The organism is Streptomyces sp. NC-S4 (assembly GCF_054353315.1).
The window spans coordinates 7,989,721-8,045,552 of sequence record NZ_CM135937.1; the positions used below are offsets into that span (position 1 = coordinate 7,989,721).

52 protein-coding genes, 1 pseudogene and 1 riboswitch (2 of these 54 only partly in view) are annotated in these 55,832 nt (G+C 73.0%); of the genes and pseudogenes, 28 read left to right on the forward strand and 25 right to left on the reverse strand.

Going from position 1 to position 55,832, the window contains the following annotated elements:
• Positions 1–897: pseudogene (locus ACXNSR_RS35730) on the forward strand (PP2C family protein-serine/threonine phosphatase) (it extends 297 nt beyond the left edge of the window).
• 112 nt (positions 898–1,009) lie between these two features.
• Positions 1,010–1,405, forward strand: a complete 396-nt coding sequence (locus ACXNSR_RS35735; RefSeq protein WP_458639474.1) for an ATP-binding protein — start codon at positions 1,010–1,012, stop codon at positions 1,403–1,405.
• 18 nt (positions 1,406–1,423) lie between these two features.
• On the opposite strand, the gene ACXNSR_RS35740 is transcribed toward ACXNSR_RS35735, so the two are convergent.
• Entirely contained in the window at positions 1,424–1,891 is a 468-nt protein-coding gene (locus ACXNSR_RS35740) for a hemerythrin domain-containing protein (RefSeq protein ID WP_458639475.1), read from the reverse strand.
• Positions 1,892–2,124: 233 nt separating this feature from the next.
• On the opposite strand from ACXNSR_RS35740, the gene ACXNSR_RS35745 reads away from it, so the two are divergent.
• Together ACXNSR_RS35745 and ACXNSR_RS35750 are read left to right on the forward strand one after the other, a co-directional pair.
• Positions 2,125–2,337 (forward strand): hypothetical protein, encoded by a 213-nt coding sequence (locus ACXNSR_RS35745; RefSeq protein WP_458639476.1) that lies wholly within the window; start codon positions 2,125–2,127, stop codon positions 2,335–2,337.
• On the forward strand, positions 2,334–2,600 hold the full coding sequence (locus tag ACXNSR_RS35750) for a DUF4235 domain-containing protein (protein ID WP_458639477.1): 267 nt from the start codon (positions 2,334–2,336) through the stop codon (positions 2,598–2,600). Before ACXNSR_RS35745 ends, ACXNSR_RS35750 begins: the two co-directional genes overlap by 4 nt.
• Positions 2,601–2,688: 88 nt before the next feature.
• Here ACXNSR_RS35750 and ACXNSR_RS35755 read toward each other — a convergent pair whose 3' ends face one another.
• Entirely contained in the window at positions 2,689–4,452 is a 1,764-nt protein-coding gene (locus tag ACXNSR_RS35755; RefSeq protein WP_458639478.1) for a SpoIIE family protein phosphatase, read from the reverse strand.
• Positions 4,453–4,743: 291 nt separating this feature from the next.
• On the opposite strand from ACXNSR_RS35755, the gene ACXNSR_RS35760 reads away from it, so the two are divergent.
• From ACXNSR_RS35760 to ACXNSR_RS35790, 7 genes are all read left to right on the forward strand, one after another.
• Positions 4,744–5,910 carry a carboxylate-amine ligase gene (locus ACXNSR_RS35760; protein WP_458639479.1) on the forward strand — a complete coding sequence of 389 codons (1,167 nt, stop codon included), beginning with the start codon at positions 4,744–4,746 and terminating at the stop codon, positions 5,908–5,910.
• A gap of 108 nt (positions 5,911–6,018) precedes the next feature.
• On the forward strand, positions 6,019–6,264 hold the full coding sequence (locus ACXNSR_RS35765) for a hypothetical protein (RefSeq protein ID WP_458639480.1): 246 nt from the start codon (positions 6,019–6,021) through the stop codon (positions 6,262–6,264).
• Between the two features lies 1 nt (position 6,265).
• Positions 6,266–7,687 carry a mycothione reductase gene (locus tag ACXNSR_RS35770; protein ID WP_458639481.1) on the forward strand — a complete coding sequence of 474 codons (1,422 nt, stop codon included), beginning with the start codon at positions 6,266–6,268 and terminating at the stop codon, positions 7,685–7,687.
• An 85-nt stretch (positions 7,688–7,772) separates the two neighbouring features.
• Positions 7,773–8,444: an HAD family hydrolase gene (locus ACXNSR_RS35775; RefSeq protein ID WP_458639482.1), complete on the forward strand. Its 672-nt coding sequence runs from the start codon at positions 7,773–7,775 to the stop codon at positions 8,442–8,444.
• A gap of 54 nt (positions 8,445–8,498) precedes the next feature.
• The gene (locus ACXNSR_RS35780; RefSeq protein ID WP_458639483.1) at positions 8,499–8,675 is read left to right on the forward strand and encodes a hypothetical protein; all 177 of its coding nucleotides are present in this window, start codon (positions 8,499–8,501) and stop codon (positions 8,673–8,675) included.
• Between the two features lie 10 nt (positions 8,676–8,685).
• Positions 8,686–9,228, forward strand: coding sequence for a hypothetical protein (locus ACXNSR_RS35785; protein WP_458639484.1), 543 nt, complete (start codon positions 8,686–8,688; stop codon positions 9,226–9,228).
• A 1-nt stretch (position 9,229) separates the two neighbouring features.
• The gene (locus ACXNSR_RS35790) at positions 9,230–9,745 is read left to right on the forward strand and encodes a hypothetical protein (protein WP_458639485.1); all 516 of its coding nucleotides are present in this window, start codon (positions 9,230–9,232) and stop codon (positions 9,743–9,745) included.
• A 3-nt stretch (positions 9,746–9,748) separates the two neighbouring features.
• Here the strand turns inward: ACXNSR_RS35790 and ACXNSR_RS35795 are convergent, their stop codons facing one another.
• From ACXNSR_RS35795 to ACXNSR_RS35835, 9 genes are all read right to left on the reverse strand, one after another.
• Positions 9,749–10,237, reverse strand: a complete 489-nt coding sequence (locus tag ACXNSR_RS35795) for a DUF4430 domain-containing protein (RefSeq protein WP_458639486.1) — start codon at positions 10,235–10,237, stop codon at positions 9,749–9,751.
• A 168-nt stretch (positions 10,238–10,405) separates the two neighbouring features.
• Positions 10,406–10,479: riboswitch (cobalamin riboswitch) on the reverse strand.
• Between the two features lie 119 nt (positions 10,480–10,598).
• Positions 10,599–11,027 carry an ImmA/IrrE family metallo-endopeptidase gene (locus ACXNSR_RS35800; RefSeq protein WP_458639487.1) on the reverse strand — a complete coding sequence of 143 codons (429 nt, stop codon included), beginning with the start codon at positions 11,025–11,027 and terminating at the stop codon, positions 10,599–10,601.
• Positions 11,028–11,103: 76 nt separating this feature from the next.
• Positions 11,104–13,533: a SpoIIE family protein phosphatase gene (locus ACXNSR_RS35805; protein ID WP_458639488.1), complete on the reverse strand. Its 2,430-nt coding sequence runs from the start codon at positions 13,531–13,533 to the stop codon at positions 11,104–11,106.
• An 89-nt stretch (positions 13,534–13,622) separates the two neighbouring features.
• Positions 13,623–14,780: a PP2C family protein-serine/threonine phosphatase gene (locus tag ACXNSR_RS35810; RefSeq protein ID WP_458639489.1), complete on the reverse strand. Its 1,158-nt coding sequence runs from the start codon at positions 14,778–14,780 to the stop codon at positions 13,623–13,625.
• Between the two features lie 118 nt (positions 14,781–14,898).
• On the reverse strand, positions 14,899–16,092 hold the full coding sequence (locus ACXNSR_RS35815) for a D-alanyl-D-alanine carboxypeptidase family protein (RefSeq protein ID WP_458639490.1): 1,194 nt from the start codon (positions 16,090–16,092) through the stop codon (positions 14,899–14,901).
• 84 nt (positions 16,093–16,176) lie between these two features.
• Entirely contained in the window at positions 16,177–17,013 is an 837-nt protein-coding gene (locus ACXNSR_RS35820; protein ID WP_458639491.1) for an alpha/beta fold hydrolase, read from the reverse strand.
• Positions 17,010–17,603: a TetR/AcrR family transcriptional regulator gene (locus ACXNSR_RS35825; protein ID WP_458639492.1), complete on the reverse strand. Its 594-nt coding sequence runs from the start codon at positions 17,601–17,603 to the stop codon at positions 17,010–17,012. The genes ACXNSR_RS35820 and ACXNSR_RS35825 overlap by 4 nt, the downstream gene beginning before the upstream one ends.
• 129 nt (positions 17,604–17,732) lie before the next feature.
• Positions 17,733–19,157, reverse strand: coding sequence for an amino acid permease (locus tag ACXNSR_RS35830; RefSeq protein ID WP_458643483.1), 1,425 nt, complete (start codon positions 19,155–19,157; stop codon positions 17,733–17,735).
• A gap of 260 nt (positions 19,158–19,417) precedes the next feature.
• A complete protein-coding gene (locus tag ACXNSR_RS35835; protein WP_458639493.1) occupies positions 19,418–20,398 on the reverse strand; it encodes a hypothetical protein in 981 nt (326 codons plus the stop codon).
• A 404-nt stretch (positions 20,399–20,802) separates the two neighbouring features.
• Here ACXNSR_RS35835 and ACXNSR_RS35840 point away from each other — a divergent pair, with 404 nt between their 5' ends.
• The 11 genes from ACXNSR_RS35840 (at position 20,803) to ACXNSR_RS35890 (ending at position 35,074) form a co-directional block, all read left to right on the forward strand.
• Complete coding sequence (locus tag ACXNSR_RS35840; RefSeq protein ID WP_458639494.1) at positions 20,803–22,242, forward strand: FGGY family carbohydrate kinase; 1,440 nt, start codon at positions 20,803–20,805, stop codon at positions 22,240–22,242.
• The gene (locus ACXNSR_RS35845) at positions 22,239–23,636 is read left to right on the forward strand and encodes an FAD-dependent oxidoreductase (protein ID WP_458639495.1); all 1,398 of its coding nucleotides are present in this window, start codon (positions 22,239–22,241) and stop codon (positions 23,634–23,636) included. Before ACXNSR_RS35840 ends, ACXNSR_RS35845 begins: the two co-directional genes overlap by 4 nt.
• Positions 23,633–24,835 (forward strand): NAD(P)/FAD-dependent oxidoreductase, encoded by a 1,203-nt coding sequence (locus ACXNSR_RS35850; protein WP_458639496.1) that lies wholly within the window; start codon positions 23,633–23,635, stop codon positions 24,833–24,835. The genes ACXNSR_RS35845 and ACXNSR_RS35850 overlap by 4 nt, the downstream gene beginning before the upstream one ends.
• Before the next feature lie 132 nt (positions 24,836–24,967).
• On the forward strand, positions 24,968–26,224 hold the full coding sequence (locus ACXNSR_RS35855) for a hypothetical protein (protein WP_458639497.1): 1,257 nt from the start codon (positions 24,968–24,970) through the stop codon (positions 26,222–26,224).
• Positions 26,221–27,450, forward strand: a complete 1,230-nt coding sequence (locus tag ACXNSR_RS35860) for a Dyp-type peroxidase (RefSeq protein WP_458639498.1) — start codon at positions 26,221–26,223, stop codon at positions 27,448–27,450. Before ACXNSR_RS35855 ends, ACXNSR_RS35860 begins: the two co-directional genes overlap by 4 nt.
• Positions 27,451–27,522: 72 nt before the next feature.
• Complete coding sequence (locus ACXNSR_RS35865) at positions 27,523–28,935, forward strand: hypothetical protein (protein ID WP_458639499.1); 1,413 nt, start codon at positions 27,523–27,525, stop codon at positions 28,933–28,935.
• A complete protein-coding gene (locus ACXNSR_RS35870) occupies positions 28,932–30,374 on the forward strand; it encodes a radical SAM protein (RefSeq protein ID WP_458639500.1) in 1,443 nt (480 codons plus the stop codon). The genes ACXNSR_RS35865 and ACXNSR_RS35870 overlap by 4 nt, the downstream gene beginning before the upstream one ends.
• 35 nt (positions 30,375–30,409) lie before the next feature.
• Positions 30,410–32,419, forward strand: a complete 2,010-nt coding sequence (locus ACXNSR_RS35875) for a ferritin-like domain-containing protein (RefSeq protein ID WP_458639501.1) — start codon at positions 30,410–30,412, stop codon at positions 32,417–32,419.
• On the forward strand, positions 32,416–33,399 hold the full coding sequence (locus tag ACXNSR_RS35880) for a hypothetical protein (RefSeq protein WP_458639502.1): 984 nt from the start codon (positions 32,416–32,418) through the stop codon (positions 33,397–33,399). Before ACXNSR_RS35875 ends, ACXNSR_RS35880 begins: the two co-directional genes overlap by 4 nt.
• Positions 33,400–33,719: 320 nt before the next feature.
• Positions 33,720–34,229, forward strand: coding sequence for a nucleoside deaminase (locus tag ACXNSR_RS35885; protein ID WP_458643484.1), 510 nt, complete (start codon positions 33,720–33,722; stop codon positions 34,227–34,229).
• A 98-nt stretch (positions 34,230–34,327) separates the two neighbouring features.
• The gene (locus tag ACXNSR_RS35890; protein ID WP_458639503.1) at positions 34,328–35,074 is read left to right on the forward strand and encodes a lysostaphin resistance A-like protein; all 747 of its coding nucleotides are present in this window, start codon (positions 34,328–34,330) and stop codon (positions 35,072–35,074) included.
• Positions 35,075–35,091: 17 nt separating this feature from the next.
• On the opposite strand, the gene ACXNSR_RS35895 is transcribed toward ACXNSR_RS35890, so the two are convergent.
• The 6 genes from ACXNSR_RS35895 to ACXNSR_RS35920 form a co-directional block, all read right to left on the reverse strand.
• Complete coding sequence (locus ACXNSR_RS35895; RefSeq protein ID WP_458639504.1) at positions 35,092–36,771, reverse strand: alpha/beta hydrolase; 1,680 nt, start codon at positions 36,769–36,771, stop codon at positions 35,092–35,094.
• A 61-nt stretch (positions 36,772–36,832) separates the two neighbouring features.
• Positions 36,833–38,608 (reverse strand): SulP family inorganic anion transporter, encoded by a 1,776-nt coding sequence (locus tag ACXNSR_RS35900; protein ID WP_458639505.1) that lies wholly within the window; start codon positions 38,606–38,608, stop codon positions 36,833–36,835.
• Between the two features lie 13 nt (positions 38,609–38,621).
• Positions 38,622–41,342: a cation-translocating P-type ATPase gene (locus tag ACXNSR_RS35905; RefSeq protein ID WP_458639506.1), complete on the reverse strand. Its 2,721-nt coding sequence runs from the start codon at positions 41,340–41,342 to the stop codon at positions 38,622–38,624.
• A gap of 63 nt (positions 41,343–41,405) precedes the next feature.
• Positions 41,406–42,389, reverse strand: coding sequence for a polyphosphate kinase 2 family protein (locus ACXNSR_RS35910; protein WP_458639507.1), 984 nt, complete (start codon positions 42,387–42,389; stop codon positions 41,406–41,408).
• A complete protein-coding gene (locus ACXNSR_RS35915) occupies positions 42,389–42,703 on the reverse strand; it encodes a three-helix bundle dimerization domain-containing protein (protein ID WP_458639508.1) in 315 nt (104 codons plus the stop codon). The genes ACXNSR_RS35910 and ACXNSR_RS35915 overlap by 1 nt, the downstream gene beginning before the upstream one ends.
• 151 nt (positions 42,704–42,854) lie before the next feature.
• A complete protein-coding gene (locus tag ACXNSR_RS35920; protein WP_458639509.1) occupies positions 42,855–43,394 on the reverse strand; it encodes a MarR family winged helix-turn-helix transcriptional regulator in 540 nt (179 codons plus the stop codon).
• Positions 43,395–43,538: 144 nt separating this feature from the next.
• Between ACXNSR_RS35920 and ACXNSR_RS35925 the strand changes: the two genes are divergently transcribed.
• Positions 43,539–44,603, forward strand: a complete 1,065-nt coding sequence (locus ACXNSR_RS35925) for an alkene reductase (protein ID WP_458639510.1) — start codon at positions 43,539–43,541, stop codon at positions 44,601–44,603.
• A 36-nt stretch (positions 44,604–44,639) separates the two neighbouring features.
• Positions 44,640–45,071, forward strand: coding sequence for a ribosomal maturation YjgA family protein (locus ACXNSR_RS35930; protein ID WP_458643485.1), 432 nt, complete (start codon positions 44,640–44,642; stop codon positions 45,069–45,071).
• A gap of 23 nt (positions 45,072–45,094) precedes the next feature.
• Here the strand turns inward: ACXNSR_RS35930 and ACXNSR_RS35935 are convergent, their stop codons facing one another.
• The 5 genes from ACXNSR_RS35935 to ACXNSR_RS35955 all read right to left on the reverse strand — a co-directional run bounded on the left by ACXNSR_RS35935 (position 45,095) and on the right by ACXNSR_RS35955 (position 50,189).
• Positions 45,095–46,243: an RNA polymerase sigma factor gene (locus ACXNSR_RS35935; protein ID WP_458643486.1), complete on the reverse strand. Its 1,149-nt coding sequence runs from the start codon at positions 46,241–46,243 to the stop codon at positions 45,095–45,097.
• 8 nt (positions 46,244–46,251) lie between these two features.
• Positions 46,252–46,659, reverse strand: coding sequence for a YciI family protein (locus tag ACXNSR_RS35940; protein ID WP_458639511.1), 408 nt, complete (start codon positions 46,657–46,659; stop codon positions 46,252–46,254).
• A 198-nt stretch (positions 46,660–46,857) separates the two neighbouring features.
• On the reverse strand, positions 46,858–48,072 hold the full coding sequence (locus ACXNSR_RS35945) for a TerD family protein (RefSeq protein WP_458639512.1): 1,215 nt from the start codon (positions 48,070–48,072) through the stop codon (positions 46,858–46,860).
• A gap of 169 nt (positions 48,073–48,241) precedes the next feature.
• A complete protein-coding gene (locus ACXNSR_RS35950) occupies positions 48,242–48,454 on the reverse strand; it encodes a hypothetical protein (RefSeq protein ID WP_458639513.1) in 213 nt (70 codons plus the stop codon).
• Between the two features lie 151 nt (positions 48,455–48,605).
• Positions 48,606–50,189, reverse strand: a complete 1,584-nt coding sequence (locus tag ACXNSR_RS35955) for an MFS transporter (RefSeq protein ID WP_458639514.1) — start codon at positions 50,187–50,189, stop codon at positions 48,606–48,608.
• Positions 50,190–50,362: 173 nt separating this feature from the next.
• On the opposite strand from ACXNSR_RS35955, the gene ACXNSR_RS35960 reads away from it, so the two are divergent.
• Complete coding sequence (locus ACXNSR_RS35960; protein WP_458639515.1) at positions 50,363–50,806, forward strand: MarR family winged helix-turn-helix transcriptional regulator; 444 nt, start codon at positions 50,363–50,365, stop codon at positions 50,804–50,806.
• 21 nt (positions 50,807–50,827) lie between these two features.
• Here ACXNSR_RS35960 and ACXNSR_RS35965 read toward each other — a convergent pair whose 3' ends face one another.
• Entirely contained in the window at positions 50,828–51,535 is a 708-nt protein-coding gene (locus ACXNSR_RS35965) for a TetR/AcrR family transcriptional regulator (protein ID WP_458639516.1), read from the reverse strand.
• Positions 51,536–51,676: 141 nt separating this feature from the next.
• Here ACXNSR_RS35965 and ACXNSR_RS35970 point away from each other — a divergent pair, with 141 nt between their 5' ends.
• Complete coding sequence (locus ACXNSR_RS35970; protein WP_458639517.1) at positions 51,677–52,369, forward strand: DUF4386 domain-containing protein; 693 nt, start codon at positions 51,677–51,679, stop codon at positions 52,367–52,369.
• A 20-nt stretch (positions 52,370–52,389) separates the two neighbouring features.
• Here ACXNSR_RS35970 and ACXNSR_RS35975 read toward each other — a convergent pair whose 3' ends face one another.
• Both ACXNSR_RS35975 and ACXNSR_RS35980 read right to left on the reverse strand, forming a co-directional pair.
• On the reverse strand, positions 52,390–53,484 hold the full coding sequence (locus ACXNSR_RS35975; protein ID WP_458639518.1) for a polyprenyl synthetase family protein: 1,095 nt from the start codon (positions 53,482–53,484) through the stop codon (positions 52,390–52,392).
• A gap of 46 nt (positions 53,485–53,530) precedes the next feature.
• Positions 53,531–54,508, reverse strand: a complete 978-nt coding sequence (locus ACXNSR_RS35980; protein WP_458639519.1) for a threonine ammonia-lyase — start codon at positions 54,506–54,508, stop codon at positions 53,531–53,533.
• Between the two features lie 74 nt (positions 54,509–54,582).
• Here ACXNSR_RS35980 and ACXNSR_RS35985 point away from each other — a divergent pair, with 74 nt between their 5' ends.
• Together ACXNSR_RS35985 and ACXNSR_RS35990 are read left to right on the forward strand one after the other, a co-directional pair.
• A complete protein-coding gene (locus ACXNSR_RS35985) occupies positions 54,583–55,485 on the forward strand; it encodes a LysR family transcriptional regulator (protein ID WP_458639520.1) in 903 nt (300 codons plus the stop codon).
• 155 nt (positions 55,486–55,640) lie between these two features.
• Positions 55,641–55,832, forward strand: partial view of a class I SAM-dependent DNA methyltransferase gene (locus tag ACXNSR_RS35990; protein WP_458639521.1) — the 5' portion only. It continues 549 nt past the right edge of the window; the window shows 192 of its 741 coding nt (coding positions 1–192); the start codon lies at positions 55,641–55,643; the stop codon falls past the right edge of the window.

Consider the following 55,832-nt stretch of genomic DNA (forward strand, 5'->3'; position numbering starts at 1 on the left):
CTCGTCCCCGTCACCAACCGCGGCGACGTCATCGGCGTCCTGGAGCTGTTCCTCTCCCACGTCACGCCGGACGTGCTGGACCAGATCGAAGAGGCCGCGCACGCGCTGGCGTACGTCATCGTCACCGACCGCCGTTTCACCGACCTCTACCACTAGGGCAACCGCACCGACTCGGTCAGCCTCGCCGCGGAGATCCAGCGCCAGCTCCTGCCCTCGGCCCCCTCCTGCGATGCCGCCGAGTTCGCTCTCGCCGGAGCCCTCGTCCCGGCCTCCGACATCGCCGGGGATACCTATGACTACAGCCTCGGCCACGACACCCTGCACCTGTCCATCACCGACGCCATGGGCCACGACGTCAATGCCTCGCTCATGGCCACGCTCCTGGTCAACGCTTCCCGCGGCGCCCGCCGCGCCGCAGCGGACCTCGCCGAACAAGCTCGCCAGACGCACCAGGCCCTCCTCGACCACGGCCGGCACACCTTCGCCACCGGCCAGCTGCTGCGCATCGCCCTGGACGGCACCGGCGCCCGGCTCGTCAACGCCGGCCACCCCTGGCCCCTGCGGCTGCGCGACGGCGCGGTCGATGAACTGCACCTGGCTGTGAACATGCCCTTCGGCATCCCCCACCAGGGCCCCTACCAGGTCCAGGAACTCGACCTGCGCCCCGGTGACCGCCTCGTGCTCTACACGGACGGAATGCAGGAACGCCAGGCCGAATCGGTCGACCTGCCCGGCCTCATCCGCAGTACGGCGGCCGAGCATCCGCGCGAGGTCGTGCGCACTCTGGTCGCCGCGGTCACCGATGCCTACGACGGCCGGCCGCTGAGGGACGACGCCACCGTCCTGTGCCTGGACTGGTACGGCCCCCCGTCCGGACGCCGGCGTGCGAACCCCTGAGCCGCCGCCCTGCCCGCGTGCGACGGAAACCGACCTGCCGCGAGGCGTTCGGCTGATTTCTCCTTCCCGGACCGGGCAGGTGCCTTGTAGGAGCACGACGGGAGGAGGAGGAATGGGTGAAACCGTCCTCGACCGGTTCCTGCCCCGCCGAGGGCAGCCCACGGTGTCGGCGCGCGACGCGACCCGCGCCTTCCTCCATCACGCCGCCCGCGTGCGGCCGCCCACCGGGCCCGGGAACGGCGACGCCGTGCTCCTGGTCGTCGGCGAGCTGGTTGCCAACGCCATGCGCCACACCTTCGGGCCCGCATCGCTCCACCTCGAACTGCACGGTGATCACATCGACATCTGCGTCACCGACACCAGCCCCCACCCGCCCGAGCCGCGCCCGCCCCACACCGACGGAACCGGTGGCTGGGGATGGCAACTGATCAATCACCTGACCACCGACGTGCACATCGACCCCACCCCCGACGGCGGAAAGACCATCTGCGCCCGCGCCCCGTGGTAAGGGTTCCGCTTTACGCGTTTACGCGCTCGGGACGGCCAGGGGATCGGTCGGGGCGGTCTTCTTCGCCGCCTCCATTTCCTCGCCGAGTTCGGTGAGGCGGTTGCGGCCCATGGCCTTGCGGACGTCCGGGAACCACTCCTTCTCCTCCTCCTCGACGTGGTGGCGGACGTTTTCCATGAGGACCGTCATCTTGGCGTCGAACCGTTCGTCCTTCGGGTCGAGGTCCTTGAGTTCGGAGAGCATCCACAGCACGACATGGTGTTCTTCGATGCTTTCGAGAACGTGGTCCTTGGTGTCGGGGTCGGCCTCTCGGGCAGCGGGGTAGAAGACCTTCTCCTCGATCCACGTGTGCGTGGTGAGTTCCTCGATGACCTGGTCGGCGATCTTCCGCTTCGTGGCGTGCGCGGCGTCGCCGGCCTTCTCGAACTGCTTGAACAGCTTCTCGACCGTCTTGTGGTCTTCCTTGAGCAGCACGATCCCGTCCACCGGGTCTCCTTCGTCCGTCCATGGGCACGAGGCCGATCGCCCTGACCCCCTGTACCCGGAGGGGTGGTGGCGACACGGTTCTCCGGGCGGGATGCCCCGTTCGAGCGACCCCTCCTGAGCCGAACGCCGACGCTCCCGTGGCGTGGCCCTCGCGTGCGTGGGTGCCCGGCCCGATATCGGGTAGACGCGCCATGACAGGCCGACCCGACCGAGACCGAGGAGAGGGCGCAGTGATGAGCAACGAACCCCGAACCCTGGCCGCCGACCGCCTCCGCGTGCAGACCCGGCAGGCCGCGCAGCGGGTGAAGGACGCGACACCCGATCCGGTTCTCCACCAGGCCGGCCAGGCCGCGACCGCGGTACGTGCCAACCGTACGCCGCTGCTCGTCGTCGGCGCCGCTCTGGTCGTCCTCCTCCTGGCGCGGCACGGCCGCGGACGACGATGAAAGCGTCCACGGTCGCCTACAAGCCGGTCGGGCTGGTTCTGGGCGCCGTCGGTGGCATGATCGCGGCGGCCGCGTTCAAGCAGGTCTGGAAGATCGTCGAAGGCGAAGGCGACGCTCCCAGTGCCACGGACGAAGACCGCTCCTGGCGGGAGATCCTCATCGCCGCCGCCCTCCAGGGCGCGATCTTCGCAGTGGTCAAGGCCGCGGTCGACCGCTCGGGCGCCGTGGCGGCCCGTCGTGTGACGGGCACCTGGCCGGGCTGACCCGACCGGCCACAGGCGGACGCGCTTTTTCCCGCGGTGGTGCTCGCCGTACGGGACGACCGCCCGGGCGTCGGCCACCGGAGCACCGTCAGGGGACCCGCAGGGCCAGTACGACCACGTCGTCCTCTCCGGGAGCCGGGTCCGCCGGTCGGCTGTCGGCCAGGCGGAGCAGTTCGGGCAGCGGACGGTCACCGTGGCGGGCGAACAGGGTGACGAGCCGTGCGATGCCGGCATCGATGTCGTGGCCGCGGCGCTCGATCAGCCCGTCGGTGTAGAGCAACAGCGTCGAGCCCGGGGGAAGGGTCCGCCGGGCTTCGGTGCGCCGGAACGGCCCGAGGCCCGCATGGAGGAGGACGTCATGCTCCACCAGAGTGGTGACCCGGCCGTCGGGAGTACGGAGCAGGGGCGGCAGGTGACCGGCGTTGGACCAGGTCAGCGTCCAGTCGGGGCCGCCGTCGGCCGGGTCGAGGCGCGCGTGGACGAGCGTACCGCCGACCTCTACCGGCAGCACCGAACACGCCGCGTCGAGGGCGGTCAGAGCGGTGGCGGGGCTGTACGGGGGGTGGTCGAGGGTGGCCTGCCGCAACATGCTGCGGATCTGGCCCATGATCGTGGCGGCGTGCATGTCGTGGCCGGTGATGTCGCCCACCGTGACCATGAGCGCTCCGGGCCCGCCACCGGGCGAGCCGGGCGGCAGGTGGTAGGCGTCGTACCAGTCCCCGCCGATCATGTCGCCGACCGCCCCCGGCTGGTACACGGCGGCGATGTCCAGGTGCTCGGTGCGGGGGAGCTCGGTCAGCATGGCTTCCTGGAGCTGCCGGGCCACGGAGATGCGTTCGTCGAGGAACAGGGCTCGCTCCACCGCCTGCCCGATGTAACCGGACGCGGCGGTGAGCGTGGCACGCTCCGTGACGCCCACCTCGTGCCGCTTGGCCCAGCAGATCGCGAGGACGCCCAGCAGGGCGCGGCTGCCCCAGAGCGGCAGGCACAGCACGGTGGTGAAGCCCATGCGGTCGAAGAAGCCGACGGCCTTGGGGCTGTAGTCGGCGACGAGTGCCTCACGGTCGGGTACGAAGACCGCCCGCCGCTCCCGCATGGCCCGCGTGCTCGGGAACGCGGCGCTCAGGGGCAGCGTGAGGACCTCCCGCTCCACCGCGTGCTCGATGTCGGGGTCGGCGACCCGGTGCAGTTCGTCCTTGTCGGCGACCAGCAGTCCGACGTACGAGGGCTTTCCCACACCGACGAAGAGGTCCCGCAGCCGTCGTCTGACGTCCTCCAGCCCGGACGTCTGGGCCAGCTCCTCCGACGCCCTCAGCAGCAGTTCCGCATGGTCCAATCCGACCTGGGCCTCCTGCTCCAGGCGCTGCGCATCGCTGCGGGCGCGCTCGGCGGCGGCCCGTGCGGTCTCCAGCACCTTCTGCGCGGAGCGGCTCTGCGCCGAGAGGATGCGCAGGCGCAGCTCGGCGGAGCAGGCCGCGGCCAGACTCTCCAGGTCGGACAGCTCGTCGTCACCCCACGCCCGGGGCGTGTGGTCGACGGCGCACAGAGAACCCAGGACGAGCCCGTCGGCGTCGGTCAGGGGCATGTGCACGTACGCGACGACCCCGAGGCCGGCGAGGACCGGGTCGCAGCGCAGCCGGTCGTCGGCGCGGACATCGGGCACGGCCAACGGCTGTCCGGAGTTCATCACGTCCCGGCACGTCTCAGGCGGAAGCGGCAGTACCCGGCTCGACTCCCAGGGCTCCCGCAGACCGACCAGTCCGGGCAGGATCCGCCGGTCCTCCTCGATCAGCGAAACGAAGGCCGCCGGCACGTGCAGCAGTCGTGAAACCAGTCGCGCGAACCGGTCCATGCCGGTATCGCAAGCTGCCGAAATACCGGCGAGCCGCAAGGTCCGCTGCTGTGCGCCGCCCGGTTCCGTTCCCGGCCCCCGGCCCTGTTCCGGCATCTGTCCTCCGGTCCCGCCGTCCCGAAGCCTTCAACGGCATCGTAGAGCAGCGGGGGGTTGCTCCGCCGGTCGGCGAGGGGCGTCGGGGACGCGGCTGCGGAAAGCGACTGACGGCCGAGCAGCTGGGTAGGCGCGGGGTGGTAGCGGAAGAAGCTGCTCCGGCCCTCGCCGGCCCGTCCGAAGAAGGGCGCCGTCATGTCATCCACGGTGTTCGCCCCGGTCTGCGGTACAGATGGCGCACGCACCGCTCCGCCTCGCGGCAGGCGCAGGCCGACGGTGGGGGTGGAGGAAGAGTTCCTGCTCGTGGACCGGCGAACGGGACTGCCCGTGGCACGGGGCCCGCACGCGGTGCGGGCCGCGACCGCGGTGCTGGGCGATCAGGTGCAGACGGAGTTCTTCGGAGCGCAGGTCGAGGTGTGTACCCGGCCCACTGCGGACCTGGCGCAGCTGAGGTCCGAACTGGCCCTGCTGCGCCGGGTGATGGGAGAGGCGGCGGCCGGTGAGGGTTGTCTTCTGGTGGCGTCCGGCACTCCGGTGGTCCCGCCGGAGAGTCCGCCGACCGTGACCCCGGGAGAGCGGTACGGACGGATGGCCGCCCGGTGGCCCTCCTTGGTCGGTTCGCACGACGGGATGGTGTGCGGTTGCCACATCCACGTCGGGGTGACCGGACGCGGTCAAGCCCTCGCCCTGGCGAACCACATGCGTCCCTGGCTGCCGACGCTCCAGGCCCTTGCCGCCAACTCGCCCTTCTCCCTCGGGCGGGACAGCGGCTGGGCGAGCCGGCGCTCCGTGGAGTACGCACGCTGGCCCGGCGTGGGGCCCGCACCCCTCCTCGACGAAGCCGGCTACGAGCGGCTCGCCGACCACCTGGTGAAGACCGGTACCCTGCTGGACCGCCGGATGATCTACTGGTACGCCCGTCCCTCCGAGCACGTACCGACGCTGGAGATCCGGGTCTGCGACGTGAATGCCGACCTCGACGTGGTGCTGCTGCTCACCGCCCTGGTGCGGGGCCTGGCCACCGCACTGCTGCTCGACATCGGGGACGGACGGCCGCCCCCCGACGTGCCCGCCCGCCGCCTGCACGCCGCGCACCGGCTCGCCGCCCGGCACGGGCCGGCGGGCGAAGGCCTCGATCCCGCCGGGGGCGGGCCCGTACCGGCCCTGACCCTGGCGGAGCGGCTCCTGGCCCGTGCCGCGCCCGGGCTGGCCGCTGCCGGAGACCTCGAACTCGCGGAGGAGCTGTTCCGGCGGGTGCGGAGCCGCGGGGGCGGGGCCGCCCGTCAGCGCGCCGCGTACCTGCGGCGGGGGCGCCTGGACGACGTGGTGGGCGCACTGGTCCGGGCCACCGCAGCCGGCTGAGCCCGACCGGACCGTCCTCGGCACCGGGCGATCCCTCCGAGTGCCGCCGGACTGGAGGCCACGGAGCGGGGTAGCCGCAGGACACAGGCACCATCGAGGGAGGACACGGTGACAGACCACGAGGCGTCCAGGCGGCACGCGCGGACCACGCCGTCCGAGGCCGAGGCCGTGGGCGAAAGCGGTGACCGCGAGGCACGGCAGCAGGCGGACGATGCCGTCGTCCAGCGCTCGGGTGCGGCCGAGGGCGGCGCGGATGCCGGGGGCCACCGGGCCAAGCGCCACCGTCCGGGCACGGGGCGCGAGGAGCAGATCCAACCCCATGACGAGCGACGGGCGAACTCCGAGGACGGCTGACGTGACCAGCGCGCCCGCGCGGCGGCCCGGCCGGGTGACTCGTAGGCCTGCCGGACCGCGTCGACACGATCTTGTCGTCATCGGTGCGGGATCCGGCAACGCAGTCATCGGCGAGTCGTTCGCCGGTCTGGACGTGGCCATCGTCGAGGAACGCTGGTTCGGCGGGACCTGTCTGAACGCCGGATGCATTCCGAGCAAGATGCTCGCGTACACCGCGCACGTCGCCCGGACCGTCCGGGAAGCGGGGAGGTACGACGTGGACGCCGAGCTGCGGGCGGTGCGCTGGCGTGGGGTGCGCGACCGGGTCTTCGCTCGGCTGGACGCCGAACGGGACGACGGTCGTGCGTACCGTGAGCGGCAGGAGTCGGTCACCGTCTACGACGGCAGGGCACGGTTCACCGGCCCCAGGACCCTGCACATCGACCGGGCTGACGGGGCCGTCGACGTCAGTGCCGGACAGATCGTCATCGCGGCGGGCGGCCGGCCCCTGGTCCCCGGGCCCGTCGCGGACGCGGGCCTGCCGTACGAGACGTCCGACACCGTCATGCGCATCGACGATCCGCCCCGCCACCTGGCGATCCTCGGCGGCGGGTACATCGCCGCGGAACTGGCCGACGTGTTCGCCGAAACGGGGAGCTTCGTCACCGTCGTCGAGAAGGAGGAGCACCTGCTCGGCCCGCAGGACGTGACGGTCCGGGAGCGGTTCACCGACCTGGTCCGCTCCCGCTACGACCTCCGGCTGGGCCGGGAGGTCACGGCGGTCGGCGGTCGGCCGGGCGGACTGCGGCTGACCCTGGACGACGGATCCGCGGTCGAGGCGGACATGCTGCTCGTGGCGGTGGGCCGCGTGCCGAACAGCGACCGGCTGGACCTCGAAGCGGCCGGAATCGCCACCCACGACGACGGCCGTGTGATCGTCGACGCACACCAGCGCACCACGGCGGAAGGCGTGTTCGCACTCGGTGACATCTGCTCGCCGGTGGCTCTCAAGCACGTGGCCAACAGGGAGGCGGAGGTCGTGGCCCACAACCTCCGGAGCCCGGACGACCTGATCGCGGCCGACCACGACCTGGTGCCGGCGGCCGTCTTCACCCGGCCGCAGATCGCCTCGGTCGGCGCCACCGAGCAGGACTGCCGCGACAGCGGGCTGGACTACCTGGTGGGCACGGCCCGTTATGACGATGTCGCCTACGGATGGGCGATGGAGGACACCACCGGATTCTGCAAGGTTCTCGCCGAGCCCCGCACCGGCCGCCTCCTCGGCGCCCACCTCATGGGCCCCCAGGCCGCCACCCTCATTCAGCCCCTCGTCCTGGCGGCGACCCTCGGCATCGACGCCGCGACCCTCGCCAGGTCCCCGTACTGGATCCACCCCGCGCTCACCGAGGTCGTCGAGAACGCCCTCCTGGACCTCGACCTGTGAGCCCGGGGCCGGCCGCGTCCGGCGGCGAGCGGGACGGCTGCCGGAGCTCGCGGAGTTGTGACGCCGAGCCCTGTGGGAGGCGGAGATGAACCGCGCCGCGTTGTTCGATGTCGACGGCACCCTCGCCGACACCAATCACCTGCACGTGGTGTGCTGGTGGGAAGCCTTGCGACAGTCGGGCCACGACGTCGCGATGCACGACATCCACCGCGCGATCGGCCTGCCCGGTGAGGACCTCCTCGCCCATGTGCTCGGGGAAGAGCGGGACACGAGCCAGGACGACACGCTCAGCGCCGCGCACAGCACCCTCTACGGCACGTACTTCGACCGGCTGCCCCCGTTGGACTCGGCAGCGGATCTCCTGCGCGAACTGGACCGACGCGGTTGGCGAGTCGTGCTCGTGACCTCGGCCAGGGACGCCGAGCTCGACGCGCTCAGACGGGCCGTCGACGCCGACGACGCCATCACCGCGACGGCGAGCTCCGACGACGTGAGCAAGGGCAAGCCCGCTCCGGATCCGGTGCGCCACGCCCTCGGCCTCGCCGACGCGCCCGCGCGGGGCGCCGTACTCGTCGGCGACACCGTCTGGGACATGCAGGCGGCCTCTCGGGCGGGCGTCGCGTGCGTGGGTCTGCTCTGCGGCGGCATCCCGCGGTACGACCTCGAAGAGGCCGGTGCCCGAGCCGTCTACCGGCACCCCGCCGACTTGCTCGCCCACCTCGACGGCAGTCCGTTCGCGGAGTTGCTTGAGAGGTGAGCTGCCGGGTAGGCGCAGGGTGTACGAGAGCACCCGTACCGCGAGGTGAGCTTCATGGAACGATCCACCGAGCCGGAACCCGAGGGCCCCGGACCCACGCCGGAAGGCCCGGACCCGGTCCCCCGGGACCCGCGCCCGGCCGGCCCGGGCGACAAGCCGCCCCCGGCCGGTCCGGCCCCGGAGCAGCCTTCGCCCGCCGAACGGCCCCCGGTGCAGGAACCTCCCGACTGAGAGGCCAGTCATGTCAACCAGCACACTCATCGCCGTCATCGCCGTCGCAGCGGTCGTCGTGATCGCGCTCGCGGTCGGTTTGTGGATGATGGCCCGCCGCCGTCGCCTGCGGGACAGGTTCGGCCCCGAGTACGACCGCACGGTCGAGGCGGAGGGCGGCCGCACGGCCGCCGAACGCGAGCTGCGAGCCCGTGAGCAACGCCACGACGAGCTCGAGATCAAGGACCTGCCTGCCGCACGGCGAGACCAGTACGCCGTCGAATGGAGCAGCGTCCAGGAACATTTCGTGGACCGGCCGGAAGGCTCCGTCGGAGAGGCCGACGAACTGGTGTCGCGACTGATGCGCGAGCGGGGATATCCCACGGACGACTACCGCGGTCAGCTGCGTGATCTCTCCGTCGAACACGGCCGGACCCTGGATCACTACCGGGCTGCCCACGACGTCAAGGTGCGCAGCACCGATCGGAGGACGACAACCGAGGAACTCCGCGGGGCGATGGTGCACTACCGAGCCCTGTTCGACGATCTGCTGAGCGACCGGAGGAGCCGGTGACATGCGCAACCGGACGAGTAGTGACGAGCGAGCCGGCGACGCCGGCATCACGACGGAAGACATAGCCCGTCCGGCGCCGCGGCCGGACGACGGATCCGGCGAAGCGGCGGCCGACCGGCGGACGCCGCCCGTGTACCCGGGGGAGGCCACCGAGGACGCGGGCGCCGCGGAGGGCGGGACCCGCGAGGGCGGGGACGCACTCCCGATGGATCGCGAAGCCGGGACCGGCCCCGCACGGTCGGGTGGCGACGAGCCACTGCTGGGTGCCGAGGACACCGCGGAATACCGCAAGGCCTGGAGCGAGATCCAGGGCCGGTTCGTCGACGACCCGCAGGAGGCGGTCAGGTCGGCCGACACTCTCGTCGCGGAAGTGATGCAGAGCCTCGCCCGAACCTTCTCCACCCACAAGCAGGGGCTGGAGGAGCAGTGGGGCCAAGGCGAGCAGGTCGCGACCGAAGAGCTGCGACTGGCCCTGCAGCACTACCGGTCGTTCTTCAACCGCCTCCTGAACACCTGACCCCTAGAAGGACGTCCAGGTGAAGGAGACCCGGTCGCCGGCGCTGAGCTTGAACTGGCAGCCGCCGACCGGGGTCGGGGTGCCGTTGACGGCGATGCTCCAGTACGCGGAGCCGCCACCGCTGACGTTCTTTATGGTGTCGACGGAGAAGTCGTCGAAGGACGCGTACCAGGTGCCGTCCCAGGTGAAGCCCTTCTTGTGGGCGGCGTCGTCGAGGGCGGCCGTCGGAGTGGGGACCTCGGACGGGTTGGCGCCGCCGTTGGTGCCGTCGCACTTGTGCGTGCCACCGGTCGCGGTGGTGACGTCGTGGCCCTTGGTCCTGATCTTGCCCTTGAACAGCAGCCCGTCGGGGCCCTGGACGGTGAGGTCCACCTTCACGGCCGCGTTCGTGTTCGGCTTCGGCTTCGCCTCGGCCACGGCCGGAGCGGTGGCGAGGGCGAGACCGAGGGCGAGCGTGGTGACCACGGAGCGGCGGACGAGGGTCTGGCGCATGGAAGGCCTTCCTGAGCGGGTCTTCGGATCTGCTCGCGCGAACCCTCCGACCCGCACCCGCGCACACCCCGTACGGGCGTCCTTCGGGAGGGCGCACGGGGATGCCGGGCCGGGCTGGGGCTTCGTACTGCAGACCGTGACAGTGGGAAGCGGTGCACATCGCACCCCGGGTTCTCCGACTCACGGCGTTTCGGACGCCGTTCACGGTTGCAGGTCAGCGCCGGATTCCCACCGGCTTCCCCCAGTTGTGCATGCATTCTGTTGCGGCTCGGGCCGCGGCGGGCCGGAGCAGAACGCATCGTACGGCCTGGGGAGCGGGGACCGGGGGCGAATCCGCAATCCGGCCGGCCCCGGGCCGGGGTCAGTGGTCCGTGATCACCGGGTGGGGGACGTGGGTGCGCAGGCCGTCGGGCATCTCGGCGACCTGCGTGAGGATGCGCCCGGGTGGCATGAGGAGCGCGCCCGCGAAGTAGTTGGCGAGCCCGATGCGGGCGAGGCCGTCCGCCTGCGGCGGGGACGGGCCGGCCGCCTCGACCGGTCCGGTCAGCAGGGGGCCGTACTCCAGCGGCGCGAGCTGCGTGGCCGGCTGGAAGGCGCGCTGCCCTTCGCCGAGCCAGGGCGAGAGCAGGAGCAGTCCGCTGTCGGCGTCGAAGCGCCGCGCGTCGGCGGAGCGTTCGGGGCCCGCTTGGAGCACCTTGATCCCGTGCCGGGTCGCGAGGCGGCCCGTGAGCGCGTCCGCGGCGCGGGCGACCCGGCCGAGGCCCAGTGCCTCGGCGGTCCGCTCGGCCACCGTCTCCAGGGCGCTCCCGGCCCGCACCTGAGGGCCACTGCCGGGGGCCGGCCCCCGCAGGCGCCCGCGCGACGGGTCAGGAACCGCGGCGCCAGGGGATCTCGGCCCACACCTGCTTGCCGCCGCTGAGCGGCACCGAGCCCCAGGCCGTCGCCGTCGCCTCGACGATGAGCAGCCCGCGGCCGCCGGTCGACTCCCAGCTCACCCAGACCGGTTTGACGGGGCTGCGCGGAGACCCGTCGTTCACGGCGATCCGCAGCCGGTCCGCCGACAGGGTCAGATCCATCCCCACCTCGCCCTGGGTGTGCGCGATGGCGTTGGTGACCAGCTCGGACGCGATCAGCAGGGCTTCGTCGATTTCCTCCACCACTCCCCAGGACCGCAGGGTACGGGCGGTGAAGCGGCGCGCGTGCAGGACCGCGTTGGGCAGCCGCCACACCGTCCAATGGGCCCGCATCGGCCGGTCCCCCTGGCCGTCGTAGCGCAGCAACAGCAGCGCCACGTCGTCGTCGCGCCGGCCCACGCCGACGACCAGCTCGTCGGCGACCCCTCCGACATCGTCCGGGTCGGCGGTCGCGAGCACGTCGCACACCCGCCGTACGCCCTCCTCCAGGGGCAGCCGGGCGGACTCGACCAGGCCGTCCGTCAGCAGCACGAGCAGGGTGCCGGGGACCAGTCCCGCCTCGGTCATGGGGAATTCCGCTTCCGCGAGCACCCCCAGCGGGGGACCGCCCTCGACCGCCATCTCCTCGGCGACGCCGTCGGGATGGCGCAGGAGCGGTGGCAGATGGCCGGCCCGGACCACCCTGGCGATGCCCTCCTCCATGTCCAGGTCCACGTACCCGCAGGTGGCGAACAGGTCCGTCTCCATGCCGGCGAGCAGCCGGTTGGCCCGCGCGACCACCACATCGGGCGGGTGGCCCTCCACCGCGTAGGCCCTGACCGCCGTACGCATCTGGCCCATGATGGTGGCGGCTCCCGCGCTGTGCCCCTGTACGTCCCCGATGACGAAGGCCACATGACCGTCGCGGAGCGGAATGACGTCGTACCAGTCCCCGCCGACCTCGAGTCCGGCGGTCGCGGGCAGGTAGCGGGCGACAGCCACCCCGCCCGGCAGCTCCGGGAGCTTGCGCGGCAGCAGACTGCGCTGGAGCATCGTGGCGAGTTCGTGGCCCGCGTCCAGGGCGTGGGCGCGTACCAGCGCCTGCCCCACCAGCCCCGCGGTCGCGGTCAGCAGCGACCGCTCCTCCGGTCCGAACCGGTGCTCCGCGTCCCACCCCACCAGACACACCCCGACCATCCGCCCGTCGGCGGGCAGCGGCAGCACCGCGAGCCCACCCGGGCCGACGCCCAGCAGACCGGGCTCCAGGTCCGCCCCCGGCGGCCACAGACTCAAATGCCCCCCGCGCAGCGCGCTCTGCAGGGTGGGCAGATCGCTGAGCGCCACGTCGGGCCATTCGGACCGCCACTCCGAGCGCCAGACCTCGGGCCAGGCATCGGGCTCCGGAGGATCGAGGGCGGTGACGATGAGCCGTTCGGGCTCCAGCTCGCCGACCGCGACCCGGGAGGCGCCGAGCGGCTCGCGCAGGGCGGCGACCACCAGCCGGCTGACCTCCCGGATGGTCGCCGCTCCCGCCAGGGTGGCCGACAGCCGCTGCACGAGGGAGACCTCGTCGGCACTGGGGCGCAGGTAGGTGGCATCGGCCACCACGCCCAGGACGCGCCGCGGCGTGCCGTCCGGGTCCAGCTCCACGCGGCAGCGCAGCCCCAGCCAGCGCAGCTCGCCGTTCGGGCGGCGGATACGGAACGCCAGCTGCTGTCCGGCGGCGGCCAGCCGGTTCGGCTCCACGAGCGCCATCAGAGCGGGCATGTCGTCGGGCACGGCGCAGGCGAGCACGGTCTCCACCTGCCCGTCGAACTGCCCGGGCGGCAGACCGAGCAGTTCCAGCACGTGCGCGTCGGCCTCCATGCGGCCGGTGGCCAGCTCCAGGATGAACGCGCCGCCCTGGTCGGGTACCAGCGACTGGGCCAGGTGGGCCTGCGGGGACTTGCGTCCGGCGAAGCGGCCGGCGACCGATTCGAGTCCCGTGGCCACCTGGTCGGCGTAGAGCTCCAGGAGGCTGCGGTCGTCGGCGCTGAAGCCGTCCCCGGTCTGCCCGGCGACGATCAGGCAGCCGAGCTCCTGGTCGTCGTACCCCAGCGGCAGTGCGCCCAGCGAGATCCTCGCGGGCGAGTGGGGCGCGCCGTTGCGCACCCTGGTGGGGAAGTGGTGGGGGTCCTCCTCGATGAACGTGGCGAGTTCCTTGGGGGCCAGCCACAGCGGGCGGCCGGAGCGGAAGGCATTGGCGGCGGGTGAGTGGCCGGCCACGGCGAGGATCGCCGGCAGCCCGTAGAGGACACCGCGGTTTCCGGTCAGCTCGGCGAGATGGAGTTCCCTGCCCTGGTCGGCGACCACGTAGACAGCGGCGAGCTCGGCCCCGCAGAACGAGAAGCGATGGCTGTTCACCGTCCGTATCGCCTCCTCCCGGGGCATCGCGCCGACCGCCCTCCCTCCATGCTGTCGCGTCCCGGACCGTCCGGGCGACTCCAGGGGTACTACGCCGGACCTCCGGCCGGCCGCTGCCCCTCGTCCGCGCTCCGGTCCACGACGACGACCGCGGCGTCGTCGGCCAGCCGGTCGTGGGTGTGGCGGAGCAGTGCCTGGTGCAGGCCCTCCAGGAACGCCTTCCGGCTGTGGTCGCGCATGGCCGCCATCGCCTCGGCCAGGTCGAAGAAGGCCTTGTCACGGTCGCGGGCCTCGATGACACCGTCGGTGTACAGGAGCAGCCGGTCCCCGGGCGCGAACGGAAAGCGGTCCGCCCGGCCGGGGGGACCGCTGACGAATTCCTCCAGACCCAGCGGCGGCAGGGGAGCGGTGGGCATCAGGGGCCGTACCACGCCGTCGCGCAGCAGCAGCGGGGGCGGGTGGCCACGGTTGATCACGTCGATGTACGGGCCGTCCGGGATCTGGGCCACGAGCGCGGTGACGAACCCCTCCAGGAGGGCGTCCGCGTTCCCGGCGCCCGAGACGTAGGCGTCCCGCAGCAGGGCCGCCTCGCAGCGGTCGACGACCTCCATCAGGTCGTCCTCGTAGTGGACGGCCTCCCGGAAGGCGCCCAGCACGATCGCGGCGGCCCGTACGGCGGGCAGCCCCTTGCCCCGGACGTCCCCGACGATCATGCGGACCCCGTACCGGGTCTGGACCACGTCGTACAGATCGCCGCCGATCTGGGCGCCCGTCTCGGCCGCCAGGTACATGCTGGCCGCCCGTACGGAGCCCAGCCGGCCCGGCACCGGCCGCAGGACGACCGCCTGGGCGGTCGTGGCGATCCGCCGGACCTGGTTGAGCTCGTTCTCCGTGCGCGTGCGCGCGGAGCGGCTCGTCATGAAGCTCGCCACCGAGACCAGGAACAGGGCGAGGAAGTTGGTGTAGACCTGCTGGCTCCCCCAGGCGCCGTTGTAGCTGGCGGTGGCCACGCTGACACCGACGGCCACCCCCGCCGCCGCGAGCGTGCCCTTGGGGCCCATCGTCACGGCCGCCAGGGCGGGCGTCGCGACCAGCAGGGGGCCGGTGTAGAGGACGTGCAGGGGCGTGAACTCGACGAGCAGCACCATCAGGGCGATCGCGAAGGGCACACACTCCGCCAAGACGAACAGGACCTGGTGGTGGCCGTCGGCTCGCGGTCCGGAGGGCGAGCGCACGGGCGCTCTCATGAGTACAGACTGCCTCGCCCGCACCCGTGGCCGCCACCGGGGTCCACCGCGAGCGCGGCCGCCCGGCGGCGGCCGGGACGGCGTGTGCCGGGGCGGCCGCACCACGGGCCGGGTCGCGCTAGGGTCCCGGGTGACTCCGGCGGCGCCGCAGGACGCCTGCCCCGGTCAGGACCGCCACCGCGGCGACGAACGCGGCCGACAGGCCGTAGACCATCGGCGCACCCACGTCGAGCCCGTCCGGCGCGATGGTCCGGGCGGCGACGACGGGCGGCGTCGCCGGCGGTGCGGGCGGCGCCGGGGGGTCGAGCGACCCGACCGGATCGACCCGTCCCGCCGCGGCGAAGCCCCAGTCCAGCAGGGACCGCGCTTCCTCGTACACGGCGTTCGCCCCGCCCCACTGGGGGTTCATCACCGTCGCCACCAGGGTGCGGCCGTCCCGGCGGGCGGCCGCGATCAGCGTGAAGCCCGCCTGGGAGGTGTAGCCGTTCTTGACGCCGATGATCCCCGGGTACCGGCCCAGCCCGTCCTGACCGGTCACCAGCCGGTTGGTGTTCTCGATCCCGTACGTCCAGGTCGGGCTGCCGTCGGTGTTGGTGCCGCCGGGGAAGCGGGCGTCGGCGGTCGCCGCGTACTCGGCGAAGGCGGGGTCGGCGAGGCCCGTGCGGCCGAAGACGGCGAGGTCGTAGGCCGAGGAGGCCTGGCCGTCGGCGTCGAACCCGTCCGGGGAGACGACGGTGGTGTCCCGAGCGCCCAGGGCCCGCGCCTTGGCCTGCATCTGCGCCGACGTGACGGCCCAGCCGCCGTTCATCTCGGCCAGCACGTGCACGGCGTCGTTGCCCGAGCTGAGGAAGACCCCCCGCCACAGGTCGGCCACCCGGTAGGTGCGGTCCGCGGACAGACCCACCGTGCTGCTCCCCTCCGGCACCTCGTCCAGCTCGGCCTCGGTGACCGTGTGCCGGCCCGTGCCGGGCAGGTGGGGCAGTGCGGTGAGGGCGAAGAGGGTCTTGAGGGTGCTGGCCGGTGGCAGCCTGCGGTGTGCGTCGTGGGCCGCGAGGACCGCACCGGTCCCGGCGTCCGCCACCAGCCACGACAGGGCGGACAGGTCGTCCGGCAGCGCGGGCGCCCCCTGGCGCGCCCGCACATGGGTGCCGGCCCGGTGCAGCAGTGAGGCGTCGACGGCCGAGGCTGGGCGCGGCGGCAGCGGCTCGGCCCGGGTGGTGCCGGCGGCCGTCGGCGCGAGGAGGACCGATGCGCCGACGGCGAGAGCCGCGGCGCCCGCGCCGGTCCTGCGCCCGGAGGATCTGATGCTCATTCATCCAGCGTAGGAACGCATCGGGCCGCGCGCAGCGACACGTACGCCGACCGGTGGTTGGCCGGAGCACGGACACGGAGACCGCTACGCGCGGAAGGCCTTCCCCAGGACCTCGCCGAACCCGGCGGGGTGCGTCGTCAGGCCGGTGTGTCCGCCGGGGAAGTGCAGGAGTTCCGTACCGAGGTGCTCGGCCAGGAAGGCGGCCGGACGGTAGAGCAGTTCGCCGCGGGAGTCCTGGCCGACGGCCGGCGTCAGCCGGTCCGCCAGTGTCTCCAGCCGGCCGATGTCCGGGACGTAGGACATGAAGGCGGGGACGATACGGCCGACGAAGTACGGCAGGTCGGCCATCGTCCGCTCGGCCCGCGCAGCGGCCCGGGGCGGCAGCCGGACCTCGGGGCCCGGCCCGGCGGCGTCGCCGTCCCCCCGCAGCCCGGCGGCGAACACGGCCATCGCCGGCATGAGCCCCTCGGTGCGGAGCGTCTCCTGCACGCGCGCGAGGAGCAGCCGGTGATCGGGGGCGTCCGGCAGTACCTCCACCACCGGAGGCTCGTGCGCCACGACGCGTACGAGGCGTTCGGGACGGACGGTGAGCAGGTGCAGGGCCGCGATCGCACCCGAGCTGGTGCCGAACACCCGGGCGGGCGCGCCGGGCGACAGCAGGTCCACGAGCCGCAGCGCGTCGTCGGCGTGCTCGGCCACGGACTGCTCGGCCTCGGGGTCGTCCAGCGGGCTCCGGGACAGGCCGCGCGGGTCGTAGGTCGCGACGGTGTACTCGGCGGCCAGGTCGTCGGCGATGGGGTCGAAGGCGGCCGCGCCGCCCGTCCCGCCGGGCACCAGCAGCAGGAGCGGGCCCCGGCCGCGCACCTCGTAGTGCAGGGTCGCGCCGTTCACGCGCAGGGTGCCGATGTCCGGGCCGGTCATGAGGAGTCTCCTTCTCGGGTCGGGGGCCAGTGCTCCAGGAGGGTGTGGAGGGCGTCGAGGGCGCGCATCCAGGAGAGCTGCGGTGCACGCTCGTGCGCGAAGGCGTCCGCGGCCTCCAGGGCGACGAACCCGTGGAAGGTGCTGCGCAACAGCCGGACCGCGTCGGTCAGGTCGGGCTCCGTCAGCCGGTAGCCGCGCAGCATGCCGTAGGTCAGCTCGATCGCGCGGCGCGGTCCGGGCGCCCGTGCGGCCAGCTCGGGGTCGATCCGGATCGGGCTCTGGGTCGCCGCGTAGCGGCCCGGATGCGCGTGGGCGTACTCCCGCCAGGCGCCGGCGAACGCGACGAGCGCGTCCTTGCCCGCCCGTCCGGCCGTGGCCTGCGCGATGCGGAGGGTCTTCTCGTCCGCCGCCAGCAGCGCGATCCGCCCGCGCAGGTCCTCGAGGTTGCGCACGTGCGCGTAGAGGCTCGCGTCCTTCACCCCGAGCCGCCGCGCCACCTGCGACATGGTGACCCGGTCGAACCCGACCTCGTCCGCCAGCTCGGCGCCCGCGACCGTCACCCGCTCGGCCGTCAGTCCTGCTCGTGCCATGCGCCCTCCATTCCTAGGAGTCTTAGTTTTAGTCTAGGACTCCTAGGAAAAGAAAAGCGAGCCGGTTTTCCCGCCCGCCGCCGGCCGGCCGTGCGCCGCCCGCCGGGCGCCCCGGCCGGCCGGGGCGGGTCAGACGATGTCCTCGGCGATCTCCGCCTGCTCGCGGGCGTTGCCGTAGGCCGACGGGGTGCCGTACGAACGGCGGGCGACGTACCACCAGACGCTGGCCAGGACCAGGACCACCGCCAGGGCGATCACGGCGTAGTTCATTGAGTCGATGGTGACGGGGGACTTCTGGGGGAGGCAGAAGAGGACGGTGACGAGCGCCACCCACAGGACGGCGATCCAGCCGATCGGCCTGCTCCAGCGGCCCAGGTTCCAGGGGCCGGGCTCGAAGCGGTTGCCGGCGCGCAGGCGCAGGTAGATCGGGATGGCGTAGGCCGGGGTGATGCCGATGACGTTGATGGCGGTCACGGCCCCGTAGGCGGTGGCGGAGTACAGGGAGGGGAGGGCCAGTACGCCCGCGACCACGACGGAGAGCCAGACGGCCGGCACCGGCGTCTGGGTCCGGCCGCTGACCTTGCGCCACAGCGCGGAGCCGGGGAGCGCGTTGTCGCGGCTGAAGGCGAAGACCATCCGGCTCGCCGCGGCGACCTCGGCGTTGCCGCAGAAGAGCTGCGCGACGATGACGACGAGAAGCAGGGCGGTGGCGCCGCCGGAGCCCAGCGCGTCGATGAAGATCTGGGCGGGCGGGACGCCGGTGGCGCTGTTCTGGACGGCCGCGTAGTCCTGGATGGCGAAGGTGAGGCCGGCGAGCAGGGCGAAACCGGCGATCCAGGAGACCCAGATGGCCCGGACGATGCCCTTGGCGGCCGATACGGAGGCGTTGCTGGTCTCTTCCGACAGGTGCGCGGAGGCGTCGTAGCCGGAGAAGGTGTACTGGGCGAGCAGGAGTCCGACCGCGGCCACGTAGAACGGGTTGGCCCAGCCGGTGTCGTTGACGAACTCGGTGAAGACGAACGACGCCGACCGGTGGTTGTCGGGGACGAAGGCCAGGGCGCCGACGATCACGGCGACGCCGCCCAGGTGCCACCAGACGCTGATGGAGTTGAGCACGCTGACGAGGCGGACGCCGAAGAGGTTGAGCGCGGCGTGCAGCAGCAGGATGCAAAGGAAGATCAGGAAGGTGGAGCCGGGGGTGGGTACGAACCCGAAGCGGAGGTTGAGGAAGGCGCCGGTGAACAGGGCCGCGCCGTAGTCGATGCCGGCGATGGCGCCCAGCAGGCCGAGGAGGTTCAGCCAGCCCGTGTACCAGCCCCAGCGGCGTCCGCCGAGCCGGTCGGCCATGTAGTAGAGCGCACCGGAAGTGGGGTAGGCGCTGGTGACCTCGGCCAGGGCGAGACCCACGCAGAGCACGAAGAGGCCCACGCCGACCCAGCCCCACAGCATCACGGCCGGGCCGCCGGAGCCCAACCCGAAGCCGTACAGCGTCATGCAGCCGGAGAGGACGGATATGACGGAGAAGCTGATGGCGAAGTTGCCGAAGCCGCCCATCCGGCGCGCGAGGACGGGCTGGTAGCCGAGTTCCCGCAGGCGCTGTTCCTCGTCCTGCTGGGGTGGAGCCTTGCGGTCCTGGCGGGCGGCCCAATCGGTTCTGGACACGGCGGTACCTCCGGGGGTCTGTGAAGCGCGGGGACGGTGGTGCCTGGGGGTGTGGGTGCGGCCGGGTGGTGTGGGTGCGGCCGGGTGGTGCTGGCGGTGCGGGTGCTGCAGGTGGTGCAAGGGGTCTGCGCCGTGGGGGAGGGCGGCGGGGGTCAGTTCCGGCCGGCCAGGCTGCGGGACCTGGCCTGCAGGAACACCTCCTCGGCCAGGGCGCGGTCGGCCGGGTCGCGGGTCCGGTGGGCCCACGGCAGGGTGGTCCAGTACGGGCCGATCGTGTCGAAGACCCGGGCCGCCTCGTCGAACTGGAGGGCTCCCCACAGGGCATGGGCGAGCTGGTTCAGATCGAGCGGGGAGGCGCGCGGCAGATCGGCGTGGTGGAACCAGGTGTCCAGGGCGTGAAGGGCGTCGCGGACGGCGTCCTCGGCGACCCAGTGCAGGTCGAGGGCCCGCTCCTGGCCGCGTTCGCGACGGTAGCGTTCGACCCGTACGTAGAGCGGCAGGACGTGCACGGCGGATCCCGGCGGGGCGGAACCGGCCGCCCAGTGGACGAAGTTGGCGGCCTCGGAGAGCGGTCCGGGCGCGCCCGCGTACACGAACTGGAGCATGCGGTGGTAGGCCTCGCGGTTGTACGGGTCGCGCTTGTCGACCTCGGCGAGGATGCCCCAGGGGCCGGGAGGCAGCATGGGAGCGGGTGGCGCGATCCGGTGCTCGGCCATCTGGCGCTGCTCGTCGAGGAGGGCGAGGGCGAGCAGGCAGACCCAGGGCACGGGGTCGGCGGGGCTGATGCGGGCGGCCTCCCGGCAGGTCGACCAGGCTTCCTGCCACAGCTCGCCGGTGCGGGGGTGCCCGGCGCGGTGGGCGCGGACGGCCCGTTCGACGCTGACGCGCGTGTGCATCACGAGCGCGGCGACGCTGTGCGGCTGCTCGGCCCGCCAGGCCTGGACCACGTCGGAACCGGCGGAGACGGCGGCGAGCACCTGGGTGCGCTGGGTCCACAGCCCCCAGTTGTCGGTGCGCTCCAGTAAGCGCGCCATGGAGACCCAGCGGCCGGTGCGCAGGTCCTGGGCGGCGGAACGCAGCTCCTTGTCGTGCCCGGCCGGGTGGTAGACGGGCCGGAAGTCGTTGCCCGCCATCACCTCGTCCCGGTCGACGGGCGGCGGCCCGTGCGGGCGCGTTCTGCGGTGGTCGTGATCATCAGTCCTCGGATCGCATGGAAGGTGGGTCCATCCGGCCGCCGACTGCCGTGATGCAGCCGTGCCCGGTGCCAGGGATGCGTGAACCATGCGAGAACTGTTCGTCGAACCCCCGCCGTTGACCCACGGTCGATGTCGCTGCCCGTTGATCGGCGATCACTATATGGCGATCAGGAGCATACGCATCCAGATCCTTGTTCGAACGTAAGTATCAAGCCACGATCGCCATATGAGGATGCGTCAGTGGCCTGTACGCGACCTCGGGCCGATCTTGACGGGCGACGTCGGCCGGTGCAGGCTTCCGACGGACGTTCGATCAAGGCGACACCAGGGACGGAGTGGTGATGACGGGCCCGGTGCTCGCTGTCGATCAAGGTACCTCGGGGACCAAGGCACTGGTCGTCTGTCCGGTACGCGGGGTCATCGGCTCCGGGTCCGCCCCCGTACGCCCCCGCTACCTGCCGGGCGGCCGGGTCGAGGTCACCCCCGGCGAACTGCTGGACTCGGTCGTCGACGCCGGACGCGCCGCGCTGGCGGCGGCGGGCGAGCCCGTGGCGGCGGTGGGCCTCGCCAACCAGGGCGAGACCGTCCTGGCCTGGGACCCGGCGACCGGCGAACCGCTGACCGACGCGATCGTCTGGCAGGACCGGCGCGCCGAGGGGCTCTGCACCGAACTGGCCGCACACGAAACCCTCCTGCGGGAGACGACCGGTCTGCCGCTCGACCCGTACTTCGCCGCCCCCAAGATGGCCTGGATACGCCGTCACCTGACCCGGCGCGGCGTCGTGACGACCAGCGACGTCTGGCTCGTGCACCGCCTCACCGGCGCGTTCGTCACCGATGCGGCGACCGCCGGCCGCACCCAGCTGCTCGACCTCGACACCACCCGCTGGTCGGACGCGGCACTCGACGCCTTCGGCCTCACGGGCGAGCGGCTGCCGGAGGTCGTCGACGCGGACACCCACGTGGGCGCCACCACCGCGTTCGGTCCCGAACTGCCGCTGACCGGGCTGCTCGTGGACCAGCAGGCCGCGCTGCTCGCCCAGCGCGTCACCGAGCCCGGCAGCGCCAAGTGCACCTACGGCACCGGTGCGTTCCTCCTCGCGCAGACCGGCCCGCGTCCCCTGCGCAGCACCTCCGGACTGGTCGGCTGCGTGGCCTGGCGGCTCGCCGGCCGGACCAGCTACTGCCTGGACGGGCAGGTGTACACGGCCGCCTCCGCCGTACGCTGGCTCACCGATCTCGGCGTGATCTCCGGCGCCGCCGACATCGACACCGTGGGCGGTCGCGTCCCGGACGCCGGCGGCGTCACCTTCGTCCCCGCGCTCGCCGGGCTCGCCGCCCCGTGGTGGCGGGGCGACCTGCGGGGCTCGGTCACCGGCCTGGGCCTCGACACCACCGCCGGGCACCTGGTGCGCGCCCTGTGCGACGGCGTCGCCGCCCAGGTGGCGGAGCTCGCCGACGCGGCCGCCACCGACCTGGGCGCCCCGCTCACCACCCTGCGCGTCGACGGCGGGCTGACCCGGTCCGCGCTGCTCATGCAGGCCCAGGCCGACCTCCTCGGGATCCCCGTGGAAGTGTCGGCGCTGCCGGACGTCACCGCACTCGGCGTCGGCGCCGTCGCGCGGCTCGGGTCCGATCCCTCGCTCACCGTCGCCGAGGCCGTCCCGGAGTGGAAACCGTCCGCCGTCTACGAGCCTCGGGCCGACGCCGCGCAGGCGGCGGAGCGCCGCGCCCGCTTCCGCGCGGCGGTCTCGGCCCTGCTCGGCGACGCACCGGCATGACCGTCACCACCGGTGGCGCCCTGCCCGGCGGGGAGTACGACGTGACGGTCGTCGGTGCCGGCGTCGTGGGCACGGCGATCGCCCGCGAACTGGCCCGGCTCCCGCTGCGGATCGCCCTGGTCGACGCGTCCGACGACGTCGGTGACGGCACCTCGAAGGCCAACACCGCCATCCTGCACACCGGTTTCGACGCGGTGCCCGGCTCCCTGGAGTCCCGGCTCGTCCGCGAGGGCCACCGGCTGCTCTCCGCCTACGCCGCCGAGAGCGGCATCCCGGTGGAGCCGCTCGGGGCGCTCCTGGTCGCCTGGGACGAGGACCAGCTGGCCGCCCTGCCGCGGCTCGCGGAGAAGGCCGTACGCAACGGCTACCGCGCGGCCCGGATCATCACGGCCGAGGAGGTGCGGGCCCGCGAGCCGGAACTCGGACCGGGGGTGCTGGGAGCGCTCGACGTGCCGGGGGAGTCCATCATCTGCCCCTGGACGACCACGCTCGCGTACGCCACCCAGGCCGTGCGCGCGGGCGTCGACCTCCACCTCGGCTGCCGCGTCCTGGACGTCACTCCGGGCGGGACGCACACCCTGGCCACGAGCCGGGGACCGCTGCGCACCCGGCACCTGGTCAACGCGGCCGGTCTGTACGCCGACGAGATCGACCGGCTCCTCGGCCACGCGGACTTCGCCGTGACGCCCCGGCGCGGCCAGCTGATCGTCTTCGACGAGCTCGCCCGCGGCCTGGTACGGCACATCCTGCTGCCGGTACCGGGCGCCCTCGGGAAGGGGGTGCTGGTGTCGCCGACGGTCTACGGGAAGGTGATGCTCGGGCCGACCGCCGAGGACCTCGACGACAAGACGGACACCGGATCGACCGCCGAGGGGCTCGCGCTGCTGCGGGAGAAGGGCCGACGGATCCTGCCGGCCCTCCTGGAGGAGGAGGTCACCGCCGTGTACGCCGGCCTGCGGGCCGCCACCGGCGACGACGACTACGCGATCCGGGCCCACCCCGCGCAGCGGTACGTCACGGTCGGCGGGATCCGCTCGACGGGCCTGACGGCCTCCATGGCGATCGCCGCCCACGTCGTGGAACTGCTCGCCGACGGCGGCCTGCCGATGGCGGGGGCCCGCGAGCGGCCCCCGGTGCGGATGCCGAACCTGGGCGAGGCGTTCCTCCGGCCCTACCGCGACGCCGAGTTGATCGCGAAGGACCCGGAGTACGGCCGGATCGTCTGCCACTGCGAGCGCGTGACGCGCGGGGAGATCCGCGACGCGCTGGCCTCGGCCGTCCCGCCCGGCTCGCCCGACGGCCTGCGGCGGCGCACCCGCGCCCGGGGCGGCCGCTGCCAGGGCTTCCACTGCGGGGCCGCCGTCCGCGCGCTGTTCGAGGAGGCCCGCGGATGAGCCGCGACCGCGACCGCACGGTCGACGTCCTGGTCGTCGGCGCCGGTCCCGCCGGACTGGCCCTGGCCGCCCGCCTCGCGGGCGCGGGCGCGGGCCGCGTCGAGGTCCTGGAGCGCGAGCAGGACGCGGGCGGAGTACCGCGCCACTGCCACCACGGCGGATTCGGGGGGCCCGCACACCCCTGGCTCACCGGACCGGCGTACGCGCGGCGGGCCGTGCGGGCGGCGACGGCGGCCGGGGCGACGGTCCGTACCGGTGTCAGCGCCACCGGCTGGGCCGGCCCGCTGACCCTGGAGACCACGAGCCCGGCGGGCCTGGAGCGGATCACGGCCCGGGCGGTCGTCCTCGCCACCGGTGCCCGCGAACGCCCCCGCAGCGCCCGGCTGGTGCCGGGCTCCCGGCCGGCGGGCGTGCTGACCACCGGGGAACTGCAGCAGTCGGTCCACCTGTACGGCCAGGACATCGGCCGACGGGCCGTCGTCGTGGGCGCGGAGCCGGTGGCCCGCCACGCCGTACGCACCCTGCGCCGGGCAGGGGTGGAGGTGGTGGCCGTCGTCACGGAGCGCGCCCGCGGCGCCTCCGTACCGGGAGTGCCGCTGCTCACGGCCACGACGGTGGCCGAACTGCGCGGCCGGGGCCGCCTGTCGGGCGTTGCCGTGCGCCACGAGGACGGCCGCTCGGGGGTCCTCGCGTGCGACACGGTGGTCTTCACCGGCGACTGGATCCCCGACCACGAGCTGGCGCGCCGCGGCGGTATCGCGCTGGACCCGGGCACCCGGGGACCTGCGGTGGACGCGTCCTTCCGTACGCCGGTGCCGGGGGTCTTCGCGGTCGGCAACGCCCTGCACGGCGTGGAACGCGCGGCCACCGCGGCCGCGGAGGGCGCCGCAGCCGCGGCCCCGGTCCTGGCCCGGCTCTCGGGTGCACCGTGGCCGGAGCCCGGTCCGCCGCTGGTCGTCCGGGCGCCCTTGCTGTGGGCGGTGCCGAACCGGCTCACGGACACCGCGGGGCGGCCGCTGCTGCTGCGGTCGGGGGAGCCGCTGACCGCCCCGGTGCTGACGGCGGCCCAGGACGGGCGGCTGTTGTGGCGACGGCGGTTCCCGGTCCGGACGGCGCCGTCGCGGTCGCTGAGGCTGCCGCCGGGGTGGACGGACCGCGTCGAGCGGTCGGGCGGTCCGGTCGTTCTGGGCATCGGCTGACGGCCACGCCCCCGGGCCGGCCTGCCGGGCGCGCCCCTTGACTACTTTCCGTGAAGTGCGGATACTCTGTGTCACGATCTTCGTCGTTCACAACGTCACCTACGGGGTCACACCCCGTCAGGAGGTACCGACGTGCCGTTTTCCGTGCCCGGACTGGCCGACGACCTGACCCCCGATCTCCTGGACCGCTGGAACAAGGAGATCGACCGCCAGTTCAGGACCCTCGAGCCTGACCTGGGGAGCAGGTACTTCACCCTGGAACCCGACGATCCGGCCGCCGAGCGGGTGGCCGTCACCTGGTTCGGCAATCCGGCCGAACCGGAGTTCTGCCTCGACGCCGCCACGGCCCGTACGCTGTCCGACTGGGGCGTACGCGGCCGACGCGCCCTGCACAACGAGTACTGCGAGTACGCGGTCATCAGCGCGGCCGACACCGAGGGACGGATGCGCCCCAAGCGGGTGCAGGTCACCACCGAGCTCCCCGAGTACTACCTGATGCTCGCCGAGCACGCCCCGGACCGCCTGCGGGAGATCCTCACCGAGACGCTCGGCACCGAACCGCGCTGGCAGGAACTCTACGGACCGGCCGTCACGGACCCCCGGCCGCTCGCCCCGGCCCAGCGCCGTGTGGCCTTCGCCCGTCACCTGACCGGCCACGGACAGCACCGCGACCTGATCGACGCCGGAGTCCCGGCCGACCCGGCGGGCTCGCTCAACGCGGTCAACGCCCTGTTCATGGCCCATCCCATCAACGGGCTGGACGACCTGATCTACATCGTGATGTTCGGCGCGCAGCCCTACGCCCGCCGGAACTCCGCAGGCGGCTTCGAACCCGCCGGCCGCGACCAGATCTTCCGCCGGCAGCCCGGGCTCGAAGCCCTGTCCTGCCGCCATGCCGATCCGGCCGCCGCCCTGGCCGCGGCGGACGCCGCCTTCCACGGCCGGACCGTGTCCTTCGCCGATCCACTGGGCATGTACATCCAGCAGTTCACCTCCGAGGTCTTCCTCTTCGACGGCGGCCCCGTCCCGGACCCGTGGATCCGGCTGGGGCGCGGCCGGCAAGGGCTGGTCCAGCGGCTGGAGTTCGGCCCGCCGGACGACGCCCCGCACTTCCTCGACGAGATCACCGTGGTGGAGGGCGACGCGGAGGAGCCCCTGACCGGTGGCTACCAGGTCGTCCGCCAGGTACAGGTGGGCCCGGTGGTCGCACTCGGCGCCCCGGCCCCCGTACCGCCCGGTGACTTCGTGGTCCTCGCCGACTCGCCCGGGCCCATCCGCTGCCGGGACGCGAGCGTGTGCACCGACACGGTCGGGCCGCTGAAGGAAGCCTTCGACGCCGAGGCCGCGGGGCCCGGACCCGCGGGCAGCCGCCCCCGGGGCGGGAGATGAGCGTCCTCCAGGACGGGATCTACCACGGGCCCGGCCGGCGCCCGCCCGGCCATCTGGCACTCGTGTTCCTGCGGGCCGACCCGGAGGCCGGTGCCACCGCCGTCGACGGCGCGCTGCGCGCGGTGACCACGATGCTGCGCGGCCTCGCCGACGGCGCCGTGCCGGAACTGCCGGGCCACCCGGTGCCGAGCGCCGGCCTGGAATTCCTGCTCGGCCTCGGCCCGAAGTCCTTCGACATCCCCGGCGCGAAACTCCCGTGCCCGGCCGTACTCGGCCCGCGCCTGCGGTTCCGCTCGCCCCGCCCCACCGGAGGCGGGCCTCTGCTGGTCGGCGGGGGCCTGTCCTACGCGCCGGACGTCGTCCGCAACGACGCCACCGAGGAGTTCTGCCTGCAGCTCACCGCCGACACCCAGCTCGCCGTCTCGCGAGCCGTGGTCGAGCTGTGGAAGCTGCTGCGCGGCGCGCGCACCGGCGAGACGCGGACGGCCGTGCTGGAGATCGCGGGCATCCACACCGGATTCCAGCGCGACGACCGCCGCAGCTGGATCGGCTTCCACGACGGCGTGTCCAACCTGGACAGCGCCGACCGGGAACGGGTCATCAGCATCGGAGCGGCCGACGCGGGCCCCGACCCCTGGACGATCGGCGGTACGTGCCTGGTCTTCGCCCGCCTCGCCGTCGACCTCGACCAGTGGCACGTCCTGCCGCGCGCGCAGCAGGAGTTCCTCGTCGGCCGGGACAAGCTCACCGGAGCCCCGCTCACCGGACGCGACCCCGAAGGGCGGCCCGTACCGGCCGCAGGCTGCCCGGTGGCCGGGACCACCGAGGTGACCCAGCCCGGCAACGAGCAGTTCCTGGAGCCGGGGCCCACCGCCGATCCGGTGCTGCTCACCGCCCACGTGCGGCGGGCCAATCTGACGGGCACAGCCGACCCCGACCAGAGCGGCTCGCTGCGCGTGTTCCGGCAGGGGTACGAGTTCTTCGAACCGGTCGCGGCCGCCCCCGGCTTCCGGGCCGGACTGAACTTCGTCGGCTTCCAGGACAGCCCCGAACGGGTGCTGCGCATCCTCACCCAGCGCGGCTGGCTGGGTGGCGTCAACTTCGGCGGGCAGCCCGGCCCGGACGGACCGGCCGGACGGCTGCTGACGGTACGGGCTGCCGGTACGTATCTCGTCCCGCCCGTACGGGACGCAGCCCCCTATCCGGGGGCCGAGGTATTCGGCTGAACAGCCGCCCCCGCTGCCCGGACTCCCCCGACCCCCGGATCCCGGGCTCCCGGAAGGAAACGGAGACTCACAGTGATCGAACAGATCTGGCTCCATCCACCGCTCGCCTTCGCCCGGCTCGGCCCGTCCCCCGTGCCCTGTGACAACTACCGCTGGGGAATGAGCGACCTGACGCCGCGCGGCACCGGCAAGACCGTCGTCGAGCCCCGGCCCTCCCTCGACGTCGCCGAGGACGGAACCCTGACGGAGCGGGAGCCGGAAGGGGACCGCGTCCGCTTCAAGGACGCCGACGGCTTCCGTCCGCTCTGCCCATTCTTCGAGGTGCACGCCGCCTGGACGGTCGGTGATGAGCGGCACACTGGCCCGCTCACCACCGAGGTGCTGGCCGCCGCCGGCACGGAACTCGCCGCGGTGCGCTGGGAGGTGGAGGTCGCCAATCTGAAGGCGCACCACTGCACCCTCTCGCCGGGCGACCGGATCGAGGCCGCCGTGGAGCTGGCCGGTGACGACCACCTGCGCAGGCCGCTGGAGGGGCGCTCGCCGCAGGGGGCCGACCGGCCGCTGGTCCCACAGGGGCGGCACGTACCGCTCGGATCCGTCCAGGTGATCAGACCCGACGACCGGTTCCCCGGGCTCCGGCTGCGCTTCACCCCCGCCACCGGAGCCGTGTACGGCCCCACGAACCTCCCGGAGCGCTCCCAGCGGTTCGTCCTGCCGGCCGAGCGCCTGTTCCTCTCCCCGGACGCACGGTGGTGCGAGTTCACCGGCGCGGGCGACCCGCGCACCGTGCCCGGAGGGCTGTTCGCCGGTTCGCGGGAGGAGGACGGGGAAACGAGCCTCGGCCTGGTCGACGACGTGTGCGACGGGCTGGTCACCGTCACCCTGCCGGGCGGCCAGTCGGCCCGTGCGCGGATCGTCGTCACCCCGCCCGATTTCGCGCCCGACCGCAGACCCTTCACCTCCCTGGCCGACGGCCTGACCGACCGCGTCGGGCGCGGCGAGGTCCGCGACCCGGACTACGTCGCCCAGCACCCGCAACTGACCGCGCTGGAGGTGCGCGACCTGTTCGAACGGGTGCTGGAGGCCATGGACGCCGTCAACGTCGACGTCCAGAACGACCGGGCGACGCTGGAGAACGAGAGCACGGCCGAGGACCTCGGCCTTCCCACCGGCCCGGCCCGGGCCCGGACCTTCGGCCCGCCGGAACCCCTGCTGGGGGTGATCCTCGCGCTCACCGAACGCGGCCGCCGCCGGCACCGCCGCTTCGTCGCGCTGGAGGCCCTCGAGGACATGTTCCGCGAACAGCCGGGCCTGATCGACCGGGTCATCAGGGAGCCCGGGTCCGAAGACGTCTGGTACGACCGCCGGATGCCGGTCGCGGTACGGGGATCCGACGCCTTCCCCATGCACCTGACCCGCCGCCAGTACGACCTCCTGGTGGCCTGGGGCGCTTCGCTGCGCGACCGGGTCGAGGAGGGGACATGAGCGTCCTGCTGCAGATCGGCCGACGGCCGCCGGAACGCGAACCGCGGTCCGCCGCCGGAGCCGGACCGCTCGGCCTCGACGCCGAGACCAAGGTGTTCCGCAGCGCCCGCGGAGCCCACCTGTTCGTCGCCGACGGCAGCCGGATCTACGACCTCCCGGAGGAGGCCGCGGACCGCCTGGAGCGGTGGACCGCCGCCGCCCACGACCCGGCCCAGGACGCCGCCCTCGCCGCCGGACTCGGCCTGCCGCTGTGGGGCGGGGCCGGCATGCCGGCCCCGCGGATCGACGGCACCCCGGCCGCCGTACCACCGCTGTCCTCCCTGTCGCTCAACGTCATGCAGGCCTGCAACCTCAGCTGCGGCCACTGCTACGCCGACGAGGGCCGGTTCGGCGGCGCCGCCCGGGCCATGCCCCGCGAGACCGCGTTCGCCGCCGTGGACCGGCTCCTCGCGGAGGCCGCCCCCGAAGCGGCGGTGGTGGTCGGGTTCATGGGCGGCGAACCGCTGCTCGCCCGTGACCTGCTGCACGAGGTCGTCGCGTACGCGACCCGGGCCGGAGCCGCCACCGGGCACGCCGTCCGCTTCGCGCTCACCACCAACCTCACCACGGTCCGGCCCGCGGACGCGGAACTCCTCGCCGCCCACCCCTTCACCGTGGCCGTCAGCCTGGACGGCGACCGGGCCGGCCACGACGCCCTGCGCCGGGCCCCGGGCGGGGGCAGCGCGTACGACCGGCTGCGGGCCGGGCTCCAGGTGCTGGAACGGCACGGAAGGCCGCGCCACCTCTCGGCCCGGGTGAGCGTGACTCCGTACACCGGGCGGCTGATCGACATCCTGGAGCACGGCATCGGCCTCGGCTTCGACGAGGTCGGCTTCGCCGCGGTGGTGAGCGCCCCGGACCCCGCGTACGAGATCGCCGCCGCCGCCTTCACCCGATTCCTGGAACAGATGGTCGAGTGCGGGGAAGCGGCGCTGCGCGAACTGGCGGCGGGCCGCCCGTACCCCTTCGGGAACTTCCAGACGGCGATGTACGAACTGCACCCCGGCGGCCATCGCCCGTACCCCTGCGGCGCCGGCGCCGGATACCTCAGCGCCTCCGCCGAGGGCGGTCTCTACGCCTGCCACCGGCTGGTCGACGACCCGGCCTTCGCCATGGGCTCGGTGACCGGGGGGCCCGACCGGGGCGCCAGAGCAGCCCATCTGGCGGCCCGCCACGTGGACCGCGCCGAGCCCTGCCGGTCCTGCTGGGCCCGCTACCTGTGCGGCGGCGGCTGCTACCACGAGGTCACCCGGCGCGGCCGGACCGGCTGCGACTACATCCGCGGCTGGCTGGCCTTCTGCCTGCGCGCCTACGTCGAACTCTCCCAGGCCGCACCGGAGTTCTTCACCGATCCGACCGCGTCCGACCTCCCGGGCGATCCGGCCGCCCTGGCCCGCTGACCCGAGCCCCGCCCCATCCGGCCGAAGGAGCCGCCATGAACGACCCCACTCCCGGAAGCGTCGACCTCCCCGTACCCGAGGGGAAGATCTTCCCGCGCAATCTCACCGCACGGGCCGACCACGTGGTCCGCGGCAACCCGTCCGGCTCCCGCCCGGAGAGCGGCGTCGACAACTGCTTCCCCGGCCTGGAATTCGACCAGCGCAATCTCGAGAAGGCGTTCTTCCCCGGCCTGACGGTCGACTTCCACCACGCGAGCGGATCGCGGGTGCTGGCCGTCACGGGCGGCGCCGCCGCAGCCCAGGGCATCACCGACGCCGACCTGGACACGGGAACGCCGCAGGACCCGCAGCCGCTCTACCTGTGGGCCGTGTGCGGCCGCACCACCGTGGATCAGGAAGAGGCGGACGCGCCCGTGTTCCACGCCACCGAGCGGACCGGCCTGGAACTGTGGCGCCGGGTGCACGACCTGCTCCCGGGCCGGGTGGCCGTCGTCCTCGGCCGCACCCCGGGCAGCACCTCCCCGGGCGCGTTCTGGGTACCGGACGGCGGTCTCAACGCCTGGCGGACGCAGGGCCGGACCGAGGTGTCGCGCGACGCGGACGGTGTACTGGAATGGGCCGTCCTGTTCGCCGACCGGGCCCGCTACCTCGACCCGGACGGGGTCATCGACCCCGACGTGTACCAGGCCGGTGACCTCACCCGAAGCCTCTGTGCGCCCTGGCAGTACGACTTCCGCGAATGCGGCTGTTACTACTGGGCCGCCTCCAAGCCGGACATCTCCACCAGCTCCGACGGGGTGCACCGCAACCTCAACTTCCAGCGCCGCGACCGCACCACCAACCCGCCCGAGCCCGACATCCCCACGATCCGGGGCCGCGCCGCCAAGGAACTCGACCACCCCGCCCTGATCGCGAACTGGAACGTGCTGCCCGTCGTCCTCAACGGCCGCGAGGACGACAGCATGGAACTGCCGGACTGGTCCGGACTCGAGCCGATGACCCCCGCCCAGGTGATCCGGGAACTGGAACGGCTCGCCGGCGTCGAGCACGCGCTCTGCCTCGAATACCTCTACGCGCACTACTCCCTCGACGCCCCGCCCGTCTTCGACCCGGCCGTGCACGACCCCGCCACCCCCGAGGGCGCGCGCGTCCGGAAGATCTACGCGGCCGCCGCGGAGGTGTTCTCCGTCGCGGTGGACGAGATGCGTCACCTGAGATGGGTCAACGAGCTGCTCGGCACGCTCGGCCGGCCACCGCGGCTCGAACCGCCCCGGCACGACACCGTCATCCAGCCCCGGACGGGCCGGTGCTTCGATCCGCAGCCGCTCACACCCGAACAACTGGACCGGTTCATCGCGCTGGAGCGCCCCAGCGCGGTGAGCGCCGACCCGCAGGGCATCGACGGAATGTACGTCAAGCTGCACGAGACCATCGTCAACCGCCCGGAACTCTTCCCGGAGGCGGACCGGCTGGCGCACCTCATCAAGCTCATCATCGACGAGGGCGACGACCACTACCACCGCTTCACCGCGGTCAAGAACCATCTCGCGGAGCTCTCCCCCAAGGACTACCTCCGGCCGCTGCGCACCGATCCCGGCACTCCGCTGGACAACCAGCTGGTCGAACTGTCGGCGCTGAACTACACCATGCTGCTGGGCGCCCTGGAGGCCACGCTGAAACGGGGCGACACCTCGGCCGGGGTACTGATCGAGCAGGCCCGCCGGACGATGTCCAACCTCCACGAACTCAACCACCTCCTCGCGTCGCGCGGCGTCGCACCCCGTTTCACCGAGCTCCCCGCCGCGCCCGTACCCGCCGGTGAGCCGATCGCGTCCGCCTCCCCGTCCGCTCCCGCTCCCGCGTCGGTGCCCGCCCGGACGCCCGGCCCGGAACTCGGCGACGGCCGCGCCGCCCTGGCCGCCGCACGGGCCTGCGACGCGGTGCGGCAGAGCATCAACGCCCTCGCCGTCGACGGGGTACGTGACATGATGGCCCGCCATCAGGCCGACACCGACGCGCTGATCGCCGCCCTCCGCCCACGATGAGCCGAGCCGACGTCGAGATCGCCGGCTCCGGGCTGGCCGAAGTCACCTGCGCCTGGCTGCTCGCCGCGCGGGGCCACCGGGTCCGGATCCGCCCGCGCCCGGACGCGGGCCGGCGCCCGCTCCTGCTGGGCCGGTCCACCCTGGCCCTGCTCCACTCCCTGTGGGGCATCGGCGAGCCGGCCGAACTGGGCCTCGCCACCCATCGGCTGACCCATCGGCGGGCCCACTGGGGCGCCGATCCGGCCGCCCCGCCCCTCGGAGCCCCGGCCGTGGTGGTGGACGGAGCCCGGCTCGCCGCCCGGCTGCTCGACCGCCTCGCCGCACACCATCCGGACGCCGTCGGCGAGGCGCCCGGGGGAGGCGGCGCACCGCAGTGGACGGTCACGGCCGCCTCCCACCCCGAGGACCGGTGGACCGCGGGCCGGCGTCGGATGCTGGCCGGCGAAACATCGCTCGCCCCCGGCCAGGACGACAGGATCGCCCGCCTCGCCTGCACCGAACTCGCCTGGCTCCACCTCACTCCGCTGGGCCGGGGCAACGCCCTGCTCCAGGCCATGGTTCCGGGCCCCGCAGCCCACCCCGAGAAACTGCTGAGCCGCCTGCTCGCCGGTTCCGCCCTCGCCCCCCGGCTCCTGGGACCACCCGCCGCCGCAGTGTCACTGCCTGCCGCTCCCCGCCTCCACCGCACCCCGGCGACGGCCCCGAGCACGGACACCCCCGGACGGCTCCTCGTCGGCGCCGGCGCCATCCGCTACGACCCGCTCAGCGGCACCGGCACGGCCCAGGCCCTCCGTACGGCCGTTCTGGCCACGGCGGTCGTCCACGCCGCGGCCACCGGAACGTCCCCGGAGGCCCTGTGCACCCACTACGCGCGCCGCCTGCGAACGGCGTTCCGCGCTCATCTGGACACGTGCGCCCGGCTCTATCCGCAGGCCTTCCCGTCCCCCGCCTGGCAGTACGAGATCGACGCCTGCCGCTGAGCTGGTTCATTGACCAGAGGTCATGTGACGCCCCGGCAAAGGCTCTTGTAGATCCGTACGAAGAGAAGGTTTCAGCCAGCGGACGTTTTCATGTCTTCCGTCCCTGCCCTACTCCGCCCGGTTGGCTGTCTACTCCTTCACACACGATGCAACGAAGCGGGGGAGAGGGAGCCTTGAGCGAGACGCCGTCCGTCCGGCCGCTCGCCATGGCCCGGCTCGATCCAGGCGCCACCGTCACCGCGGAACTCGTCATCCGCACCGTGCCCCTGGTGTCCCCGACGGGCGGAACACCAGGGAGATCCCCCACCGTCTCCCAAGGAGTGACCGTGACCGCACACATCCAAGAAGCGAACGTCCAGGACCTCGAGCGCACCTGGCTGGACGAGGCGATCAGACTGGCCACGAACAGCGTGGCGAACGGCGGCGGGCCGTTCGGCGCCCTGGTCGCCAAGGGCGGCGAGATCGTCGCGATAGGGAACAACCGGGTCACCTCCACCCTGGACCCGACCGCACATGCCGAGGTGAGCGCGATGCGGGCCGCCTGCCAGGAGCTGGACACCTTCTCACTCGAAGGCTGTGTCCTGGTGACCTCGTGCGAGCCGTGTCCGATGTGTCTCTCCTCGGCGCTGTGGGCGCGCGTCGACCGGATCGTCTTCGCCGCCGACCGGGACGACGCCGCGGTGGCCGGTTTCGACGACCGCAAGTTCTACGACCTGTTCGAAAAGCAGCCCGCGTCGAAGTGGCCGCTGGCGATCGAGCGCCTGGACCTGCCCAACCGCACGGAACCGTTCGACGCGTGGGTGGCGAAGACCGACCGCATCGACTACTGAGGCGTGCGAGCCGGGGTTGCGGCCGTCCGGTTCCGCGCCGACGGTGCAGGATGAGGTCGACCGACCTGCCGTCATGACCGGGACCGAGGTGGGTTCTCATGCCCCGCAGCACCGCCGATGACGCCGGGTGGCGGCACGACCGACACCCGCGGCACATCGGTACCTGGCCGGCCGTGGGGGTCACGGTGGCCGTCCTCGGCGTCGCCAACCTGGCCCTGCACCGCTGGACGGGCCTGTGGGGCCTGGTACCGGCCGTCGTGGTCAGCGGCCTGCTGCTCGGTGTGCTGCGCTGGGCCGGCGGTACCCTCGCGGACGCGGGTCTGGCCCGGGACACGCTGGCCCGCGGTGCCCGTTGGGCGGCGGTCCTGATCGGCCTGGTCGGCGTCGTCTACCTGGCCGGGGCGCTGCTGCCGGCCACCAGGTCACTGTTCGAGGACCGGCGGTACGAGGCGATGGACGGCGCGGAGGTGCTGCTCCGCGTGTTCGTACTGGTTCCCGTCGGCACGGTCCTGGTGGAGGAGATCGCCTTCCGCGGGGTGCTCTACGGTCTCGTGCACCGCGTCCGGGGTGCGGGCTGGGCGACCGCCGTGTCGAGTCTGCTGTTCGGCCTGTGGCACGTGCTGCCGTCGCTGCACCTGGCGACCGCGAAACCGGCCGTGAACGCGGTCGTCGGCGACTCCGGGTCCGGGGTGGTGCTGGCGGTGCTGGGCGCCGTGCTGTTCACGGCGGCCGCCGGGGTCCTGTTCTGCGAACTGCGCCGCCGCAGCGGCAGCCTGCTGGCTCCCATGGGCCTGCACTGGGCGGTCAACGCGTTCGGCTACCTCGTCGGGTACCTGCTGCGCTGACCGGGGGAGCGGCGGGCTCAGTTCTGCGGCGAGACGATGTCCTTCAGCCGGTTCAGGTCCTGCGCGGTGAACCCGTCGGGCCGCATGATGTCGTTCCAGGCGTCGACGTACGCGGCCTTGTACGTGTGGCCGTGGCCGTCCGGCACGCCGGTCGAGAACGGCAGGTCGGCGGTGACCTGCCAGAAGGTCACGAACGGAATCCAGACCATCGCCTCGAGCACGTCCGAGCCGGGCCGCTCCCCGATCCAGTCGGGCTCGGTGAGGGCCAGCTTCGGGCTCCACCAGACGATCGGATCGGACGGGTGCATCAGGTAGAGCACCCGGGGGCCGTCCCACGGCCGGTCGGCCGGAGGCGTTCCGGTGGCCGGGTCGTCGGTGAAGCGGACGGTCCGCCCCTCCCGGTAGACGGGTTCGATCTCGGGGCTGCCCGCGTCGCGGTGGTCGCTGAACTCGCGGAAGAGCGTGTTGAAGTTGGGCGGGCCTGCGAACACGGTGCCGGCGGTGCGGTTGCGCAGGTCGGCCTCCCCGCTGAAGGCCGTCTCGCCGCCGAACGACCCGAGGCTCTCACCGGCCACGAAGAGGCGCGGACGCCGGTCCTGGGGCAGCTTGGACCATTTGTCGTAGACCGCGTCGAACAGATCGCGGCCGGCCTCGCGCGCCTTCGACTGGTCCACCAGGTACGACATCCACGACGGCAGGTACGAGTACTGGATCGCCACGGTGGCCGCGTCGCCGTTGCCCAGGTACTCGAACGAGTCCACGGCCGCGGGATCCACCCAGCCGCTGCCCGTGGTGGTCATCACGAGCAGGTTCTCGCGCGTGAAGCCGCCCGCCCGTTCGAGGTCCGCGACCGCCCGGGCCGCCCGGGTCTCCGTGTCGTCGGACGTCTCCAGCCCCGCGTAGGCGCGGACGGGCTCCTGCGCCGTACGGTGGGTGAACGCGCCGATCTCCTGGGCCGACGGCCCTCCGTCGGCGAACGCCCGGCCCTCCCGGCCCAGCGAGTCCCACGGCACCAGCGAGCCGGGCCCGCCCGAACGCAGCGCCGACGTGGGCTGGTGCACCCCTTCCGGGGTTTCCGTGTCGCGCAGCGAGAAGGCCTCGTTGGCCGCGTTCACGAAGCCGTTCAGCAGCAGCCCGGAGAACGCCGCCCACGCCAGGCCCGCCACCAGGATCCAGCCGACCACCCGCGCCGCCCGTCCGCCGATCCAGCGTCCCAGCAGGTCGGCGGCCCGGTGGTACAGGGCCCGGAGCCCCCGCCCGGCCAGGAGCAGGAGCAGGAAGACGAGGGCCGCGAGGAACGGGCAGGCGACGGTGTACAGGACGTTGTAGTCGCTGACCCCCATGAGCAGACGGATCTCGTGCTGCCAGTACTGGCCGAGCCCGAACGAGACGCCGAAGAGCACGACCGCGCCGACGATCAGGACGAGCCACGACCGGCGCGAGGGGATCCGCGCGTCCCGGTCGGCGAAGGCGCGCCACACGTAGGCCGCGACCACGCCCAGCCCGTAGCCGATGGCCGCGCTGATGCCGCAGACCAGGCCCTGGAGTACGCCGCCGCGGGGGAGCAGTGACGGGGTGAAGGACAGACAGGCCAGGAGGAGCGCGCCCCAGCAGCCCGGCAGCGTCAGGCGGGGCCACCGGCGGTGTCTGCGTACCGGCTTCTCCTGTGCGGGAGGTTCCGGCGGGTCCTGGCTCATGGCGTCCTCCACGGCCATGGTGCGCCGGCTCCGCCGGCCGTGCCAACCGGGGCCCGCGCCGTCATTTCGGGCCGGTGGGCGGGGGAACGGAGCTCCCGTCGGGGCCCGGCGCGGTCCACTCGGCCCCGGTGCGCAGCCGGAAGGCGGCGACCGCGGCCTCCACCGTGGGGAAGAAGTGCCCGGGATCGATGGTCCGGGTGAGTCCGTAGCGCTCGATCTTGCGCCGCACGGGGTCCTTGAGCTCCGCGAACACCAGGTGCACGCCGCCCGCGTTGAGCGCCTCGTCGAGGTCTTCCAGGATGTCGGCGGCGGTGGTGTCCACGTCGGTCATGGGCTCCGCCGCCACCACGATCCAGCCCGGCCGGGGATCCGCGGCGGCCAGCCGCCTGACCTCGTCCCGGAAGGTCTTGGCGTTGGCGAAGAAGAGCGGGGCGTCGAACCGGTAGATGACCAGGCCCGGCAGTCGCCCGGCCCCGGGGTAGGAGCGGACGTCGTGGTAGCCCTCCAGGCCCGGCACCCGCCCCAGTACGGTGTCGTACGGCCACCAGGCCCGCCGGAAGACGTTGAGTACGGACAGGCCCACGGCGATGGCGATGCCGGGCAGCACCCCGAGCAGGGCCACGCCGGCGAAGGCCGCGAAGCAGAGCAGGAACTCCGTCCGGCGCTGCCGCCACAGCCGTACGGCTCCCGGGACGTCCGCCAGGGACAGCGAAGCGGTGATGACCACGGCGGCCAGGGCCGGCTGGGGGAGGTTGCGGAACAGGCCCGGAGCCAGGACCAGCATCAAGGCGATGAGGCCCGCTCCGACGACCCCGGTGAGCTGGCTCCTGGCTCCCGCGCGCTCCGCCACCGCGGTACGCGAACCGCTGCTGCTGACGGGGAAGCCCTGGAAGAACGCGGCCGCCAGGTTGGCGGCGCCGACGCCGGACATCTCCTGGTTGCCGCGGACTTCCTGGCCGGTGCGGGCGGCGAACGCGGACGCGTTGGAGATCGTGTCTGCCAGCGAGACCAGGGCGATGCCGAGCGCGCCGGCGAGCAGCGGCGCGAGGTCGGAGGGCCGCACATCGGGGACCGTGAACGGCGGGAAGCCCTCGGGCAGTACGCCCACCAGGCCGACGCCGCGCCCGGCCAGGTCGAAGAAGGTGGCCGCGGCGATCGCCAGGACCACCATCACGAGCACCGCGGGAACCTTCGGCAGGAACCGCTGCAGGAGCAGGATCAGCGCGATTCCGCCGAGGCCCACGGCCGCGGCCGCCGGAACCGTCGCCCCGGCGGCGACCATCCGCACGAGGCCGGCGCACTCGCCGATCAGGTTGTCCGCGTCGACGTCGAAGCCGAGAAGTTTGGGGAGCTGGCCGACGAGAATGGTCAGGGCCAGGCCGTTCATGTAGCCGATCATCGTCGGTTTGGAGATCAGGTCGGCGATGAAGCCGAGCTTCGCCACCGAGGCCAGGATCATGATGGCCGCCACCATGACCGCGAGCATCGACGCGAGTGCGACGGCCCGGTCGGGATCCCCGTCGGCCGCCACCAGGGGCAGCACGGTGGCGGCGATCATCGGACCCAGCGAGGAGTCCGGGCCCAGCACCAGGATCCGGGACGGTCCGAACACCGCGTACCCGAGCAGGCAGAGCATCGACGTGTACAGGCCGGTGATGGCGGGCAGGCCCGCCAGCTCGGCGTAGGCCATGCCCTGCGGTACCAGCAGCGTGGTCAGGACGACGCCCGCGACCAGGTCCTTGGGCAGCCATGCGCGCCGGTAGGACTTCGCCGCGCGGATCCCGGGAACCGACCGCACGTGCGCCAGCACCCCGTGGCCGTCGTGCCGGGTGGTCACGGACCGGCCTTCCTCACGCGGCCCTCGAACGACGGGCCACGAGCTTGCCCAGCTCCCACAGGATCAGGAGCACGACGGCGGCCAGCAGCGCCCAGCCGAACTGCCGCGCGTCGATATCGGTCGTCCCGAGGACCCTTTGGAAGCCGTCCGTCTGGGTCACCAGCACGGAGAGCACGAGCTGGGCCAGGGCGACCCAGTTCATCTGCTTGCTGTCGAACGTGGAGGTCGTCAGCACGGAGTCCGTCTCGCTGCGGCATTCGAACGCCGCCACGATCAGGCAGAGGGCGAAGGCCGTGAACGCGATCGAACGGCCGATCTCGACGTCGTCGAAGTGGCTCTCGCCGAGCGTGATCAGGCCGAGCAGGAGGACGGTGATCGCCAGCCCGCCGAGCCCGACCGTGACCAGCACGGGACGGGTGAGCACGGATTCCCCGCGCGGACGCGGCCGGCGCCGCATGAGTCCGGCGCTCTCCCGGTCGAAACCGAGGGCGAAGCCGAAGGACGCGTTGACGACGAAGTGGATCCACAGCACCTGCGGCGGGGTGAACGGCTCACCGGCGGCGATGTTGAAGACGGTGGCCCCGAGGAACGTCAGTACGAACGTGACCAGCAGGAGCAGGACGAACCGGATGTACTTGGTGAGGTTGTCGTAGATCGTCCGGCCCTGCTCGACGGCGTAGACGATGGTGGCGAAGTTGTCGTCGGAGAGGATCATGCGGCCGGCGTTCTTGGCCACGTCGGTGCCGCTGCCCATGGCGATACCGATGTCGGCGGCCTTGATGGCGGGAGCGTCGTTGACCCCGTCCCCGGTCATCGCCACGACCTCGCCCTTCTTCTTCAGCGTGTTCGCGAGCAGCACCTTGTGCTCCGGGGCGACCCGCCCCACCACGCCGATGGCCTCGATGCGGGCGAGCTGTTCCTCCTCGCTCATGGCGGCGAAATCGGAGCCGAGCACGGCCTCGCCGGGGATCCCGATCTGCCGGGCGATCGCCGCCCCGGTGGTGACGTCGTCCCCGGTCACCAGGCGGACCCGGATGTGCGCCGCCTGCGCCTCGGCCACCGCGGCCCTGGCCTCCTCACGGGGCGGATCGACCATCCCGACGAGGCTGGTCATCCGCAGTTCGGTGACGTACGCGAGCAGATCGCCCTCCGGATCGAAGCCGTCCGGGTCCAGGTCGCGCATGGCCGCGGCCATCACCCGCCGCCCCTCACCGCCCATCCGCTCGCTCTGCTCCTCGGCCCGGCGCAGCAGGTCGGCGTCCCACGGGACGCTCTCGCCCGCCGCGAGCGCGGTGGTGGCCCGTGCCATCACCGCGGGGCCCGCTCCTTTGACGAAGCAGCGCACGACCGGCCGCCCGGAGGCGTCGACCGCCGAGTGGAAGGTGGCCATCAGCTTGTACTCGGGGTCGAACGGCAGGGTGGCGAGCCGCGGGAGGGCGTCCCTGGTGGCATCGGTGTCCAGGCCGGCCTTGTGCGCGAGCACCAGCAGCGCCCCCTCGGTCGGATCGCCCACCACCGCCCCGCCCACCAGCTTGGCGTCGCTGGCGATCACGTACGGCAGGATCGCGTCCTCGATCCCCGCGGCGGACCCGGCGGCGTGGTGCACCTTCCCCTCCAGCCCGTAGCCCGTGCCCGACACGGTGTACCGGTCGGTGGGGCTCAGCACTTCGACGGCGGTCATCTGGTTCATCGTCAGGGTGCCGGTCTTGTCCGAGTTGATCGCCGAGGTGAACGCCAGTGTCTCCACCGACGGCAGCTCCTTGACGATGGCGCTGCGCTTGGCCAGGTTCAGGCTCCCGACGGACAGGATCGCCTGGGTCACGGTCGGCAGGGCCTCGGGGATGGCCGCGATGGCCAGCGAGACCGCGCTGACGAACAGGACGTCCCAGGCCTGGTCCCGCTGGCGCCCCAGCGCGAACATCACGATCATGGTGAGGCCCGCCGCGCCCGTGATCCACAGGGTCAGCCGGTCGAGCTCCTTGGTCAGCGGCGGCACTTCCTTCTCGGTGGCCGACAGCATTCCGGAGATCTTGCCGAGCTCGGTGTCCGCTCCGGTCGCGGTGACGATCATGAGGCCGCTGCCGTGGGTGACCGGGGTGTTCATGAACGCCGTGTTGGTCCGGTCGCCGGGCGACAGCCCGCTGCCCCGCAGCGCGCCGGTCTCCTTCGCGGCGGGCACGCTCTCGCCGGTCAGTGCCGACTCGTCGATCTGCAGGGCGCTGGCCTCGACGAGACGTCCGTCCGCCGGCACCTGGTCCCCGGCGGAGATGAGCACGACATCCCCGTCGACCAGCTGTTCGGCCGGGATCTCGGCCTCCCTGCCGTCCCTGCGCACCCGGGCCGTCGCCTTCATCATCGACTTCAGCGCGTTCATGGCGCTCTCGGCCTTGCCCTCCTGGCGCAGGCCGACGACCGCGTTCAGCAGCGTCAGTACGATCAGCAGGATCGCGGTGGTCCACTCCTGGATGACCAGCGAGACGATCGCCGCGGCCACCAGGACGATCTGCATGTAACTGCGGTACTGGGCGAGGAAACGGCGCCAGGCCGGTGTCCGCTGCTCCTCGGGCAGGGCGTTCGGGCCGTGCGCGGCCAAGAGCTCCGCGGCCCGCGCGGCGGACAGGCCCACCGCGGGATCGACGGCGAACGCCGCCACGACCTCTTCGGGGGAGCGCGTGTACCAGTCGTCCCCGGCAGCCCGCGGCTGCTGTGCCGCGGCATCCGACCGCACCGTCATGGTTGTGCCTCCGATCCGGGGCCGCGGACGTGTCCGGGCCGGCCGCGCGCCGTCCGAGGGCCGCTAGCCACGCTTCTTCTTCGGCTTGCCCCCCGGCTTGCCCTTCGGCTTGCCGTGCCGGGCGGCGTACGGATCGGCGGGGGCGCCGGCCGGAGCCTCCCGCTCCAGGCTCCGCTTGGTGACGAGGAGATCCTTGCGGGCCTCCTCACCCACGTCGGGGTACTGCGGATCGATGTCCATCAGGGTGTGCGCGAGGACCGCCGCCGCGCAGATCCGCGCGAACCACTTCCGGTCCGCCGGCACGACGTACCACGGCGCCCACTTCGTGCTCGTGGCCGACAGCATCTCGGAGAAGGCCTGCTGGTACTCGTCCCACCGGCGCCGCTCCCGGACGTCGGCCGCGGAGAACTTCCAGTTCTTCTCCGGCAGGTCGATCCGCTTCAGGAAGCGGGTGCGCTGCTCCTCCTTGGACAGGTTCAGGAAGATCTTCACCACCTTGAACCCGTTGTCCGTGAGGTAGCGCTCCCAGCGGTTGATCTCCCGGTAGCGCCGGTCCCAGATGTCCGGTCCGAGCACGTGTTCCGGCAGCTTCTGCCGGAGGAGGACCTCGGGGTGCACGCGTACGACGAGGACCTCCTCGTAGTGCGAGCGGTTGAAGATGGCGATCTCGCCGCGTTCGGGCAGCCGCCGGGCGTAGCGCCACAGGTAGTCGTGGTCGAGTTCCTCGGAGGAGGGCACCTTGAAGCTGCTGACCCGTACGCCCTGGGGATTGACGCCGCTCATCACGTGGCGGATCGTCCCGTCCTTGCCCCCGGCGTCGAGCGCCTGGAGGGCGAGCACCACGCCGTACGTGTCTTGGGCGGCCAGCCGCTCCTGGTACTCGGCGAGCAGCGACACCCCGGTCCGCAGGAGTTCGGTCCCGTCCCGCTTCTTCATGCCGGCCTTGTAGCGGGGATCGAAGTCCCGTTCCAGACGCACCTTCGAACCCGGTCGCACCCGGAGCGGTTCGATGAAGTCCGCGATGCGTTCGGCCCTCTCGTCGGACATCAGCGCTCGTCCTTCCCCACCACGTCCGCGGCGCTCCCGGCGGCGAGCGCCCGTCGGGCCCTGCGCTCGGCCAGGATCGGGACGTACTTCCTGACCCTGGCCTGCCGGAAGGAGTCGTACGCGGCCTCGACCGTCGCCTCGACGGTGTCCGCGTCGACCGAGGGGTAGGCCGCCTTCAGGCGGGCCACGGTGGTCCGGACGGACGCGAGTTCCTCCGGGGTGGGTGCCCACTGTTGCGTTGTCCGTGCCCCGGGATCCTCCATGGCGTGGGAGTCCTCGGTCCGTTCCGCGCCCTGGAGCGTTGCAGGTGCCATGTCCCACGACCTTCGGACCGTCGTTCCGCGCATGCCGACTTCGGTGAGCTTGAGGGTGTCTCCATGGCGATTCTCTGTCAAACCGGACAAGATCGCCCACCGAGTGCGCGGAGGCGGGAAGGCGGGTCCCGGGGGATCCGCACGAGAGGGTCTAACAGGCTCCCGGGCCGCCTTGGGCGGCGTCGCACTCCGCGGCGCTGCGGGCGAGCTCCGTGCACAGGGTGGCTTCGACCTTGCCCAGGAGGCGGGCCAGTTCGGCGCGTTCGGCGGGGTCCAGGCCGTCCAGGGTCTGGCGTTCCAGTTCGCCCCACGCCCTGCGGACCTCGACGAGGAGTCCGCGACTGGCGTCCGTCGCCTCGACCAGGGAGGCCCGCCGGTCGGCGGGGTCCGGGCGGCGCCGGACGTGGCCGGAGAGCTCCAGGCGCTGGAGCATCTTGGTCACCGTCGAGGGGTCGAGGCCGACCGCCTTGATCAGCTCGGACTGGCGCACGGCCCCGCTGTCCCAGAGGTGCATCATCAGGAACTCCTGCCCCGGGTGCAGCCCCAGGTCCCGCAGGACCCGGCCCGCCGCGATCCGGTGGAGCCGGGAGACCCGGCTGATCGCATGACTCACCGGCCCGTCCAGCACCGCACTCGGCACCCCCGCGCACTGCGTGGCGGAGCGCGGCTCCTGTACGGATTCCGCGGTCATGGACGTGCTCCTCCAGGTCGGTCCGGCAGATCTCCGGATGGATTCTACCGTCCGCCCACATTTTATCTTGGTCGGCCAAGTAAATGAGGTACGCTGCATCCCGCAGCCAACCATTGGCCGACCAACTATCTCTGTGGGGCAGACATGACCAGCGCCTTCGAACCGGTCCACGTGGCCGGCGCAACCCTCTCCAACCGGATCGCCCTCGCCCCGATGACCCGCAGCCGCGCAGGTCAGGGAGGCGTCGCGACCGGCCTCGTCGCCGAGTACTACACCCAGCGCGCCTCCGCCGGTCTGATCATCACCGAGGGGATCCAGCCCTCCGTCGTGGGGCAGGGCTACCCCTTCACCCCCGGCCTGCACAGCGCCGAGCAGATCGCGGCCTGGCGCGAGGTCACCGACTCCGTGCACGCGGCGGGGGGCCGGATCTTCGCCCAGCTCATGCACTCCGGCCGCATCGGCCACCCGAGCCTGCTGCCCGACGGCCTCGTCCCCGTCGCCCCGTCCGCGGTGGCCGCACGGGGACAGCTCTTCACCGGAGACGGCATGAAGGACTTCGTCACCCCGCACGAGCTGACCGGGGCCGAGGTGCGCCAGACCGTCGCCGACTACGCGCAGGCCGCCCGCAACGCCGTCGAAGCCGGCTTCGACGGGGTGGAGCTGCACGGGGCCAACGGGTACCTGATCCACCAGTTCCTGGCCCCCGGCTCCAACCTGCGCACCGACGAGTGGGGCGGGCCGGTGGAGAACCGGATCCGGTTCGCGGTCGAGGTGGTCAAGGCGGTGGCCGCCGCGATCGGCGCCGAGCGCACGGCACTGCGCGTCTCGCCCGGCAACACCTACAACGACATCTCAGAGCCCGACCCGCAGCCCGTCTACGAGGCGCTGGTCAAGGAGATCGACGGACTGGGCCTCGCCTACCTCCACGTCCTGGAGCACGCCCCCGAGGCGCGGGAGGCCACCCTCGCCCTGCGCAAGCAGTTCTCCGGACCGTTCGTGCTGAACCCGGCGACCGAGGGCCCCACCGACCACCGCGCCCTCCCGCTGATCGAGGACGGCGTCGCCGACCTCCTCGCCTTCGGAGCCCTCTTCCTGGCCAACCCGGACCTGCCGGAGCGCCTGCGCACCGAAGGCCCGTACAACACCCCTGACCCCGCCACCTTCTTCGGCGGCGACGCACGCGGCTACACGGACTACCCGGCCCGCTGAGCCGTCGGGGTCCGGCAGTATGGCTCCGTGAATCCCCTGCCCCGATGCCGTGACGCTGCCGCCGTCCCCGACCTCCGGCGGACGCGGCTGGTGGCGGCCGCGGCCGCGGCGGCGACCGTGGGCGCGGGGCTGGGGCTGCGGGCCGTCACGGCGGGGAGCACGGCGAAGTACGGGGGAGACGCCCTGTACACCGTCCTGCTGCTGACCCTCGTCGTGCTGGTCGCGCCCCGGCTGACGCCCCTGCGGGCGGCCGGGACCGCGCTGGCCGCCAGCTGGGCCGTCGAATTCCTCCAGCTGACCGCCGTACCCGCGGAGCTCTCCCGGCACAGCACCGTGGCCCGCCTGGTCCTCGGTTCCACCTTCAACGCACCCGACCTGTTCTGGTACGCGGTCGGCGCGGCGGCGGCCTGGCTCCTGCACACCGCGCTGGCGCCGTCCGGCGCGGGCTCGGGCTCCGGCTCCGGCTGACCGGCTCGCGCGAGCGGCTCCGGTCAGCCGGACCGGCGAGCGCTGTTCAGCCGGGCGGCCTGGCGCGTCAGATGATCGCGCTCGGCGAGGTTGGGCGCCTTCCGCGCCGCCTCGGCGTACAGCCGCGCCGCCGTCACCGCGTCGCCGTCGCGCTCGTGGAGGTACGCCGCCACCGCGGTGTGGCGGGGCAGTGCGTCGTCCAGCGCCGCGAGCGCCGCGAGTCCTGCGCGCGGCCCGTCGGCCTCACCGACGGCCACCGCGCGGTTGAGCCGTACGACCGGGCTGTCCGTCAGGAGCACGAGCTCGTCGTACCACTCGACGATCTGCACCCAGTCGGTCTGCTCGGCGGTGGGCGCGTCGGCGTGGAGCGCCGCGATGGCCGCCTGGGCCTGGAACTCGCCCAGCCGGTCACGGGCGAGGGCCGTCTGCAGGACCCGCACGCCCTCGGCGATCGCCCCGGTGTCCCACCGGCCGCGGTCCTGCTCGGCGAGCGGCACCAGACTCCCGTCGGGTGCGGTCCGGGTGGCGCGCCGGGCATGGTGGATCAGCATGAGGGCGAGCAGACCGGCCACCTCGGGGTGGTCGACCCGGGACGCGAGCTGCCGGGTGAGCCGGATGGCCTCGGCGGCCAGGTCGATGTCGCCGGAGTAGCCCTCGTTGAAGACCAGGTAGAGGACCCGCAGCACCGTGGCGACGTCGCCGGGCCGGTCGAACTGTACGCCGGAGACGGTGCGCTTGGCCCGGCTGATGCGTTGCGCCATGGTCGCCTCGGGCACCAGGTAGGCCCGGGCGATCTGGCGGGTGGTGAGGCCGCCGACGGCGCGCAGCGTGAGCGCCACCGCGGACGAGGGCGTCAGCGACGGGTGGGCGCACAGGAAGTACAGCCGGAGCGTGTCGTCCACCGCGGGCGCCGGCCCGGGCGGCGGCTCCTCGTCCGCGAGGTCCTCGCGCCGGCGGCGGGCCGTGTCCGCCCGGGTCGCGTCGAGGAACCGCCGCCAGGCGACGGTGACCAGCCAGCCCTTCGGGTCCCGCGGAGGGTCGGCGGGCCAGGTCCGCACCGCCTCGACCAGCGCGTCCTGGACGGCGTCCTCGGCCGCCGCGAAGTCGGCTCCGCGGCGGACGAGGATGGCGAGCACGCTCGGAGTGAGGCTCCTGAGCAGGGCCTCGTCCATCGGTGGGGTCATTCCGTGATGGTGGGCGGCGCGGTCAGGAACGGGCGCAGTTCGAGCCACTCGTGGATCGGCTCCCCGCCCGCCCCGGGGGCGGCCGACAGCTCTCCGGCCAGTTCGACGGCGCGCTCGTAGCTGTCGACGTCGATCACCATCCAGCCGGCGATCAGGTCCTTGGTCTCCGCGAACGGGCCGTCGGTGACCGGCGGACGCCCCTCGCCGTCGTACCGGACGAAGGTCCCCTCGGGGGCGAGTGCCTGACCGTCGACGAACTCGCCGGTCTTCTCGAGCCGGGCCGCGAAGTCGTTCATGTACTGGATGTGCGCCGAGATCTCCTCGGGCGTCCACCGGTCCATGGGCACGTCGTTGACCGCTGCCGGGGCGCCGCGGTAGTGCTTGAGCAGCAGGTACTTGGCCATGGTCGTTCTCCTCGGTGCTGGTGCGACCCATTGTGGCCGCGTTCACCCCTGGGACGGAGCCGGTCACGTCTTCTCGACATCCCCTCCGCAGTTTTTTTGACGCGTGTGGACGAGCCCGTTTCGGTGGGCCCGTGGCGGGCCGGCGCGTCAGGGACCCGTACGGATCCGTGCCTCCGGTGTCCCGGGCCGCCCGCAGGGTCAGTCCTTGCTCGCCGACTGCCAGCTCATGCCCCAGCCGTACTCGATGTCCGCCGCCTGCTGCTTGAAGACGCCGGGCGCCGGCAGGAGGTACTTCGCCTCCCGCCGGACGATCAGCTCCCCGCCCACGTTCTCGATCAGTGCGATCGCCGCCACCGGTGACGGGACGGTGCATTCGTCCAGGCGCATCTCGATCGGCGGACCGACGGGCGGATGGAGCGTGGCGACCCCTTGCAGTCCGGCGAAGCTGGTGGCCCCGGCGTAGATGACCACGAACACCAGGAGGCGCTCGATCTCGGCCGCGTGGTCCAGGTTGATCATGAGGTTCTCGCCGGCCTCGCTCGCACCGGTCCGGTCGTCGTGGTCCAGCTGGATGTAGGGCGGCTGGTGGAACGAGCCGAACTGGTTGTCGATGGGATGGACGATCCCCTTCGTGCCGTTCCGCAGTTCCCACAGGCAGGAGAGGTCGAGATCGACGTCCTCCAGCCGGACGGCGTCCTTGCCCTTCCGCATCCAGCCGCGCGGTGGCACGGCGGCGCTCCACGTGAGATTGACCCGCATGCCCCCCGAGGTGGCCCCCTGCTTGGTCAGCGACACCGCGGGGGCCGCCTTCGTCAGGGTGATCTTCGACAGCCGTACCGGCGTCGGCGCAGGCGTCGGCACCGGCGCAGAGGGAGCCGGGCCCGGGGCGGGATCGTCGACCGTGATCCCGAAGTCGGTGGCGAGCCCGGCCAGCCCGGAGGCGTACCCCTGGCCCACCGCCCGGAACTTCCACGCACCGGCCCGCCGGTACAGCTCCCCGAGCACGAACGCGGTCTCCGTCGTGGCGTCCGTGGCGTCGAACCGCGCCGTCTCGACGCCGCTCCGCGCGTCCAGTACGCGGACGAAGAGCCCGGAGACCTGAGCGAACGTACCGTCCGTGGAAGCCGCGACCACCACGGTCCCGATCTCCTCCTCCACCCCGGACAGCGTCACCCCGATGGTTTCGAGCACTCCCGTGCCGTCCTGGCGCCGTCCCTCGTGGCGCACGGCACCACTGGGGTGCAGGGGTTGGTTGTAGAACACGAAGTCGTCGTCCGAGCGCACCTTGCCCGCTGCCGTCAGCAGCAGGGCCGATACATCCACATCGGGCGCTCCGGGACCCGCTCGCCACCCCAGCTCCACCCGGACCGCGGCGCTCGGCACCGGTACGTTGGCACCCTTCCGCATGGACATGCGCTCCCCCTTCCGCTGCGGGTCTCCCACTCCCGCAGCGTACGAGGACGCGGCCCGTTCCCGTCCCCGAAGGCGGCGATTGGAGACCTCCGGCCACCGGGACGTCCGGTCCGGCGCCTCCCGTGTGGCGGCGGGCGGGCGCCGGACCGGACCGGCCCGCGGGGCCGGATCACCCTTCGCGGTCCATGACGCGGCGGGCCGCCTCGGCCTCCGCCGCGGGCGGTGACAGTTCGTCGAGCGTGTCGAGCTCGTCGTCCGAGGCCAGCTCCCGCTCCCAGGCCGCCGCGAGCCGCTCCTGCTCCTGCGGCGGCCTGCCGGTGACGGCCTCCTGCTGCTGCGGTCCCAGAGCCGCGAGGAAACGCCCGACCGAGTCCGTCGGCATGCCGTACTCCTTCTCGCCGTGGGGGAGGGCAGCGCCGATCGCGATGCCGTGCCCGGCCCAGGATGGCGAACCGCTCCTGGGCGGCCGGCCCGACACGGCGGTCCGCCACCCGAATGCCGCGCCCGGGAGCGGTCCGCCGCACGACCGCGGGTCACGAGGGCGTGGAACTCGTCGCGCGCGCCGCACGCTTGTCCTCCCCGGCCCGCTCCCGCTCGCGTCCCGTGGGGCGGTCCGGCCCGAACCCGGCGGCCAGGACGGCCGCGCCGATCAGTGCGAACCCGGCCGTCCAGAGCGCCCCGACGTGCATGGCGTGCAGGAAGGCGGAGTCCGCGGCCGCGGCGAGCCGGGTGTCGTGCGTGGCCGCCGCCACGTGCCGGGCGAGTTCGGCCGAGACCCGCGCCTGTTCCCGCACCGGATCCGGCAGGCCGGTCAGCGAGCCGTCGATCGACCGCCGGTAGACGATCGAGGTGATGGTGCCGCCGACCGCGATGCCCAGCACGCTGCCGGTCTGGCGCAGGGTGCTGTTGACCGCGCTGCCCGCGCCGGACCGCTCCAGCGGCAGGGAACCCAGTACCGCACCCGTGACGGGAGCGATCACCATGCCGACCGCGGTGCCCTGGACCAGCACGACCGCCGCGTACCAGCCGATCGGGGTGGTCGCTCCGAACAGGGCGAAGGAGCCCATCGCGGCGGCCGCGACGGTCAGCGCGACCGAGGAGACGAGCCGGACGGAGCTCCGCCGGGCGAGCCGGACGGCGACCGGGGCGCCGACGATCACCCCGAGGGCTCCCGGGAGCGCGAGCAGCGAGGCGTCCAGCGCCGAGTAGCGGCGGACGCCTTGCAGGTAGAAGGCGAGGTAGAAGGATCCGGCCGTCACGGCCAGGAAGACGGCCATCAGGGTGAGGTTCCCGGCGGCGAAGCGGCGCTGCGCCAGCAGCCGCGGGTCGAAGCCGGGGTGGGCGATCCGCAGCTCGACGACCACGAACGCGGCGATCAGCGCGACGCCGGCGAGGGTGGACCCCCACACGCGCGGCTGGGCGAAGGAGGCGTCCTGGCCGGCACGGATCAGGCCGTACGCGAGGACGCCCAGGCCGCCGGTCGACAGCAGCAGTCCCGCCGGATCGAGGCGACGGACCTGCGGGCTGCGGAAGTTGGGCACGTAACGGGCGATGAAGCCGAGGCCGAGGACGACGACGGGAACGTTGACGAGGAAGACCGACCCCCACCAGAACCTCGCGAGCAGCACTCCGGCGAGGATCGGCCCCGCGGCGAGGCCGACGCCGGCGAAGGACGACAGGGTGCCGAAGGCGGCCGGACGCCGCGCGGGCTCGAACGTCCAGCCGACCACCGCCATGGTGGCCGGGACGAGCAGTGCGGCACCTGCGCCCATCACGGCGCGGGCGGCGATGAGTTGGCCGGGGGTGGTGGCGTAGGCGGCGAGGGCGGAGGCGGCGCCGAAGAGGGCCATGCCCGTCAGCAGGACGTCGCGGTGGCCGAACCGGTCACCGAGCGCGCCACCGGTGAACATCAGGCCGGCGAAGGTCAGGGTGTAGGCGCCGGTGGCCCACTGCAGCTCGCCCGGGGTGGCGCCTAACCCCCGGACGGGGTCGGAGAGCGTCTCGAACGCGGTGGTCAGGATGGTGCCGTCGAGCCAGATGAGGAGTTGGGCGAAGACGAGGACGCCGAGGATGAGCCGCTGGCGGGCCGGTGGTGGGGTGGACGGCACGGTTGACATGGGTGAGGACATGCGTGACTGCCTTCGGATCAGCGGGAGTCGGGCATCGGTGGCGCGCATCGCGGAGCACGCGGCGGCAGCGCACCGTCCAGAGAATCGTCAGGTACCTGACGGTTCTCCCATCGTGGCAAACTCGTAAAGTACCTGTCAATCATGAATTCGGAGGTCGTCCGATGGGCGAGCAGAGTCAGCGTCGGGTGCTGAGCTTCGTGGTGCGCCACGCCTGGCTCAGCATGCGGGCCGCGATCGGTGCCGAGCTGGAGGAATTCGGGCTCACCGTGCCGCAGTTCGCGACCTTGATGATCGTGGGGCAGTCCCCGGGCATCTCGGTGGCCCAGCTGGCCCGCCTGGTCGGGAGCTCCCGCCAGGCCGCCAACGAGATGCTCGCGGCGCTGGAGCGCGACGGCCTGATCGTCCGGGCCCCGCACGCCACCGACCGCAGGACGCACCAGCTGAGTCTCACGGAGCTCGGCCACGCGCGCTACGAGGACGCGCTCCCGGCCGTCCGGCGGCGCGAGGCCGAGCTGGAGGAGGGGCTGACGCCGGAACAGTGCGAGGCGGCGTTCGCCTGGCTGTCCGCGATGTCGAACGCCCGTCAGGGGGCGGGGAGGAACTGACCCGGACCCCCGGCGGTCGGCTCAGGGCGTGGACTTCCAGCCCTGCCCGTGGAGTCGCTCGAACCCGTCCAGGAGGAGGTCCAGTGCGAACTCGAACTCGAACCGGTCGTCACATCCGCGGCCGATGACCGACCCCCGGTCGTGCGCCACCGCCCGCGCCAGTTCGGTGACGTGGGGATACCGGCGGGCCATCACCTCGTACGCGGCCGCCTGCGCCGGTTCGTCCTGGGGTGCGGCGCCCGCCGGGTCGTCGAACAGCTCCTCGGTGAAGCCCAGCACCCGGCTGCCCAGGGCGTGCATCACGTGGTGGGTGAGGTCGGCCGAGAAGCCGCCGGCCCGGAACATCCCGATCACCGAGTCGAGGTACGCGAGCACCGCCGGCGTCGGACTGGTGCGCGACCGGATCACCTGAGCCGCCCAGGTGTGCGCGAGGAGGGCGCCGCGCGCCCCGAGGATCCGCCCGCGGACCGCGCTCTTCCAGTCGGAGCCCGGCGCCTGGCGCGCGATGCCCGCGACGACGACCTCCACCATGCCGTCCAGGAGCTCCTCCTTGTTGGCCACGTGCTTGTAGAGCGCCATCGGTACGACGCCCAGCTCCTGGGCCAGTTTGCGCATGCTCAGCGCCTCGATCCCGGCGTCGTCGGCGAAGGACACGGCGGCGCGCAGCACCCGGTCGCGGCTCAAGGGGGCCCGGCGCGGTTCCTGTGGCGCCTGTGACTGCTGGGGCATGTGGGCTTCTCCCTCGATCCGGTCCCGGGGCGGGATGAGCGGGGCTGTCCGTCCCGCCTTGACGAGTGTACGGCGTACACCTAGGGTGAGCGCCAACTGTCGGGTGTACGCCGTACACCCATGAGGGAGGGGCTGTTCCGCATGGGATCGACCAGGAGGACCGCGATCGTCGCGGGGGTGCTGTTCCTCGTCACCGAGGTCGCCGCGATCGGCGGGCTCGCGCTCTACCGCCCCGTTCTGCACGACACCGGCTACGTCCTCGGACCGGGTGCCGACACCCGGGTGTTCCTGGGGGCGCTGTGCGAGTTCGTGCTCGCGCTGGCGGTCACGGGCACGGGGGCCGCGCTGTACCCGGTCCTGCGCAGGCGCAACGAGGGGGCCGCCATCGGCTATGTCTGCGGCCGCCTGCTGGAGGCCGCAGTCATCGTCGTCGGCATCGTCAGTGTGCTGTCGGTGGTGACGCTGAGGAGGCAGGCGGAGGGCGCGGCGGGCGCGCCGGGCGCCGACGGGTCCTTCCCGGTGACGGCCGGACAGGCCCTGGTGGCGTTCCACGACTGGACGTTCCTGTTCGGGCCGAACTTCGTCCTCGGGGCCAACACCCTGGTGCTGGCGGGCCTGCTGTACACCTCGCGGCTCGTGCCGCGGCCGATCGCCGTCCTGGGGCTGGCCGGCGGGACGATGATCTGTGCCTCGGCGACCGCCGTGCTGTTCGGGGCCTACGAGCAGGTCTCGGTGGCGGGGTCGCTCGCGGCGCTTCCCGTGTTCGCCTGGGAGGTGACGCTGGCCGTCCGGCTGCTCGGCAAGGGCTTCGACGCGGGAGCCGGCGCGGTGTGACGGCTCCCGCGTCGCTCACGTCAGGACATCCGGTCCACGTTCCACAGGGGCAGGCCCCGGAAGAACTCCACGGCCTCGGCACGCCAGTACGGTTCCCAGGACGCGGCCTCGGCGGCGGCGGCCTCCGCGTGCCGCCGGATCTCCGCCCGGAGCCGCCGGTCGACGCCGGCGGCGCGGGCGATCTCCCTGATCCGGCCCAGGGTTTCGTCCGGGCAGCCGGGATCACCGAGCGCGGCTTCGACGAGGGCCGCGTCGGCCCCGGTCGCGGCGGCCAGGACCGCGCGGACGGCGTAGGTGCGGCGGCCCGAGCGCATGTCGGCCCCGGTGGACTTCATCTCGGCCGCCGGGTCGTCGCCGACCGGGCCGAAGAGGTCGAGGTAGTCGTCGCGCATCTGCTCGGCGATGCCCACCAGCCGGGAGTAGCGGTGCAGTCGGTCCCGGTGCGGCGCCGGATCCCCGCCCGCGGCCAGCAGGCCCATCGTCAGCGGCGCGAGGATCGAGTACCGCGCGCTCTTGAAGTCGGTGACGGTGTGCAGGAACTCCTCGTCGGGCAGTGTGTGGGAGTCCCGCTCCAGGTCGGCGATCTGCCCGGCCACGGTCTCCGCGGCGGTGCGCGTGTGCACGCCGAGAAGGGCCTGGCGGAGCCCGGCGGGGACCTCGGCCTCCAGCAGCACCTGGGTGGACAGGAACGCGGCGAGATCCCCGGCGAGCATCGCGAGTCCGAGGGCGGTGGCGTCCTGGCCGGGGAACTCCCGGCGGTAGGCGTAGTACGTCGACGGCCCGCCGCGGCGCAGGGGCGCGTCGTCGATGATGTCGTCGTGGACGAGCCCGTGCGTCTGGAGCAGTTCGATGCTCAGCGCGGCCTCCGCGAGCCCCGGAATCTCGTCGGTGGTGACCAGCCGGGCCGCCTCGTACAGCAGGACGACCCGCAGCCGCTTGCCGCCGCGCATCGAGAACTCCCGCAGGAGCTCCACGCAGCGGGGGACGTACCGGCCGGGCACCGGGACGTCGAAACGCTCGCCGAGGCTGTCGAAGTACTGCTCGAAGCGGGCGTCGAAGCGGATCCGGTGACCGGCGACGCGTTCCAGGGTGGTGGCCGTGACGTTGACATGCATGAAGATCAGTATCGATCACGGCCCCGACCCGCCCGCCCGAACGGGTTCAGCCGCCCGAGGGGGCGGCGGAGAGGCAGGCCCGCAGTTCGGCCTCGCCGGCGTTCCCGCCCGTGCACATGATCGCCACCCGCTGCCCGGCGAGTTCGTCGCGCGCGGCGAGGAGTGCGGCCAGCGGTGCGGCGCCCGCCGCCTCGGCCACCGTTCGGGCATCACGCATGAGCAGCCACTGCGCCCACCGGATGTCGTCGTCGCCGACCAGCCGGAAGTCCGCGAGGTGGTCCCGGAACAGGCTCTGGGTCAGTTCGAAGCCCGATCCGGTGGCCAGGCCCTCCGCCGTCGTGGTGTCCGGCCGCTCCACGCAGCGGCCCGAGCGCCAGGAGTCGTGCGCGGCGGGCGAGTGGCGGGACTGCACCGCGATGACGCGGCAGCGCGGGCTGATCGCCGCCGCCACCAGGCAAGCGGCGGCCGCGCCGCTGCCGCCGCCGACCGGCACGACGATCGCGTCGAGGTCCGGTTCCTGCTCGAAGACCTCCAGGTACGCGGTGGCCACGCCGGCGATCAGGTCCGGTTCGTTCGCCGCGCTGACCAGGCGCATCCCGCGCCGGGGCGCGAGCTGCTCGGCGTGCCGGCGGGCCGCTTCGAAGTCCGCGCCGTGTTCGACCAGTTCGGCGCCGAGCCGCCGCACGGCCGCGGCCTTCAGCGGATTCGGGTCCTCCGGCATGACGATGGTGCAGGGGACACCGAAGAGCGCGGCGGCATGGGCGAGGGACTGGGCGTGGTTGCCGGTGGAGTACGAGAGAACACCCCGTGCGCGTTCGGCCGGGTCCATCGCGGCCAGCAGGGTGACGCCCCCTCGGACCTTGAGTGCGCCGGTCGGCTGCAGGTTCTCGTGCTTGACCAGCACGCGGACCCCGCCGCCGACAGCGGCGTCGAGGGCGGGATAGGAGAGCAGAGGGGTCGGGGACAGGTGCGCGCTCTGCAGACGGCGCGCGCGAAGGACATCGGAGATCGTCGGCTTGTGCATGTCCTCATGCTGCGCAGGAGCCAATCCATAGGACAAATGTCAGTTTCCGATGCATTCATCGATATCATCGATGAATGTTCGACGAGAACCGGCTCCGGGTGTTCGCCGCCATCGCGCGTGAGGGTTCGGTGACGGCTGCCGCCGCGGCACTGCACTACGCGCAGCCGTCGGTCAGCCACCACCTCGCCAGGCTCGAAGCCGAAGCCGGTGTTCCGCTCGTCCAGCGGGCAGGCCGTGGCATCCGGCTGACCGAGGCCGGCCGGCTGCTCGCCGACCGCGCGGAGGAGATCCTCGGCCGGATCGATTCGGCCCGGACCGAACTCGCCGCCCACGCCGGGCTCGGCGCCGGACGGGTGCGCCTCGCGGCGTTCCCCTCCGCGCTCGCCACGCTCGTCCCCGCGGTGGCCGCTGCCTTCGCCGCCGGACACCCGGACATCGAACTGGCACTGACCGAGGCGGAGCCGCCCGAAGCCCTGGCGGCCCTGCGGCGCGGCGAGGCCGATGTCGCCCTCACCTTCCACCACGGCGACACCCCACCCGGCGGCCGCGAGCGCCACACCGTGACACCGATCCTGCACGAGCCGGTCTACGTCGTCAGCCGGGCGGGCGCCTCCTGGCCCGGTCCGCGCACCGACCTCGACACCTACCGCGGGCAACGGTGGATCGCCGGCTGCGAGCGGTGCCGCACGCACCTCCTGTCGGCGTGCGGAGAGCGCGGCTTCACTCCTGAGATCGCCTTCGAGACCGACGACTACGTCGCGGCCCAGGCACTGGTGGCCGCCGGTCTCGGCGTCAGCACGCTGCCCGGCCTCGCCCTGCGCGCTCATCTCCACCCCGGCGTGCGGATCGACCGCCTGCCGGACGACCACCGCTTCGTCGACGCCGTCGTCTACGGCTCACCACCGCTCCCGGCCCCGGTCGAAGCCTTCCTGAAGGTCCTCGAGGAGACCGCCGCCGACCCCGTCCAATGGCCCTGACGGGCCCGACCGGTACCGGGCCCAGGTGCCGGGGTTCGCGGCCCCGTCGGCCACCCGGAGCAACGGTTCGGAACGTGTCGTCACGCGGGTGAAGGGGAGCGGTGGAGCGTAAATGTTTCGACAGTGTCCCTCGGCGTCCGGCAGAGTGGCCGCCCGTGACGAGCAGTGAGCTGTGGACCCGTGCGACCGCCGACCGCTACGACACCGAGGAGGCCGCGACGTCCTCGGCCGCCTTTCTCGGACCGACCCTCGCCTTCCTCGCCGAGCTCGCCGGAGACGGCCGGGCGCTGGAGTTCGCCATCGGGACCGGACGCGTGGGCGTCCCGCTCCGGGAGCGCGGCGTGCCG

Excerpts from the sequence above, each read along its gene's own strand:
- ACXNSR_RS35735 (WP_458639474.1), top strand. The coding sequence starts at position 1,010 with ATGGGTGAAACCGTCCTCGACCGGTTCCTGCCCCGCCGAGGGCAGCCC.
- ACXNSR_RS35745 (WP_458639476.1), top strand. The coding sequence starts at position 2,125 with ATGAGCAACGAACCCCGAACCCTGGCCGCCGACCGCCTCCGCGTGCAG.
- ACXNSR_RS35750 (WP_458639477.1), top strand. The coding sequence starts at position 2,334 with ATGAAAGCGTCCACGGTCGCCTACAAGCCGGTCGGGCTGGTTCTGGGC.
- ACXNSR_RS35755 (WP_458639478.1), bottom strand. The coding sequence starts at position 4,452 with ATGGACCGGTTCGCGCGACTGGTTTCACGACTGCTGCACGTGCCGGCG.
- ACXNSR_RS35760 (WP_458639479.1), top strand. The coding sequence starts at position 4,744 with ATGTCATCCACGGTGTTCGCCCCGGTCTGCGGTACAGATGGCGCACGC.
- ACXNSR_RS35775 (WP_458639482.1), top strand. The coding sequence starts at position 7,773 with ATGAACCGCGCCGCGTTGTTCGATGTCGACGGCACCCTCGCCGACACC.
- ACXNSR_RS35780 (WP_458639483.1), top strand. The coding sequence starts at position 8,499 with ATGGAACGATCCACCGAGCCGGAACCCGAGGGCCCCGGACCCACGCCG.
- ACXNSR_RS35785 (WP_458639484.1), top strand. The coding sequence starts at position 8,686 with ATGTCAACCAGCACACTCATCGCCGTCATCGCCGTCGCAGCGGTCGTC.
- ACXNSR_RS35790 (WP_458639485.1), top strand. The coding sequence starts at position 9,230 with ATGCGCAACCGGACGAGTAGTGACGAGCGAGCCGGCGACGCCGGCATC.
- ACXNSR_RS35795 (WP_458639486.1), bottom strand. The coding sequence starts at position 10,237 with ATGCGCCAGACCCTCGTCCGCCGCTCCGTGGTCACCACGCTCGCCCTC.
- ACXNSR_RS35810 (WP_458639489.1), bottom strand. The coding sequence starts at position 14,780 with ATGAGAGCGCCCGTGCGCTCGCCCTCCGGACCGCGAGCCGACGGCCAC.
- ACXNSR_RS35815 (WP_458639490.1), bottom strand. The coding sequence starts at position 16,092 with ATGAGCATCAGATCCTCCGGGCGCAGGACCGGCGCGGGCGCCGCGGCT.
- ACXNSR_RS35820 (WP_458639491.1), bottom strand. The coding sequence starts at position 17,013 with ATGACCGGCCCGGACATCGGCACCCTGCGCGTGAACGGCGCGACCCTG.
- ACXNSR_RS35825 (WP_458639492.1), bottom strand. The coding sequence starts at position 17,603 with ATGGCACGAGCAGGACTGACGGCCGAGCGGGTGACGGTCGCGGGCGCC.
- ACXNSR_RS35830 (WP_458643483.1), bottom strand. The coding sequence starts at position 19,157 with ATGGGCGGCTTCGGCAACTTCGCCATCAGCTTCTCCGTCATATCCGTC.
- ACXNSR_RS35835 (WP_458639493.1), bottom strand. The coding sequence starts at position 20,398 with ATGGCGGGCAACGACTTCCGGCCCGTCTACCACCCGGCCGGGCACGAC.
- ACXNSR_RS35840 (WP_458639494.1), top strand. The coding sequence starts at position 20,803 with ATGACGGGCCCGGTGCTCGCTGTCGATCAAGGTACCTCGGGGACCAAG.
- ACXNSR_RS35845 (WP_458639495.1), top strand. The coding sequence starts at position 22,239 with ATGACCGTCACCACCGGTGGCGCCCTGCCCGGCGGGGAGTACGACGTG.
- ACXNSR_RS35850 (WP_458639496.1), top strand. The coding sequence starts at position 23,633 with ATGAGCCGCGACCGCGACCGCACGGTCGACGTCCTGGTCGTCGGCGCC.
- ACXNSR_RS35860 (WP_458639498.1), top strand. The coding sequence starts at position 26,221 with ATGAGCGTCCTCCAGGACGGGATCTACCACGGGCCCGGCCGGCGCCCG.
- ACXNSR_RS35870 (WP_458639500.1), top strand. The coding sequence starts at position 28,932 with ATGAGCGTCCTGCTGCAGATCGGCCGACGGCCGCCGGAACGCGAACCG.
- ACXNSR_RS35875 (WP_458639501.1), top strand. The coding sequence starts at position 30,410 with ATGAACGACCCCACTCCCGGAAGCGTCGACCTCCCCGTACCCGAGGGG.
- ACXNSR_RS35880 (WP_458639502.1), top strand. The coding sequence starts at position 32,416 with ATGAGCCGAGCCGACGTCGAGATCGCCGGCTCCGGGCTGGCCGAAGTC.
- ACXNSR_RS35890 (WP_458639503.1), top strand. The coding sequence starts at position 34,328 with ATGCCCCGCAGCACCGCCGATGACGCCGGGTGGCGGCACGACCGACAC.
- ACXNSR_RS35895 (WP_458639504.1), bottom strand. The coding sequence starts at position 36,771 with ATGAGCCAGGACCCGCCGGAACCTCCCGCACAGGAGAAGCCGGTACGC.
- ACXNSR_RS35905 (WP_458639506.1), bottom strand. The coding sequence starts at position 41,342 with ATGACGGTGCGGTCGGATGCCGCGGCACAGCAGCCGCGGGCTGCCGGG.
- ACXNSR_RS35910 (WP_458639507.1), bottom strand. The coding sequence starts at position 42,389 with ATGTCCGACGAGAGGGCCGAACGCATCGCGGACTTCATCGAACCGCTC.
- ACXNSR_RS35915 (WP_458639508.1), bottom strand. The coding sequence starts at position 42,703 with ATGGCACCTGCAACGCTCCAGGGCGCGGAACGGACCGAGGACTCCCAC.
- ACXNSR_RS35920 (WP_458639509.1), bottom strand. The coding sequence starts at position 43,394 with ATGACCGCGGAATCCGTACAGGAGCCGCGCTCCGCCACGCAGTGCGCG.
- ACXNSR_RS35925 (WP_458639510.1), top strand. The coding sequence starts at position 43,539 with ATGACCAGCGCCTTCGAACCGGTCCACGTGGCCGGCGCAACCCTCTCC.
- ACXNSR_RS35935 (WP_458643486.1), bottom strand. The coding sequence starts at position 46,243 with ATGGACGAGGCCCTGCTCAGGAGCCTCACTCCGAGCGTGCTCGCCATC.
- ACXNSR_RS35940 (WP_458639511.1), bottom strand. The coding sequence starts at position 46,659 with ATGGCCAAGTACCTGCTGCTCAAGCACTACCGCGGCGCCCCGGCAGCG.
- ACXNSR_RS35945 (WP_458639512.1), bottom strand. The coding sequence starts at position 48,072 with ATGTCCATGCGGAAGGGTGCCAACGTACCGGTGCCGAGCGCCGCGGTC.
- ACXNSR_RS35950 (WP_458639513.1), bottom strand. The coding sequence starts at position 48,454 with ATGCCGACGGACTCGGTCGGGCGTTTCCTCGCGGCTCTGGGACCGCAG.
- ACXNSR_RS35955 (WP_458639514.1), bottom strand. The coding sequence starts at position 50,189 with ATGTCAACCGTGCCGTCCACCCCACCACCGGCCCGCCAGCGGCTCATC.
- ACXNSR_RS35960 (WP_458639515.1), top strand. The coding sequence starts at position 50,363 with ATGGGCGAGCAGAGTCAGCGTCGGGTGCTGAGCTTCGTGGTGCGCCAC.
- ACXNSR_RS35965 (WP_458639516.1), bottom strand. The coding sequence starts at position 51,535 with ATGCCCCAGCAGTCACAGGCGCCACAGGAACCGCGCCGGGCCCCCTTG.
- ACXNSR_RS35970 (WP_458639517.1), top strand. The coding sequence starts at position 51,677 with ATGGGATCGACCAGGAGGACCGCGATCGTCGCGGGGGTGCTGTTCCTC.
- ACXNSR_RS35975 (WP_458639518.1), bottom strand. The coding sequence starts at position 53,484 with ATGCATGTCAACGTCACGGCCACCACCCTGGAACGCGTCGCCGGTCAC.
- ACXNSR_RS35980 (WP_458639519.1), bottom strand. The coding sequence starts at position 54,508 with ATGCACAAGCCGACGATCTCCGATGTCCTTCGCGCGCGCCGTCTGCAG.
- ACXNSR_RS35985 (WP_458639520.1), top strand. The coding sequence starts at position 54,583 with ATGTTCGACGAGAACCGGCTCCGGGTGTTCGCCGCCATCGCGCGTGAG.